The following is a 57671-nucleotide window of genomic DNA, read 5'->3' as shown; positions in this document are numbered from 1 at the left end:
GCGCCCGCCCCTGCCACGGCGTCCCGGCCCGGACGGGCCGTCGGGTCCGCCGGGACCACCCGGACCGCCGGGACCACCCGGACCGCCGGGACCACCCGGACCGCCACCGAACCCACCGGCCGGCGAGACCGGTCGTACGCTGGCCCGCCCGACGGTCGCCCGGCCGACGCCGGCGCGGCCAGCGGCACCACCGACCGGGGCGCCGCCGCTGACCGGGGCACGGCCACCGACCGGGGCCCGACCGGCTGGGCCGCTGCCGACCGAAGCGCTACCTACCGACGCGCTACCCACCGAGGCCCGTCCAGCGGAGGCACCGCTGACCGGAGCACGGCCACCGACCGAGGCCCGACCGGTGCCGGGGTTGACCGGTCCGCGGGAAGTCTCTCCGCCGTGCCAACCCGCTTCGGAGTCGCCCCGCGCGGAGTGGCCGCGGGCCGGCCCGGCGTCGTCCGCACCGGCCCAGTGGTAGTCATCCGGCTCGGATCCGTATCCGCCACCGCTGCCTGGACTGTAGGCACGCCCGTGGGCGGAGTTGGGGTCGCCGTACGAGTTCATGTGTCACACCCTGCCGGTTGCGGTGGTGCGCTCCAGCGCCACCACCGGTCTGCCGTGAGTTGGCCCACTACCGGTGCCGGAGCGACACCAGCAGCCGAAAGCCACTTCATCAGAAATATCGTGACTTGTCCGGTTAACCAGTAACGTTGCCCTGCCTACTCTCTGGTGCCTACGCAGCGACCGGGCAATCAGGTTCACCGTTGGGCCTCTCGCCTTCGTTTGGTCATCGATGGACGGCCGCCGCCGGAGACGGCGACCGCGCCGTCAGCCTCGCCGTCACCGCCGGCGACGCCCAGGCCGTCCCGGCCGAGAAGATACTGCTCCACCAGGTGGTTCCAGTTGCAGACGCGACACACCTCGACGACGTACACCTGGAACTCACGCAGCGTCATCGCCAGCAACGACAACTCGGCCCGGTTTCGGGCCTGTCCGGCGGACTGCTTCAGCTCATCGCCATAGATGTAGTGCACGTGGGTCAGGTTCTCGCGGTGACAGATCGGGCAGCTCTCGTCGGTCGGCTCGCCGTGGAACCGGGCAGCACTCTTCAGGTAAGGCGAGGCATCACAGACCTCGTGGCTGCTCACCCGGCCGGAGAACACCTCGCGCAGCACGGCTCGCCGCTGAAGCGAGTAGTCGACGACCTGACGCTGCGAACGCATGGCCACGAGCGTACGCGGTCCCCGCTGACCTTGGCGACCACGGTCACGATCAGTAGCCGACCGTACGCAAGGAACCATTTGCCCGGTGTCTGGTTTCCGTCTACCGTGTCGATGTATCGGCTCGATACATCGGGCCGACGAAGCCGGGCATACCACGAGGTAGGAGGGGCAGCGTGCTCGAACTCGCCATCCTCGGCCTGCTTCAGGAGTCCCCTATGCACGGCTACGAGCTCCGCAAGGAACTCGCCGCCAAGCTCGGGGCGATCCGTGCCGCGATCAGCTACGGCTCGCTGTACCCGACCCTGCGCAGGCTGCAGGCCAACGGCCTGATCGCCGAAGCCGACGACTCGACGGCCGCCGACGCGGAGATCCCGGCGCTGACCAGCCGCCGCGGCAGGGTCGTCTACACCATCACCGCCGAAGGCAAGGAACGGTTCGCCGACCTGATCGCCCAGACCGGCCCGGAGACCTACGAGGACACCGGGTTCGGCGTGCACTTCGCCTTCTTCTCCCGGACCGACCGGGCCACCCGGCTGCGGATCCTGGAGGGGCGGCGGCGCAAGATCGAGGAGCGCCGGGAAGGGCTCCGCGAGGTGCTCGGCCGAGCCGCGGAGCGGCTCGACGCGTACACCCTCGAACTCCAACGGCACGGACTCGACGCCTGCGAACGCGAGGTCCGGTGGCTGGAGGAGCTGATCGCCAGCGAACGGTCCGGCCGGGCCCCACGCACCGGCCACCCCGATCCCATGAAGTTCGAACCCGCAGAGAACGATCCGCCCCCGCCTGGACAGACCAGGGAGGCTCCGCCCGGACAGCCCGGAGACGAGCCGGAGCGGCCGTGAAGAACAAGAAGGAGGCAAACGCGATGGGCTCCGTCCGCGTCGCCATCGTCGGTGTCGGAAACTGCGCCTCGTCCCTGGTCCAGGGCGTGGAGTACTACCGCAACGCCGACCCCAACGACCGCGTCCCGGGTCTCATGCACGTCACCTTCGGCGACTACCACGTCTCGGACGTGGAGTTCGTCGCGGCGTTCGACGTGGACGCCAAGAAGGTCGGCATGGACCTCGCGGAGGCGATCAACGCCAGCGAGAACAACACCATAACCTTCTGCGACGTACCGCCCACCGGGGTGCTGGTGCAGCGTGGCCCCACCCTCGACGGTGTCGGCGAGTACTACCAGGAGGTCATCCAGGAATCCGACCAGCAGCCGGTCGACATCGCCCAGGCGCTGCGCGACGCGCGCGCCGAGGTGGTCGTCTGCTACCTGCCGGTCGGCTCCGAGCAGGCCGCCCGGCACTACGCGCAGGCCGCCATCGACGCCGGTTGCGCCTTCGTCAACGCCCTGCCGGTGTTCATCGCCTCGGACCCGACATGGGCGCAGAAGTTCACCGACGCCGGGCTGCCGATCGTCGGCGACGACATCAAGAGCCAGGTCGGCGCGACCATCGTGCACCGGGCACTCGCCAAGCTGTTCGAGGACCGTGGTGTCGAGCTGCTGCGCACGTACCAGCTGAACTTCGGCGGAAACATGGACTTCATGAACATGCTGGAGCGCACTCGGCTGGTCTCCAAGAAGATCTCGAAGACCCAGTCGGTGACCTCCCAGGTGCCGCACGAGATGGCCAAGAGCGATGTGCACATCGGGCCGTCCGACCACGTGCCGTGGCTCGACGACCGCAAGTGGGCGTACATCCGGCTGGAGGGCCGCTCGTTCGGCGACACGCCGCTGAACGCCGAGCTCAAGCTTGAGGTCTGGGACTCGCCCAACTCCGCCGGGGTGATCATCGACGCGCTGCGCGCCGCGAAGATCGCCCTCGACCGGGGCGTCGGCGGGCCGGTCCTGTCGGCCTCGTCCTACTTCATGAAGTCGCCGCCGGAGCAGTACGCCGACCACGACGCCCGCCAGGCCGTCGAGGACTTCATCGTCAACAAGATCGAACGCTGATCCCGGCCGCGCGCCGGCCGCTCGGCACCTCGCGTCTTCGGGCGGTCCCGCTGAAGCGGGGCCGCCCGCGCCGCGCTCAGGTCCATGCCTGCCGCAGCGCCACCGCCGCCTCCAGCTCCAGCAGGTGCCGTTTGCGGGGCAGCCCGCCGCCGAAGCCGACCAGCTTGCCGCCGGCTCCGACGATCCGGTGGCAGGGCACGATCACCGGGATCGGATTGCGGTTGCAGGCCACCCCGACCGCCCGCGCCGCCTGCGGGTCGCCGACCGCTGCGGCGACCGCACCATAGGTCTCGGTCTGTCCGTACGGAATGTCGGTCATCCGCCGCCACACGGCCCGCTCGAACTCCGTGCCCCGCCGCACCGACAGCGGCACGGTGAACCCGGTGGACGCACCGGCGAAGTAGCCGCGCAGCTGGTCGAGCGCCGCGCACAGCACCGGGTCCGTCGGCACGGTGTCGACCACCTCGTCGGTACGCCCGAACAGCACCCGGCACACGCCGACGTCGTCGACCGCCACCGACAGCTCACCGATCGGTGAGTCCAGCACCGCCCATCGCATCCGCCGATTGTCCGCCCGTCGGCTGTCGGGCCGGGTCACCGGGTGCGATCGGCAACCGCAGCCGACATGAACAGGGCCACCTCGTCGGCGTACGGCGGCGGGTAGCGGGTGGTGTCGATACCGGTCAGGGTGAAGCCGAGCCGGCGGTACGCGCGTACCGCCGCGACGTTGACGTTCTGGGTCTCCAACCAGATCTCCCGGGCGGCGTTCTCCCGGGCGGTGACCTGTGCGATGCCGATCAGCTCCCGGGCCGCCCCGCGCCGACGGTACGCCGGGGCCACGTGCAGCTCGTTGACCACCTGCCGGCCGTTCCACCGCTGGTAGGTGGTCGCCATGAAACCGGCCGGCTGGTCGTCGGCGATCGCGAGCGCGTACAGGTCCCACGGCCGACCGCCCTCGGTGACTCCCTCGGTCAGGTCGTACCGCTTGCGCACCGGCGGCGACACCGGCACCTCCCGCAGCGTGAAACCGTCGGTACCGCCCACGACCTGGAGGACGGCGGTGGCGGTGAAGCCGGTGTCGAGCCGGCGGAGCAGGTCGATCTCGAAGTTTCCGAGTACGGTCCTGATCCGGATCTCCACCGGTGCATGGTCGCACGTGCAGCTTCCGCCCCGGCAGGCTCAACTCGCACCCTGGCTGGTCAGGCAGGTTGCCTTAGCGGGCTACCGTTCCGAAATGTGGACACGGGGACGTTGGTCTTCCTCATAGTCGGTGGTCTGGGCGTGGCGGTGCTCGCCGTCGGGCTGCTCGGTGGCGAGTTCCTGCATCTCGGTGACGTCAGTGCCGACGGGCCGGTGTCGGTCGAGGTGGTCGCCGGGTTCGCCGGGGCGTTCGGGTTCGCCGCGGCGATCGCCAACGAGCTGCTGGGTGCCGGCGACGCCGGCTCGGACGGCTTGCTGGGTGCCGGTCTGACGGTTGCGGCCGCCGCGATCGGCGTCGCCGCCGCGCTGCCGGCCGGCTGGCTGACGATGCGGCTGTCCCGGGCCGCCCGGGACATGCCGACAGACGGCACCCCGACCCGCGACCACCTGGTCGGCACGCTCGGCGTGGTGATCACCCCGATCCACCCCGGCGGGTACGGAGAGATCCGGGTCCGGCTCGGCGGGCAACCAGTGAAGCTGAGTGCCCGCGCTGACCAGCCGATCCCGCTCGGTGCCCAGGTCTTCGTGGTGGAAGCAGTCAGCGACACCAGCGTCGTCGTCGAGCAGACCCCCATGGTCGGTGACGACGTAACCCACTCCGCTCAGTAAGGAATCTGATGACCCCACTGCTCATCGCGATCATCGGTGCCGCGGCGCTGGTGCTCGTCCTCATCCTCTTCGTGCTCTCCCGGATCAAGGTCGCCGGCTCCAACGAGGCGTTCATCGTCACCGGCCGCAAGGGGCGCACCACCCAGGCTGTCGACGGCACCCGGTCCACTGACATGTCCGGGCAGAAGGTGGTCATGGGTGCTTCGGTGTTCGTGCTGCCGGTGGTGCAGAAACTGCAGGTGCTCGATCTGTCCAGCCGCCGGATCCACGTCGAGATCGCCGGCGCGGTCAGCAAACAGGGCATCCGGGCCAACCTGCAGGGCGTGGCGATCGTCAAGATCGGCGGTACGGAGGGTGCGATCCGCGCCGCCGCCCAGCGCTTCCTGCACCAGCAGGACGAGATCGAGGACTTCACCCGCGAGGTGCTCGCCGGTGCGCTGCGGTCGATCGTCGGCCGGCTCACCGTCGAAGAGATCATCCGGGACCGGGCAGCCTTCGCCAGCGCGGTCGCCGAGGAGGCCGAGCACTCGATGACCAACCAGGGTCTGGTGCTCGACACCTTCCAGCTGCAGGACATCATCGCCGAAGGCTCGTACCTGCAGGACCTCGGCCGACCGGAGGCCGCCCGGGTGCTCAAGGACGCCGCGATCGCCGAGGCCCGCGCCCGGCAGGCCGCCGAGCAGGAGCGGCTGCTCGCCGAGGAGGCGATCGCCGAGGCCAACCGGAACCTGTCGCTGAAGCAGGCGTCCATCCAGGCCGAGATCGACGCGGCGAAGGCCAGGTCGGCGGCGGCCGGACCACTCGCTCAGGCCGAGCGGGACCAGGCCATCCTGTCCGAGCAGCAGAAGGTCGCCGAGCGCAACGCCGAGCTGAAGGAACGCCAGCTCGACACCGAGGTCCGCAAGCCGGCCGACGCCGCCCGCTACCGGGTCGAGCAGGAGGCCGAGGCGGCTCGCAGCGCTGCCGTGCTGGCCGCCGACGCCGAACGGCAGGCGACGATCGCCGGGGCGCAGGCCTCCGCCGAGCAGGCCCGGCTCACCGGTGAGGGCGAGCGGGCCCGCCGGGCCGCGCTGGCTGAGGCGAACGCCATCGAAGGCGCCAAGGAGGGCGAGGCCGAGCAGCGGCGGCGCAGCGCGATCGCCGACGCCGTCGAACGGGAAGGCGCCGCCGAGGCGTCCGCGATCCTGGCCCGCGGCGAGGCGGAGGCTCAGGCGATGGCCCGCAAGGCCGAGGCGTTCGCCGCGTACGGCGAGGCCGCCGTGCTGGACCTGCTGGTCAAGGTGCTGCCGCAGGTGGTCGAGGCAGCGAGTGCCCCGATGGGCTCGATCGACAAGATGACGGTGATCTCCACCGACGGCGCCTCGTCGCTGGCCAAGTCGGTGGCCAGCAACGTGGCGCAGGGTCTGCAGCTCGGCAACGACCTGACCGGGATCGACCTGGCCGGCATGCTGGCCAAGCTGGGTGGCGGGGCCGAGCCGGCCAACGGCGGGCGCACTGCGCGCAGGCCACTGACCGGTTCCGCGAGCGACACCGGCGCGGACCAGGGCTGACCGATCCTCGCCGCCGACGGGCCCGGGAGTCGTCCCGGGCCCGTGGTGTGGTTACCGCCGTCATCGCCACGATCGACGTCGACGCGGTGGGCACCGACGGTCAGCGCTTGGACATCTCCGCGGTGTAGAGCGTCGTGCGCTGCGTCATGGTGTCGCCGTCGCACTGGTAGCTGGCCGGGTCGAACTCGACGAGCAGGGCCTGGCTCTCCGAGCCGACACCCGGGGCGCTCAACGTGACCGTGCCGTCCGCGTCGACGTCGCTGAAGGAGACCGTGCCCTCCAGGGCACGGAAGCGGTAGGTGACCCGTCCGCTGATGGTGAGGGTGACGACGGTCCCGGCTACGAATCCTTCGAAGGTGGTGCCGTCGCCGTAGTCGGTGGTGCCCGATCCGTCCTCGCGCAACTCGACCCGGGCACCGGGCCCGACGCCGGTGAACCTGGTCTTGCCGAACGGCTCTTCCAGCGCGATGTCCTCCTCGTACGAGTCCACCTGCCAGGTGCCGACCACGCAGGGGTCGACCAGCGGCGGCGAGGCGTCCCTCGGGGTCGGCAACGCGCTGGAAGTCGAGGACGCCCTGGAAGTCGGGGAGACACTCGGATCGGCCGTGACCCGGGTGTCGTCGCCAATGCCGCGGACCGCGATCACCACGCCGATCGCCGCCACCAGCACGATGAACGTCGCGCCGAGGGCCACCAGCGGGACCAGGTAGGACCGGCCCCGGTCGGGCGGCTGCGGCGCCATCGGGTAGCCCGGATAGCTCGGCGCACCGCTGCCCGGGTAGCCGGGCGGCGCACTGCCGGGGTAGCTCGGTGCCCCGCTGCCGGGGTAGACCGGTGCCGGCGTCTGCTGCGGCGGGTAGCCGGGGTGGCCGGTCTGGCTGGGCGGGACGCCGCGGAACGTGCCGCACTGGAGGCAGTAGCCGGCCTGGTTGACGGACACACCGCCGCAGACCGCACACGGCTGCATCTGGGCCCTCCCGGTTGATCAGCTGTCGGTGGCGCGCGACCGCCAGCAAGATCGCCGCACCGTCCGTCCTGCGACGGTAGTCGAGCGGCACAACGCCCGGTAACCACCGGTTCGGGCGCGGCGGGTGGCTAACCGGCGTCGGGCAGGATCCCTTCGGCCCGTGCCCACCGGAGCAGCTCCGCCTCGGCCTCGTCGCGGTCCAGCGGGCCGCGCTCCAGACGGGTCTCCTTGAGGTGCCGCCAGGCCCGGCCGACGACCGGTCCCGGCGGTACGCCGAGCAGTTCCATGATCGCGTTGCCGTCCAGGTCCGGCCGGACCCGGGCCAGATCCTCCTCGGCCTGAAGCCGGGCGATCCGCTCCTCCAGCGCGTCGTAGTCGGCGGCCAGCGCGGCGGCCTTGCGCCGGTTGCGGGTGGTGCAGTCGGACCGGGTCAGTTTGTGCAGTCGGGGCAGCAGGTCCTCGGCGTCGGTGACGTAGCGGCGGACCGCCGAGTCGGTCCACTCGCCCCGGCCGTACCCGTAGAACCGCAGGTGCAGGCCGACCAGCTTGGCCACCTGGGTGGTGACCTCCTTGGGGTAGCGCAGCGCCTTCATCCGGTGCCGGGTCATCCGGGCACCGACCACCTCGTGGTGGTGGAAGCTGACCCGGCCGTCCGACCCGACCGCCTTGGTCGCCGGCTTGCCGACGTCGTGCATCAGCGCCGCCATCCGCAGGACGAAGTCGCAGCCGTCGCTCTCCAGCCGGACGGCGTTGCTCACCACGGTCAGCGTGTGTTCGTACACGTCCTTGTGCTGCGCGTGCTCGTCGATCTCCAGCCGCAGCCCGGACAGCTCCGGCAGGAACCGGTCGGCCAGCCCGGAATCGACCAGCAGCCGCAGTCCGGCGACCGGGTCGGCGCCGCACAGCAGCTTGCTGAACTCGTCCCGGATCCGCTCGGCGGTGATCCGGTCCAGGTCGGCCGCCATCGCGGCCATCGCCGCACGGACGTCCGGATGCACGGCGAACCGCAGCTGGGCGGCGAACCGGGCGGCCCGTAGCATCCGCAGCGGGTCGTCGCCGAACGAGTCCTGCGGCGTCCCCGGGGTCCGGATGATCTTCGCGGCCAGATCGCTGACCCCGCCGTACGGATCGGTGAACCGGTGCTCGGGCAGGCTGACCGCCATCGCGTTGATGGTGAAGTCGCGCCGCCGCAGGTCGTCGGCGAGACTGGTGCCGTAGGCGACCACCGGGTTACGGGTCACCCCGTCGTAGGCCTCCGCCCGGTAGGTGGTGATCTCCAGGGTCAGCCCACCCCGGCGGGCACCGATGGTGCCGAACTCGCGGCCGGTCTCCCAGATCGCTTCCGCCCAGCCTTTGAGCACCGCCAGGGTCTGGTCCGGGTGGGCGTCGGTGCAGAAGTCCAGGTCGCTGCCGAGCCGGCCGAGCAGCGCGTCGCGGACCGAGCCGCCGACCAGGTGCAGCTCGTGGCCGGCGGCGGCGAACCGGTTGCCGAGCTCGTCGGCGACCGGGGAGACCCGGAGCAGTTCGGCGACGGCGTTGCGTTGCACGGCGGTCAGATCGCCCGGAGTCGCCGCAGTGGGCGACTCGGCGGTGGCGCGAGGCGCGGAGGTTTCGGACATGGGATCGCCAGACTAGCCGCTGTGGCCGTCGCCGCCCCCGCCGGGCAGGATGAGTCACCGTGCCGATTCCCGAGCCGCTGGCCAGCCTGACCACCGATCCGGCCTTCTGGGCGGCGTACCTGCCGCCGGTGGACGAACCCGCACCGGCCCATCACGCGCAGACCCGGGTGGTGCTGCCCGTCGCCGACGGCTACGGCCTGGTGCTGGAGATCGATCTCGGGTACGGCGAATGCCTGCTCGGCCTGCGCCAGCCGGCGGCGACCGAGCCGTTGCCGCTGGCCCGGCTGGATCCGGGCCGGCCGTACGCGGCGGTGCTGCGCTGGGCGGAGCTGGACCTGATCGGCCGGCTGCTCGCCCTGGACGATCCGGCGTGGCCGCATCCCGGTCTGCTGGTGGCGCTGCTGCACCGGTACGCACCACCGGCCGGTGACCCGGCGGAGGCGGACCGGTCCGCCGCCATGCTGGCCACCGCACTGCGCGCGCTACGCCGTGACGACCCGCCGGTCACCGACGGCCGGGCGGCAGCTGATGGCCGAGCGACCACTGGCGACGGCCCGGCGGGCGGCCCGGACGGTGCCGACGCGGCGGCCGGGGCGACGCCGGGTCCGGTGCAGCCGCCGCTGGAGCTGTTCGCCGACCCGTCCTGGTGGCCGGCACCGGCCACGGTCGACCCCCGGATCCTCGACGACGAGTCGGTGGCCCGGCAGGTGCGCGACCATCTCGACCATGGTGCCCGGACGCACTGGCGGTACGCCGCCGGCTGGGGCTGGGTGGCCGCCGGGCAGCCGGACGGCCCCGGCGCACCGGCCCGCGTCCTCGGTGCCGAGTCCTTTCCGTTCGACGAGGTCACCGAGTTGGTACGCCGGGCGGCGGCCCGGCACCGCCGGCTGCTCGACACTCCGTGGCGTACCCCGGCCGTCGCCGAACTGGCCCGGCAGGCCCGCGACACCGGCGACCTGACGGCGGTGCCGGTGCTCGGTCGGGCGCTGGCCGACGCCGGCTGTGACCATCCGACCGTGCTGGACGCGCTGACCGAGCCGGTGGTGCCGGCCGAGGCCGCCTGGGTGGTCGACGCACTGTCGGGCATCGTCCCGGCCGAAGACGACGGCCGATAGGCTCGAGCCTGCGTCCGGCGCGGCGGTTCCGGCGTACCGGCGGGGTGGAGGTCCGATGAGTGGCGGGTTGTACCGGAGCACGAACGCCGACCCCGGTCGGGGCGGCCCGGAGCCGGACGGCGCCACGCTGATCTCCGTCGGACCGGGCGGCCAGCCGGTGGTGGAGTCGACCGCGCCACCGTCCGAGCCGCCGGCGGCCATGCCGGACCCGGCGGTGCAGGAGCCGCAGGAGGGCGGCAGCGCCGCCACCAACAGCGCGGTCATGGCGCTGGGCAGCCTGGTCAGCCGGGGCACCGGCTTTCTGCGGACCCTGGTGCTGGCGGCGGCGCTCGGCGGATCGCTGGTCGGCAACGCCTACACCACGGCGCAGATCTTCCCCGGCATGGTCTACGAGTTCCTGCTCGGCGGGATCCTGACCAGCGTCCTGGTGCCGGTGCTGGTGCGCCGACGCAAGTCGGACCCGGACCGGGGTCAGGCGTACGCGCAGCGGCTGCTGTCGCTGGCGGTGCTGGCGCTGGCCGTCGCCACCCTGGTCGCGATGGCCGCAGCGCCGCTGCTGACGCTGCTCTACTCCAGTGACCGCACCACGGAGGAGTTCCGTGACCTGGTCACTCTGCTGTCGTACCTGATGTTGCCGATGATCTTCTTCACCGGGTTGTCGGCGCTGGTCAGCGCGTTGTTGAACACCCGGGGGCACTTCGCGGCCCCGATGTGGGCGCCGATCCTCAACAACCTGGTGGTGATCGCCACCCTGGGCACGTACATCGCGATCTTCGGCGCCCGGATCATCGAACCGGACGAGATGACCCCCGGCCGGATCGTGCTGCTCGGCGGCGGCACCCTGCTCGGCGTGGTGGTGCAGGCCGCCGGTCTGGTCCCGGCGCTGCGCAAGGTCGGTTTCCGGTGGCGCTGGCGGTTCGACTTCCGCCAATTGGGCCTCGCCGAACTGGGTCGGCTCGGGGTCTGGATGTTCTGCTACGTGGCGGTCAGCCAACTCGGCCTGGTGGTGGTGTTCAACCTGCTGAACCGGGCGGGCGACGAGGACGAAGCCGGCCCGCTGATCTACAACAACGTGTTCCTGCTGTTGATGATGGCGCACGGCATCGTCGCCGTCTCGGTGATCACCGCGCTGATGCCGCGGATGAGCTCGGCCGCCGCCGACGGCCGCTACTCGGACATGGCCGTCGACCTGGCGCGCGGCACCCGGACGGTGACCGCAGTGCTCGCGCCGATCGCCGTCTGTTACGCGGTGCTGGCCACCCCGGTTTCCTTCGCCCTGTTCCGGTACGGCGCGTTCGACACCGAAGCCGCCGACGCCACCGCCGTGGTGCTGCTGGCGGCGGCGGTCGCCCTGGTGCCGTTCGCGGTCAGTCAGTTGTTCACCTTCGGCTTCTACGCCCTGCCGGACACCCGCACCCCGGCGTTGATCAACATCCCGGTGGTGGCGCTGCGGATTCTCGTCCAGATCGGGTTGTTCGTCGCCCTGTCGGTACAGTTCGCGGCGGCCGGCCTGATGATCGGCAACGGGGTCTCGTACCTGGCGGCGGCGGTGCTGTCGGCCTGGTTGCTGCGTCGCAGGGTCGGTCGGATCGGGTTCGGCGGCATCATGGTCACCTTCGGCAAGGTGGCGCTGGCTGCCGGCGGCGCCGCCCTGGCCGGGTGGCTGGTCGTCACGCTGCTGCCCGGTGGCGACACGCCGAGCCAGCCGTTGGCGATCCTGCAGCTCGTGGTCGGCGGTGCCGCCGTCGGGCTGGTCTACCTCGGGTTGGCGGTGGTCCTGCGGATCCGCGAGATCGTCGACGTGCTGGCGATGGTGCGCCGTCGCCTCGGCCGCTGACTGGCGAGATCAGCCTGTGGATTGACCTGTGGATAACCGGGTTGGACACGCTCGACACCAGGTCAGCGCCTGTGGATAACTCAGAACCAGGATCCTCGTTACGGGCGGTGTCGGAGTCTCGGTGGCCCCGGTCGCGGTGGGCTGTCGGGCAGGCGGTCTTGGTTCGCTGTCGCGGCGGGCTGGGAGCGGCACCCGGGCGGTACAACGTATATTTGCGATGGAGGTTATGCGTCCGGGCCAGTGCCACGCCCGATAGCTACTCACCGGCCGGGCGTGCGGCTGGCCGCACGGGCAGGGCGGCAGTGACCGGATCCGGTCGGCGTGGGTCCGCCCGACGGCAGGTCGACCCCCGGTCGGCATTGCGAGAGCTGCGGGAAGCTGACATGTTGGTGTTGCCGCAACGCAGGTAAGGTCGTTCTGGACGGATACGTGCGACACCGGGCCGCGAACGCTGGCGTCCCGCCGATGCCGGCCGGCCGGTGCCGGCCGCATGACGACCAGCACGACAATGAGCAATCAGCAGGACAACCGGACAACCGGCAGAACACCGGACGACCAGCACCAGGGTTCGACCGAGACGATCAACAGGGAGGACGGGTGACCCAGGTCGGCGAAGGCCAAGAGGCGGACGAGGTCAGTCCGCCGATGATGGCCTTCGATGCGCCCTCCGCCGGCGAGATCCTCGCCGAGCGATACCAGCTGGCTCAGCACGTCAACAACGACAGTGCGGGCCGGCAGGTCTGGCGTGGGGTCGACGTGGTGCTGCGCCGTCCGGTCGCGGTGGTGCTGCGCTACCCCGGTGGCGATTCCGCCATGGAGATGCTGCAGGCCGCGGTACGGGCCAGTCGGGTCATCCACTCCAATCTGGTCGGCGTCTACGACGCCATCGACGAGGGGCAGCGGGCCTACGTGGTCCGCGAGTGGGTTGAGGGTGACTCGCTGCGCGAGGTGATCGCCACCGGCGGTCCGTTGGACGCGGCCCGGGCCACCATGATCGCCCACTCGGTCGCCTCCGCCATCGCTGCGGTGCACGCCACCGGCATGGTGCACGGCAACATCCACCCCGGCACGGTGATGATCGGCCACGACGGCCGGGTGGTGCTGGCCGACGCGCGGGCCGACAGCTCCGACACCTACGAAACCGACATCCGGGCGATCGGCGGAGTGCTCTACTTCGCGATGACCGGACACTGGCCGCAGCACGAGGCCGGCAGCACCGCGCTGCCGGACGCGGTCCGGGACGCGACCGGGGCGGTCGCCGCCCCCCGCCAGGTGCGCTCCGGGGTGCCGGCGTACCTCGACGACCTGACCATGGACCTGCTCGACCCGCGGCTCGCGCTGCCCACCTCCGAGGTGCTCGCCGCCGAGCTGGGCCGGCTCGACGCCAGCACCGAGGAGCACTACCTCGACAGCGTCGGGCCGCTGCGGTTCTCGGCGGCCGACGACGAGCCGACCGGCACCCCACTGGCGTCCCGCCGCAAGATCGCCGCCGGTGTCGCCGGCCTGCTGGTCATCGCGGTGACCGGGCTGTATTTCGGGATCAGCGCGCTCGGCAACGGCGGTGACGGCGAGGACGGTCAGCCGACACCGCCGCAGACCCAGGTGACCTCGACCCCGGGCCCCACCGAGACCAGTGCCCCCGCCCAGCCACAGCCGATCGCCCTCTCCGGCGACCAGGTCCGCATCGTCGACGCCGACGGTGCCCGCGACGAGCTCGACGGAGCGGAGGCCGCCGTCGACGGCGACACCAGCACCGGCTGGGAGACCGACGCCTACGAGCGCAACCCCAACTTCGGCAACCTGAAGCGGGGCATGGGGGTGCTGATCGACCTGCAGGAGCCACGGGCGGTCACCAGCGTGAAGGTCGAGCTCTCCGCGTCCGGTGCCACCGCCGAGCTGCTGGCCGGTCCGGACGACCCGGGAGCGACCCGGGAAGGCGACGACGAGATCCTCGAGACGTTCACCGACCGGATCGGCGCCCGATTCGAGAACGCCGACGGTGCGACCCTCACCTTCAGCGGGTTCTCGCCCGACGAGACCTACCAGTACCTCCTGGTGTGGATCACCAAGCTGCCTCCGATCGGCAACGACAAGTACCAGATCGGCGTTCAGGAGATCACGGTCGAGGGGCCATGACCGGACGCCGGGCCGACCTCGGCGACGAGGAACTGCTCCGGGCACACGTCGACGGCGACCCGGAGGCGTTCGGCGAGTTGGTACGGCGGCACCAGGACCGGCTCTGGGCGGTTGCCCTGCGTACGCTCAGCGACCGCGAGGAGGCCGCCGACGCGCTGCAGGACGCGCTGCTGTCGGCGCACCGCGCGGCCGCCCGGTTCCGGGGCGACGCGGCGGTCACCACCTGGCTGCACCGGGTCGTGGTCAACGCGTGCCTGGACCGGGTGCGCCGCCGCAAATCCCACCCCACGGTGCCGCTGCCCGACGGTGGCCGGGACGACGACGGCGTACGCGGCACCGAGCCGGCGGCACCCCCGGTCGATCACGACACCGCGCTGGTCGTTCGCCAGGCGCTGGCCGAGCTGCCGGCGGAACAGCGGGCCGCGCTGATCCTGGTCGACGTGCAGGGCTACCCGGTCGCCGACGCGGCGGTGATGCTCGGCGTCGCCGAGGGCACGGTGAAGAGCCGCTGCGCCCGGGGGCGGGCCCGGCTGGCCGGGCTTCTCGGGCATCTGCGGCCGCAGCGGGCGAACGCGCAGGTGGCACCGCCACGCGCCCAGGTGTCGTCGCTCACCCCACGGAACCCGCAGCGGCTCGACGACGTCCCATCAGGGTCCGCACGTGGCGACGGTGGCAAGGAGGAACGGTGACCGCCGACCGGTTCCAGGAGGTCGATCGAGAGCTGCTCGCCGACTACGTCGGCGGGGCGCTCGACGGCACCCCGGACGAGGTCGCCGTGGCCCGGCTGATCTCAGAGCGGCCGTCCTGGCGGGCGGCCCACGACGAGCTGGTCGAGGCCACCCAGCTGGTCCAGACGATGCTCGCCGAGTGGGGCAGCGTCGTCGAGCCGATCCCACCCGACGTCGCCGACCGGGTGCACGCCGCCCTGGCTGCCGAGCCGCTACCGCAGCCGGCCCCGGACCCGACCATCAGCCCGGACCTGGCGACCGTCGCGGCACCGGTGCCGCTGGCGGCGGCCCGGGTACGGCGGGAGCGCCGCCGCTGGCAGCGGTACGCCGCTCCGATCACCGTCGCGGCGGCCGCCGTGGCGTTCGCCGGGCTCGGGGTCGGCCAGCTGCTCGGTGCCGGGTCCGCCGACGACTCGAGCACCACGGCGGGTAGCGCGCCGGACGGTGCCGACAGCGCCGAAAGCCAGCAGAGCGCCGAGACCCGGCAGGATGACCAGCCGGGCACGATGATGGACGCCTCCGCACCGCGGCTGCTGGCCAGCGGCACCGACTACCAGCGGGCGACGATCGTCCCAGCGTTCGAGGCCGTCGGGCGCAGCGGTGTCGACGGGGGGCAACCGGCGGCCGGCGAGGACACCGTACTGCAGGAGTCGCCTGCCTCGACGGCGCTGGCCAGGCTCGCCGACCCGGCCGCGCTGGCCGACTGCGTGGCCGCGGTGACCGCCGAGCACGGCAACGGCGGCCTCGGCGTTGACCTGGTGGACTTCGCGGCGTTCGAAGGAGAACCAGCGCTGGTCCTCTCGTTCAGCGACAGCTTCGGTGCCAGCTGGATCTGGGTGAGCGGCACCGGCTGCGGTACGCCCGTGGCCGGCGCGGACACCCGGTACTCGGCACAGGTAGGGTGACTCTGCCGGCCGCGTGACGTGGGACACGCGGCACCGGAGCGGGATTACCCACCGGCTCCGCGGCGTTGTGGTCAACGGTCGCCGTTGGGCAGAAATCAGACTTTGGGAGTCGGCAGTGGACGAGGTCCGCAACCTGATCATCATCGGCTCGGGGCCGGCCGGTTACACCGCCGCGGTGTACGCCGCACGCGCCAACCTGCGCCCAGTTGTCATCGAGGGGGTGCAGTCCGGCGGGGCGCTGATGACCACCACCGAGGTGGAGAACTTCCCGGGCTTCCCCGACGGCATCATGGGTCCGGAGTTGATGGACTCGATCCGCAAGCAGGCCGAGCGCTTCGGTGCCGAGTTCGTCACCGACGACGTGACGCGGGTCGAGTTGGCCGACACCGGCACCCCGGGCACCACCGAGGCCAGCACCGTGTACGTGGGCGAAACCGGCTACCGGGCCAAGGCGGTCATCCTGGCCACCGGCTCCGCGTGGCGTCCCTTGAACGTCCCCGGTGAGCAGGAGTTCCTCGGCCACGGGGTCTCCTCCTGCGCGACCTGTGACGGCTTCTTCTTCCGAGGGCAGCACGTCGTGGTGGTCGGCGGTGGCGACTCGGCGATGGAGGAGGCCACATTTCTCACCCGGTTCGCCGAATCGGTGACCATCGTGCACCGCCGCGACGAGTTCCGGGCCAGCCAGATCATGGCGGCCCGCGCGCTCGGCAACGAGAAGATCCGGGTGGAGTGGAACAGTGTCGTCGAGGAGATCCTCGGCGCCGACGGTAAGGTCTCCGGAATCCGGCTGCGTAACACGCACACCGGCGAGTCCCGGACCCTCGACGTCACCGGGGTCTTCGTCGCGATCGGTCACGACCCGCGGAGCGAGATGTTCCGCGGCCAGGTGGAGCTCGATGAGAACGGCTACGTGCTGGTCGACTCGCCGAGCACCCGGACCAGCGTGCCGGGCGTGTTCGCCGCCGGTGACCTGGTCGACCACACCTACCAGCAGGCGATCACCGCTGCCGGCAGCGGTTGCGCGGCGGCGCTCGACGCCGAGCGTTACCTCGCCACACTCGAAGAGGTCTGACCGCCGGCGCACCGGCGGTCGAGGAGGAGGATTTTCCGTGGGAGCTACCCGAGCGGTCACCGAGGCCAGCTTCGCCACCGATGTACTCATGTCCGACAAGCCGGTGCTGGTGGACTTCTGGGCCGAGTGGTGCCAGCCGTGCCGCAAGGTCGCACCGCTGCTCGAGGAGATCGCCACCGAGATGGGGGACAAGGTGTCGATCGTCAAACTGAACATCGACGAGAACCCGGAGATCGCCCGCCGGTACCGGGTGATGTCGGTTCCCACGCTCACCGTATTCAAGGCCGGTGAGCCGGTGCAGTCGGTGGCCGGTGCCCGGCCCAAGGGCGACCTGGTCAAGCTGATCGAGTCGGCCTTCTGAACCTCAGCGGGGGCTGCCCCGCGCGGCAAAGAGGACCAGCCGGTCCCACCCGTCGGGTGGGACCGGCTGGTCCGTTCCGGGCTGATCGTCCGGACACCGGGGGCTCCCCGTACGGTCCGCTTCGCCGCAACCCGGGTACGGGCACCTGCCGGCCGGGTTACGCTCCGGATCGTCCGCGCCTGCAGGGGGGAGGTCCACGTCCCGTGCGCCCGATCCGCCGTGACGATCAGGGTCCCGCCGTGGCCGAGATCCGCTCCATCCTGGTCAACCTGGAGCTGCTCGAGCCGACCCCGCGGGCCGACGTCTTCGACGCCCGCACCGAGCACGCCGTACGCGCCTTCCAGCAGCTCCGTGGCCTGAGCATCGACGGCCGGGTGGGCGCCGAGACCTGGCGGGCGTTGGACGCCGCCCGCTGGCGGCTCGGTGACCGGGCGCTATACCACTCGATACCGCAGCCGCTGGTCGGCGAGGACGTCCGGGCGCTGCAGGAACGGCTGCTGGAGATGGGCTACGACGTGGGCCGCGCCGACGGCGTGTACGGCGGGCGCACCGCCCGCTCCGTCACCCAGTTCCAGCGGGAGGTGGGACTGACCGCCGACGGTAGCTGCGGGCCGTACACCATGCACGCGATGCGCAGGTTGGGCCGCAAGGTGGTCGGCGGGCGCCCGCAATGGCTGCGGGAAGCGGACGCGTTCCGCGAGTCCGGCCCCAACCTGGTGGGCAAGACGATCGTCATCGACCCCGGCCACGGCGGACCCGATCCCGGTGTGGTGATCATCGACAGCGGCCGGCGCTGGTCCGAGGCGGAGCTGGCGTACGACCTCGCCGCCCGGTTGGAGGGGCGGCTGGCGGCAGCCGGGATGCGGGTGCATCTCACCCGAGGTCCGGCCACCACCTCGGTGCTCAGCGATCCCGCGCGCACCCAACTGGCCAACGACGTCAACGCGGACCTGTTCATCTCCCTGCACGTCGACGGGCACGCCAACCCGGCCGCCGACGGGGTGGCCACCTACCACTACGGCACCGGCAACGGGGTCACGTCAACGGTCGGCGAGCGGCTGGCCGGGCTGGTGCAACGGGAGATCGCGGTACGTACCGGCCTGCGCGACTGCCGGGTCCACGCGAAGAGCTGGGAGTTGCTACGGCTGACCCGGATGCCGGCGGTACGGGTGGACGTGGGTTATCTGACCTGCTCGGCCGATCGGGCCCGGCTGATCCGGCCCGGGTTCCGCGACCAGGTGGCCGAGGCGCTGGTCGCCGCGGTGCAGCGGATGTACTACCCGGTGGAGCTGGACGTTCCGACCGGGTCGATCGACGTACACACGCTGCGGGCGGTGGTCGACGCGACGGCGGAGGGCTGAACCTCGTCAGTCAGTTCGTCGCCGCGCGGGTGGCCGGGCGCAGCAGACTCTCCGGAGTCATCGAGCCGAGCAGCTTCTCCAGGGCGTACTCGACGTCCGACTTCCACGACAACGCGGTCCGCAACTCCAGCCGTAGCCGGGGGAACCGGGGGTGCTGCCGGACCGTCTTGAAGCCCACCGACAGGTAGAAGTCGGCTGGGGCGAGACAGCCCCGACCGGCCGTCTCCTCCGGGTCGGCGGTGGCGTCGCCGAACGCCTCGATCGCCTTGATGCCCCGTTTGGTGAGATCCCGGGCCACGCCCTGCACCAGCATCCGCCCGAGGCCACCGCCGGCGAACGGCTGCACCACGTGCGCCGTGGTCAGCAGGACCGCGTCGGCGGAGACCGGGGACGTCGGGAACGCCATCGACCTCGGCAGGTAGGCCGGCGGCGCGTACATCACGAAACCGGCCGGCATGCCGTCGACGTAGGCGAGCTTGCCGCAGGAACCCCACTCCAGGAGGGTCTGGGAGACCCACGCCTCCTTCTCCAGTGCCGGGTCGCCGGAGGCCCGGGCGCGGTCGGCCGCCACCGGATCGAGCTCCCAGAAGACACACCGCCGACAGGACCTGGGCAGCTCCTCCAGCGTGTCCAGCGTCAGACTGACCAGACGTCGCGACATTGGCGATCCCCCACCACCGAACCGGTCAAGCGTTGAAACCCGCCGAGCTTCACCACGCGCCGTCTCCTGTCCCCAACGAGCGATCGTACGCCGCAACCTCGCGTCAGGGGAGAGGTCGGGCGTCCGGTCGCTGTCTTCGCAGGCCAATCCGGGTTCGCTGGTCCGACATGTGGTCGGTGTGGTAATGCCCACGCCGGGCGGCGACACGCCGGACTACCATCGGACGATCAGTGCGTGTCGCGGCCCGACCCGGCACCACCGGTGCGACGCATCTCGAGGTGAGGTCATGACCGGCACGACGCTCGACGACTACACCGACCGCTATGCCCGCCGGGTCCGGGGGATGACCGCCTCGGAGATCCGGGCGCTGTTCGCCGTCGCCAGTCGGCCGGAGGTGGTGTCGCTCGCTGGCGGAGCCCCGTACGTCGCCGCGCTGCCGCTGGACGCGGTCGGCGAGATGCTCGGCCGCCTCGCCGCCGAGACCGGCACCTCGACACTGCAGTACGGCATCGGCCAGGGCACCCTCGACCTGCGGGAACGGATCTGCGAAGTGATGTCGCTGTCCGGGATCGACGTCTCGTCCGGGGCGTCCCCCGAGGACGTGGTGGTGACCGTCGGCGGGCAGCAGGCCCTCGATCTGGTCGCCCGACTCTTCCTGGACCCGGGCGACGTGGTCCTCGCCGAGGGCCCCACCTACGTCGGCGCCCTCGGCGTGTTCCAGGCGGCGCAGGCCCAGGTGGTGCACGTGCCGATGGACGCCGACGGGCTGATCCCCGAGGCGCTGGAGCAGGCGATCACCGACGTGGCCCGGTCCGGCCGACGGGCGAAGTTCCTCTACACCATTCCGACGTTTCAGAACCCGGCCGGCGTGACGCTGACCGACGAGCGCCGCGACCGGGTACTCGACATCTGCGAACGCGCCGGCCTGCTGGTCGTCGAGGACGACCCGTACGGCCAGTTGAGCTTCGACGGTGAAGCGCCGGCGCCGCTGCGGGCCCGGCGCCGGCACGGTGTCTTCTACCTGAGCACCTTCTCCAAGACCTTCGCGCCAGGGCTGCGGGTCGGTTGGATTCTCGCTCCGCACGCGGTACGCGAGAAGCTGGTCATCGCCAGTGAGGCGCAGATCCTCTGCCCCAGTGCCTACGCCCAGGCCGCGGTCGCCACCTACCTGGCCACCATGCCGTGGCGCGAGCAGCTCAAGACGTACCGGGAGGTCTACCGGGAGCGGCGGGACGCGCTGCTGTCCGCGCTGACCGACCTGATGCCGGCCGGGACGACCTGGACCCGACCGAGCGGCGGGCTGTTCGTCTGGGCGTCGCTGCCGGACGGGTTGGACGCCAAAGCCATGGTCCCCCGGGCCATCGCCGCCCGGGTGGCCTACGTTCCCGGCACCGGCTTCTACGCTGACGGCTCCGGCGCCGGCAACATGCGGCTCAACTTCTCCTACCCCCCGCCCGAGCGGATCCGGGAAGGCGTCCGGCGGTTGGCCGGCGTGATGGAGCGGGAGTCGGCGATGCGTGAGGTCTTCGGACCGGTCACCGGCGGATCCGGCCGACGCCAGCGCCCCGGCGCGGACGCGCCCGGGCCTGACTTGGCATGATTCGGGCATGAGCCCAGCGCTGGACCCCACCGCAACCGCATCCTCGTCGTCGTCCGCCGCCCCGGATCTGCGGGTGCTCGTTCTCGCCGGCGGGTTGTCGTACGAACGGGACGTCTCGCTGAAGTCCGGTCGCCGAGTGCTGGACGCGCTCCGCTCGGTCGGCGTCGAGGCCGAGATGCGCGACGCCGACGTCTCGCTGATTCCCGCACTGCGCTCCGACCCGCCGGACGCGGTGGTCATCGCGCTGCACGGGGCGACCGGTGAGGACGGCTCGCTGCGCGGCGTACTGGATCTCTGCGGCGTGCCGTACATCGGCTGCGACGCCCGCGCCGCCCGCCTGGCCTGGGACAAGCCGTCGGCCAAGGCGGTGCTGCGCGAGGCGGGCATCCCGACCCCGGACTGGGTCGCGCTGCCCCACGACCGGTTCTCCGAACTGGGTGCGGTCGCCGTGCTGGAGCGGATCGTCGAGCGGCTCGGCCTGCCGCTGATGGTCAAGCCGGCGCAGGGTGGCTCCGGGCTGGGCGCGGCAGTGGTACGCGAGGCGGCCGAGCTCTCCGCAGCGATGGTCGGCTGCTTCGCGTACGACTCGACGGCATTGGTGGAGCGCTACGTCACCGGGATGGACGTCGCCGTGTCGGTCGTCGACCGGGGCGACGGCCCGGAGGCGCTGCCGGCCGTCGAGATCGTGCCGCGCAACGGTGTCTACGACTACGCTGCCCGCTACACCGCGGGACTGACGACCTGGCACGCGCCGGCCCGGCTGGACGAGTCGGCTGCCGAGCAGGTAGCGGCGACCGCCGTCGCCGCTCACCGAGCACTCGGGCTCCGGGACCTCTCCCGCGTCGACATGATCGTCGACCCCGACGGCCGGCCGCACGTCCTGGAGGTCAACGTCTCACCCGGGATGACCGAGACCTCGCTCCTGCCGCTGGCGGTCCAGGCTGGCGGCCTGGACCTCGGTGAACTGCTGGCCACGCTGGTGGTCCGGGCTGCGGCCCGACCGTACGACCCGGCGAACTGATCACCGGGTGCTGCCGGTCGGCGACGCCGCCGCATCGCCCGCAGCCGGGACGTCGGGCCCGCTCTGGTCGGTAGCACCCTCCGGGGCCGGGTCGTCGTCCTTCTTCGCCTCCGTACCGGCGACAGCGCTGACGTCAGCGCTGTCGCCGGCGTCCATGGCGGCATCCTCGGCGCCGGCCGGGTCGACCGGGTCGGCAACAGGAGGTTCCCCCTGCGGGGTCGTAGCGACGTCGCTGGCGAGTTCACCGAGATCAGCAGCTGGTTCGATGCTCTCCATCGGCACCACGAGCTCGGCTACGGCCGGCCCTGCACCGTCGACCTCGTCGAAGTCGTCGACGCTGACCGGATGGCTCGCCTGCTCGGTGAGGTTCGACGGCGCCCGCCACTGAATCCGCGGCGGCTCAGCGAGCTGACGACCGCCGAACTCCGCCAGCCACGCGGCGACCAGGGCCAGGTTCTCCCGCCAGCGGGACTCGGAGATCGGCGGCAGGATGCTGTCCCACAGGGAGAGGAACGTGCCACGGAGCTGCAGCTGCCCGTACGGCCGGGCCAGGAACCACAGGTGCAGGTGCGCCGAACCGTCCCCCCACCGGTTCACGTGAACCCGGGCCACGCCGTCGAGCGACCGGATCGCCCGCTCGAGCCGGACGGTCATCACGCCGAGTTCGGCCGCGAGCAGGTTCGGCAGATCGCCGAGGTCGAAGTGGGACCGGGACTCCAGGATGAGGACCATCGGTAGTCCGGTCGGGCGGTCCATCGCGCGAACCCGCCAGCGTTCGCTGACCCAGATGTACGCGTCGTCCGGGGCGGAGCAGGACGAGCACTCCGCCGTGCCCTCACCCTTACGAGGCGGTTCGACGTCAACCGGGTCGTCGAGTCGCTTGACCCGCAGGTCGCCCTCGAAGGGAAAGGATGGCCATCGCGCGAAGTCGGGAACCGAGGCAGGGGTGTCTGGCACGACGCTGACCCTAACCGAGTCTGCGCCGCCTGTCGTTCCCCGTTTCGGCCGGCCCGGAACTCTCATCCGGCGGGACGACCTGTCTCTGGTCAGCGGCCGGCTACGGCCCGCCGTCCCGGTTTTCCACAGGAGTTATCCACAGGGCGACAGCCCGGTCTACCCGCTGTTTCACGTGAAACGAGGCGCCCTGTGGAAAACGCCTGTGGAAAACGCTTGGCCCCCAACCGGATCGATCACCGGGGACACCCGGACCCGCGCAGTCCAGCGGCGGATGCGTCTTGGCGCCTCCGGTGGCCCGGTTTTCTCAACGATCCACCGGGCGAGCGGTAACCGGGCTCGGCGAGCCGTCCGGAACCGCCCAGAACAGTCGCAGGGCGCCTCGGCGGCCGGGCGGGCCCATGTTCTGGTTTCACGTGGAACATCGCTACCGGCCCGCCACCGGCCCCTACCGGTTTCACGTGAAACGCCCCGCCACGTTCACCTCCGGCCCGGCCGCCCGGCGAGACGGGTGGCGCTCCCCGGCGGGCTGCCTGGCGGGGGTGGATCATCGGCAACGGCAGAAGGCCGGGGGCCGTTGGGCGCACGGCCAGGGACCACAGACGGCAAGGGCTGGTGTTTCACGTGAAACACCAGCCCTTGCCAGAAGGTTCAGCCGGGTCGACGGACCGGCCCGACAGATCAGTCGACGGCTCCTTGAGCGTCGTCCCCGTCGCCCACTCCGATGATCCCGACGATCCGCTCCAGGTCGTCGACCGTGGCGAACTCGATCGTGATCTTGCCTTTGCTCCGCCCGATGTCGACCTTGACCCGGGTGTCGAATCGGTCGGACAAACGATCGGCGAGATCGGTGAGGGCCGGAGCGTGGGCCTTCGGGCGTCGCTGCGGACTTGCCGTACGCTTCGCCGAGTCCTCGGTCCCGGCGAGTGCCACCAGCTCCTCGGTGGCCCGGACCGAGAGCCCTTCGGCGACGATGCGTAGCGCCAGGGCGTCCTGGGCTTCGGAATCGTCGAGGCTCAGCAGCGCCCGGGCGTGACCGGCAGACAGCACGCCGGCGGCCACCCTGCGCTGCACCTGAGCCGGCAGATTCAACAGCCGGATCGTGTTGGAGATCTGCGGCCGGCTCCGGCCGATGCGCCTGGCGAGCTCTTCGTGGGTCGCCCCGAACTCGTCGAGCAGCTGCTGGTACGCGGCCGCCTCCTCGAGCGGGTTGAGGTTGGCCCGGTGGATGTTCTCCAGCAGCGCGTCCCGGAGCATCGCGTCGTCCCTGGTGTCCCGGACGATCGCGGGAATGGACTCCCGGCCGATCGCCTGCGCGGCACGCCAGCGGCGTTCCCCCATCACCAGCTCGTACTGCTCACCGTCGTCCAGCTGGCGTACGACGATCGGCTGCAGGAAGCCGACCTGCTCGATCGAGACCTTCAGCTCCTCGAGCGCCTCGTCGTCGAAGACCTGCCGGGGTTGCTTCGGGTTCGGCACGATCGCGGCGACCGGCAGCTCGGCGAACCGGGCACCGGGCACCGGCGACAGGTCGGCGGGCAGCGCCGCAGCCGGTTCCGTCGCGACGGCAGCAGAGGTTCCGACGCTGCCGGAGACGGCCGCAGTGGCTGGGGACGGAGTCACCGGAGCCGGTGCCGGCTGTGCGGCACCCGGCTGAACCGGAGCGGTGGTGGGGATGAGGGCACCGAGCCCGCGCCCGAGCCCGCCCTTCGGACGGTTCTTCATGCCCTGCCTCCCGCTCCAACCACCGTGTCAGACATTGCGACTGAGCCGAGCGACACCGCGCTCGGCGATTTCCTGGGCCGCCTCGAAGTAGCTTGTCGCACCCCGCGATCCGGGATCGTAGGTCATCACCGACTGGCCGTAGCTCGGTGCCTCCGACACCCGGACGTTGCGGGGGATGACCGACTGGAGCACCTTGTCCCCGAAGTGGTTCCGCACGTCCTGCTCGACGGCGTCGGCCAGCCGGGTCCGGCGGTCGTACATGGTGAGCAGGATGGTGGAGACGTCCAGGGTCGGGTTGAGATGCTGCCGGACCAGGTTGATGTTGCTGATCAACTGGTTGAGCCCTTCCAGCGCGTAGTACTCGCACTGGATCGGGATCAGCACCTCTTGCGCGGCGACCAGCGCGTTGACCGTCAGCAGACCCAACGACGGTGGGCAGTCGATGAACACGTAGTCCAGCTCGACCGGGTACGCCGTGATGGCCCGGGACAGCCGGGACTCCCGGGCCACCACGGAGACCAGCTCGATCTCGGCGCCGGCCAGATCGATCGTCGCGGGAACACACCAGAGGTCGGGTATCCCCTCGACGGGCTGCGCCACCTCGGTCAGCGGTACGTTGTCGATCAGACAGTCGTAGACGTCCGGTACACCTGCGTGGTGGGGGACGTTGAGTCCGGTCGAGGCGTTCCCCTGGGGGTCGAGGTCGACGACCATCACCCGGTTCCCATGCAGCGCCAGCGCTACCGCGAGGTTCACCGTGGTGGTCGTCTTACCGACGCCTCCCTTCTGGTTGGCCACGCACATCACCCGGGTCCGGTCCGGCCGGGGCATGGTCACCTCGCCGCTGGGGTTCAGAATCTGCACGGCGCGCAAAGCCTCCATTGCCAAGGGGGGATCATCCTCTTCCCGATTCGGTGTTTCACGTGAAACGTACGGCTCGTCGGCGGCCGGGGAGGTCGGACTGGGCGCAGGTTGCTCCGGCCTCGGAGGCGTCGGGGGTGCGGTGCCGACCGGCGTGTCCGCTACGAGCGGCACGCCGGCCCGGGTCGGGGTGCCCGGCGCGGGCGCCGACGCCGTCGTTGGTGGCTGGGGTGCCCCACTGATCGGCGCCGTCCCTCCCTCCGGCCAACCCGGGTGGTACGCCGTTTCACGTGAAACCAACGTGGGGTCGCCGACACCGTGGCGCTCGCCGGTCAACCGCGGATCCTCGTAACTACCGTTGTCATGCACCGTGTCATCCCTGCCCGCGTTGGATGGATCGGCACCGCCAGCGCTCACGACCGCGCTTCGGGCGTGGCGTGCGGACCGGCATGGGGCGGCAGGAGTCGTGCAACTTCGCGTTGCCGCCCGGTCCAGACTATCGACGCGCGGCCAGCCTACGGGGATCAGGGCCGGTGTGGCCACGGCCGACTGTCCGACGTGTCGCAGCCTTCGCGTCGTTCCGCCCCGCCATCAGGGCGGGTTCGGCAGTCACCCCCGGGTCCGCCGCGACGAACGCGGCCGCACTCGGTCGCCGCGCTCCGAGCGACGTCGACCAGCCACCCCGGGTGCCGGAGCACACCGCTCGATCTCCACCACGGTGGTCGGCGGGTCGAGCCATCGTTCGCCGCAGCGACGCAGCACCGGATCACCGCCGCCCGAGCGGATCACCGCCGCTCGGTGCTCGGTGATCTCCGCCCCGGCCGAATCGCCCTTCATGGCGAGCAACCGTCCACCGGGCTCGACCAGCGGCAGGCACCAGCCGGCCAGCCGGTCGAGTGGGGCCACCGCCCGCGCGGTGACCACCGGCGCCGCCCCGGCGGGGAAGTCGCGGCGTAGTTCCTCGGCCCGGCCACGCTTCACCTCGACCCGGTCGGCGAGGCCGAGGACCGATACCGCCTCGACGAGAAAGGCGGTGCGCCGGGCCAACGGCTCGACCAGGATGACGGTCAGATCCGGGCGTGCCACGGCCAGGACCAGCCCGGGTAGACCGGCCCCGGAGCCGACGTCGAGCACCGTCGCTCCGTCGGGGACGAGTTCGCCGACGACCGCGCAGTTGAACAGGTGCCGCTCCCAGAGCCGGGGCACCTCGCGCGGTCCGATGAGTCCACGGAGTAGTCCTTCCGAGGCCAGCAGGCCGGCGTACCGGACCGCCAGCCGCAGCTGCTCGGCGCCGAAAATCTCGCGGGCGGAATCAGGGGGCGACGCCAGCCGGGCCGCTCCCGACGGAACCGGCCCGGACGGATTCCCGTCCGGGCCGGTCGCCGCCCGATCAGTCTGCTCGGGCAGATCAGTCATGGTGCTCAGTCGGCCGGACGGACGACGATGCGCCGGGTCGGTTCGACGCCCTCGGACTCGCTCAGCACGCCGTCGAGCGCGTTCACCACGTCGTGTACGCACTTGCGCTCGAAGGCGGACATCGGCTCCAGCCGCACCGGCTCGCCGTACTCCTTGACCTTCTCCACCGCGTTCTTCGCCACCGCAGCCAACTCCTTGCGCCGGTTGTTCCGGTAGCCGCCGACGTCCAGCAGCAGCCGGCTCGGCGATCCGGTCTGCCGGAAGACCGCGAGCCTGGTCAGCTCCTGGAGCGCCTCCAGAGTGGCACCCCGCTGCCCGACCAGGGCACTGAGTTGCCCGCCGACCACCTCCACCACAGGACGGCCACCGGAGACCAACTCGTCGATGTCGCCGTCGTAGTCGAGGATGTCCAGTAGTCCCTCGACGTAGTCGGCGGCGACTTCGCTCTGCTGGAACAGGTCGCTGTCGGTGGCGGCGGAAGCGGGCGCTGACGCGTCCTTGCCGGCCGCGTCCTCGTCAGCCTCGTCGGTGCCCGCGTCGTCGGCGTCACCGGGACGGTCGTCGGCGCTGTCGGCGGCCCGGGCCGGGACAACCTCCTCGTCGACAGACGGGTCGGCACTGGGCAGGCTGGTATCGGTCACGGTGTCATCTCCGTACTCGCTCGGCGGAACCGGTCGGTCCGCTGGTTACCGAGGACCGGCGGACGGGCGCCGCGCCCTCGGGGAGGTCTACGTTGCCGCCGCTGCGGCCGTGCGGGACGCCCCGCCTGCTGGCGGGCACGCCCGCCAGCAGCAGCCGGCCGCCGGGACGCCTGCCCGGTCAACCCGGACGCTTCGCCGGCCGCCGCTTCTTCGGGTTGACCGGCTTGGCACCGGGCTTGGGCTTGAGACCCTCGCGGACCGGGGCCGGCTCCGGGGCGGCGGCCTCGGCACCGTTGCCGCGTCGGGCGAAGACACCGGCCGACTTGGGCTTGGCGTCGGTCGTGCCGGGCTTGCGTGACTGCGCGGCACCGGACTTCGCCGCCGGCCGGCCGGACGATTTCGCGGCCGGGGCCGATTTCGCGGCCGGCTTCCCCTTGCCGGCCGGCATCGGCGGCGGCGGGAACTTGCGCAGTACCCACTGCTGCTGGCCAAGCGTGACCATGTTGTTCACCACCCAGTAGATGATGACGCCGATCGGGAAGATCGCGCCGGAGATGAGCAGCGAGGCCGGGATGCCGTAGAGCATCAGCCGCTGGATCATCTTCTGCTGCGGGTCCTCCGCCCAGCCGGTCTTGAGGATCATCTGTCGGCTGGTCAGGTAGGTGGTCACGATCATGACGATCACCAGGATCCCGGCGATCACCTTGACCGTGGTGCCGCTGGCACCCATCGCCGCCAACTCGTCGGCCGTCGAGCCGAACCGTCCGGCGAGCGGCGCGGTGAACAGACTGGCCCGGGAGGCCTCGTAGAACTGGTCCGCGGTCCAGCCGTAGAGATCGACGTTGCGGGTCTGCTCCGGGTTCAGCCGGCGCAGGATGTGGAACAGGCCGAGGAAGACCGGGATCTGCAGGAACATCGGAAGGCAACCCATCAGCGGGTTGGCCTTCTCCTTCCGGTACAGCTCCATCATTTCCTTCTGGAGCGTCTCCCGGTCACCCTTGTGCTTCTCCTGCAGCTCCTTGACCTTCGGCTGCAACGCCTGCATGGCCCGCTGTGACTTGATCTGCTTGACGAAGACCGGGAACAGGATCACCCGGACCGTGACCACCAGGAAGATGATGGCCAGGATCCACGACCAGTTGGTGCCGAGCACCTCGGTCGACGGCACACCGATCCGGTCCCAGGCCGAGTGCCAGAACAGGAGGATCCACGAGATGGCCCAGTAGATCCAGTCGAGACTCAATTCGGGGCTCCAGTCGCATCGGCACGGCGGCCGCCCGGCATCGGTACCGGGTCATATCCACCGGGGTGGAAGGGATGACAGCGCAGCAGGCGCCAACCCGCCAACAGCACCCCCCGAAGTGCTCCGCGCCGGGCGATCGCCTCTTGGGCGTACGCACTGCACGACGGGTAGAACCGACAGCGGGCCGGCAGAGCCGGGCTTATCCAACGACGGTACGCGACGATCGCACCTGTCAGCAGGCGGCCACCCGGTGTCGTGGGGCGAGGTAGATCGTCGGAGGCGGTCATCGGGCGTCCCCCGCTCTGGCCCGGGTCCGGGGTCCGGTGCGCGGCACGCCGGACGGGCGATCACCGTCGGTGCCGCGGGAACGTCGGTCGGCGGCGCGGACAGCGGCGGACAGCGCGGCGTCAAGATCGGCGGCGAGCCCAGCCGAGGACGCCCCGGCGGCCGGCGGGAGGGCTCGGACGACCAGCAGCGCACCGCCCGGTAGCGCGGCCACCCGGGACCGGACCAGGTGTCGGAGCCGACGACGCACCCGGTTGCGGGTCACCGCGTTGCCGACCGCCTTGGAGACAATGAAGCCGGCCCGGGCGCCGGAGCCACCGGTCGGCTCCGGTCGGTCGCCCGGCACCGATGACGACAGCAGCAGGTGTACGACGAGCGAGCCACGTCCGGCCCGCCGACCCATGCGTACGACCTCGGTGAAGTCGGCACGATTACGTACGCGCTCAGCGGCGGCCAGCATGGCGGTTAGATCTCCACGACGCCCGCGAAGACCATCAGGCGGACAGGCGGGCGCGGCCCTTGGCACGGCGGGTGGAGAGGATGGCACGGCCGGCACGCGTACGCATCCGCAGCCGGAAGCCGTGGGTCTTGGCACGCCGGCGGTTGTTCGGCTGGAAGGTGCGCTTGCTCACGTCAGACTCTCCGTCAGGTGTGGCTCCCGGCCGACGGCCCGGAGTCAGATGATCAGACCGGCTGTCGGTCAGGCCGGCGGTTGGTCAGGTCCGGCCGTTGGTCAGGCCGGTGCAGTTCTGCGTCTCTGCGTCAGTGCGTCGTGTTCGTCAGTGCGTTGGGTGCGCCGTGAGGGCACAACGCACCCGACTAGCTTATCAGAGCGGACCAGCGCCGATGGCTCGCCCGCCGCCGGCCAGCGCCGGCGATCCGGTCGTGGAGCGACGCGGCCAGTGCCGCTACACGGTTTTCACCGGAACCGACAACGGGGACCGGCGACCGCCGGTTGAACGGTTGTGGACAACGCTGTTAGCGTGCCCGATTGCCGGTCAAGCATCAGGCAGCACCTGGCACCGCTTCATCGGTACGAACCAGGCAGCCGGGCCGGTCGCCCGCGACGGTGATCGACACCGGGCGCCGAGCCGGCAGGGGGCAGGTTCGGCGGACGACGGGGAGCCGCGGTCAGCAGTACACACAGGTTGTGGATAACTTGTGGATGACGGTCAGTTCAGCGGCCCGCAGCATGGCTCGTCGTACCTGTTCGAGAGCGGGACCGATCCCGACCGGCGGCCGACACAGAGACAGTGCCGGCGGCCGGGTACTCGGATGCGATGGGGGTGGCGCTACGGTGGCCGAGACGATAGACCTCGGCGCGGTCTGGTTGGCGACCACGGACGAGCTGGCGGACGAGATCGTCTCCGCCCAGCAGCGGGCCTATCTGCGGCTGACCCGGCTGCGCGCCATCGTCGAGGACACCGCGCTGTTGTCCGTACCCGACGCGTTCACCCGCGACGTCATCGAATCGCGGCTGCGCCCGGCGATCACCGAGGCGCTGTCGCGCCGGCTCGGTCGGCCGATCCAGGTGGCGGTCACCGTCCGTCCGCCGGAGGACGGTCAGGGTCGACCAGTCGGCACGGTGTACGGCACCGCGACCGTCGACACCCGGCTGCGCCATCCGGACGAGCCCGACCCACGGCTGGGCCCGCCACCGCCCGGACCGGACCACCGCGACACCGGCAACCACCGCTGGGACCGCGAAGGCATCGTCGGGCCCGAGGCGCCGGAGCCGATCAGCGGCGCACCCGACGGATCCCAGGCGCCGGAGCACCGCGTCGGCGTACCCGACGCATTGGATGGCGCCACCGGCCGGCTGCCGGTGGTGCCGGCGGCCCGGACCGGCGACCAGGGCGCGCTCTTCGGTGACGACTACGCCGCCGGACCGCCAGGTCCGCAACGGCTCGACCACGACCTCGAACCGCCGGCGCAGCAACGCTCGGCCCGGCCGCCGACGGACTACCGCCCACCGGACCAACGGTACGGCGGCGTCGGCGACGGCCTGCCGACCAGCCCGCCCGACAGCGGCCCGGGGCGGGGTGGGCTGGACCACCGTGGCACCGGCCGGGACGACCGCCGGCTGACCGGACCGGGGGTGGACACCGGCGGAAACCGGCTCAACCCGAAGTACATGTTCGAGACGTTCGTCATCGGCTCCTCGAACCGGTTCGCGCACGCCGCCTCGGTGGCGGTGGCCGAGTCACCGGCGAAGGCGTACAACCCGCTGTTCATCTACGGCAGCTCCGGGTTGGGCAAGACCCACCTGCTGCACGCCATCGGTCACTACGCCACCACCCTCGGAAATGCCCGGTCGGTGCGGTACGTGTCGACCGAAGAGTTCACCAACGACTTCATCAACTCGCTGCGTGACGACAAGACCAGCGCCTTCCAACGCCGCTACCGTGACGTCGACATCCTCCTGATCGACGACATCCAGTTCCTGGAGAACCGGGAACGGACCCAGGAGGAGTTCTTCCACACCTTCAACACCCTGCACAACGCCAACAAGCAGATCGTGATCACCTCGGACCGGTCGCCCAAGCAGCTGGCCACCCTCGAGGACCGGCTGCGGACCCGCTTCGAGTGGGGGCTGCTCGCCGACATCCAGCCGCCCGACCTGGAGACCCGGATCGCCATCCTGCAGAAGAAGGCGGCCCAGGAGCGGCTGTACGCGCCTCCGGACGTGCTGGAGTTCATCGCGTCCCGGATCGCCAACTCGATCCGGGAGTTGGAGGGCGCGTTGATCCGGGTCACCGCGTTCGCCAGCCTCACCCGGTCACCGGTCGAGCTGAGCCTGGCCGAGGAGGTGCTGCGGGACTTCATCCCGGACGGCGCCGGCCCGGAGATCACCGCCGACCAGATCATGGTCGCCACCGCCGACTACTTCGGGGTCAGCCTGGAGGACCTGCGCGGTCACTCGCGTTCCCGGGTGCTGGTCAACGCCCGCCAGGTCGCGATGTACCTGTGTCGCGAGCTGACCGACCTGTCGCTACCCCGGATCGGACAGGCGTTCGGTGGCCGCGACCACACCACGGTGATGCACGCCGACCGCAAGATTCGGCAGCAGATGGCGGAACGCCGGTCCCTCTACAACCAGATCGCCGAGCTGACCAACCGGATCAAGCAGATCGCCTGACCGCTCGCTGCCGGCCGTCCACAGGTTCATCCACAGGTTTTCCACCGCGGCCGCCGCCGGGCGGTGGATGACACCTGGATCCCGCCCGCCAAGTTGTCCACAGGCTGTGGACAACTGCTGGGGAAACCGCTGTGGACAATCACTCTCAGTCACAAATTGTCCACAGGTCCACCACCGCCTGTGGGGATCCTGTTGAAGGTTCTGGGGACGACGGGCCGACATGGCGCCGGCCACTTGTCCACAGCTGGGGACGAACCCTCGGGATAACCGGTGGATAACCGGTGGATAACTCGGTTCGGCTGTGGGCAGTAGGGCAGCCTGTGGATGAAGACCCCGGTTGTACCCAGCCCTCTCCACAGGTAATCCACCGCCATCGAACCCACCTGACCTGCGTAAACGCGAGATGTCCACAGAGTGCACAGCCCCGATGAAGACGATGAGATTTATCTTCTAGACAACAAAAACCAATCATCGGCGTTGGGGATAGGTGTGGATGCAGCCGACGTACCGCACCTGCCGGTCCGGTCGACCGGCAGAAGTCCGGGGCCGGACGCACGGGCCCAGCGGTCTGGCCTATCGTTCGGTGAGGTCCGTCGACCGATGACGGTCGAGCCGCCCAGGGACCGCCTCGGGTCCGGCACCACCGAAGATCGTTCGATCGAGTCGACGCGGAGGCACGGCATGAAGTGCGGAGGCATGGGATGAAGTTCCGGGTGGAGCGCGATGCGCTCGCCGACGCGGTCGCCTGGACGGCCAAGAGCCTGCCGAACCGGCCGTCGGTGCCGGTGCTGGCCGGCGCGATGCTCCGGGTCACCGACGGTTCCCTGCAGGTCTCGGGATTCGACTACGAGGTTTCCAGCCAGGTGACCGTCGACGTGCAGGGCGACGCCGACGGCTCGGCCCTCGTCTCCGGTCGGCTGCTCGCCGAGATCACCAAGTCGCTGCCGGCCAAGCCGGTCGACATCGCGGCAGTCGGTGCGCATCTGGAACTGGTCTGCGGCAGCGCCCGGTTCACCCTGCCGACCATGCCGGTGGAGGACTATCCGACCCTGCCCGAGATGCCGGCCAGCGCCGGCCGGGTCGACGCCCCGACCTTCGCCGCCGCGGTCGCCCAGGTCGCGGTGGCCGCCGGCCGCGACGAGACGCTGCCGATGATGACCGGGGTCCGGGTCGAGCTCGAGGGCACCCGGCTCGCCATGCTCGCCACCGACCGGTACCGACTGGCCATCCGGGAGATCGACTGGCAGCCGGACGATCCGGAGATCAGCCTGAACGCGCTGGTACCCGCCCGTACCCTGGCCGACACGGCCAAGACGCTCGGTCCGATCGGCGGCGAGGTCACCATCGCGTTGGCACACGGCGGGGCCGGCGAAGGCATGATCGGGTTCGCCGGCGGCACCCGCCGGACCACCAGCCGGCTACTGGACGGTGCCAACTACCCGCCGGTCCGGTCGCTCTTCCCGAGCAGCCACAACGCCGAGGCCCGGGTGGGCGTGAGCACTCTCGTCGAGGTGGTACGCCGAGTGGCCCTGGTCGCCGAACGCACCACCCCGGTGCTGCTCAGTTTCAGTCCGGACGGGCTCGTAGTGGAGGCCGGCAACACCGAGGAGGCGCGGGCCAGCGAGGCGATGGAGGCCGTGTTCACCGGTGAGCCGCTGACCATCGGCTTCAACCCGCAGTATCTGATCGACGGCCTGCAGAACCTCGGCTCGGCCACGGCGGTGTTCACCTTCGTCGACGCGTTCAAGCCCGCGGTCATCTCGCCGGCTGGCGAGGACGATCAGATCATCCCCGGCTACCGCTATCTGATCATGCCGATCCGGGTAACCCGGTAACACCGGGACACCCGGTGGGCGACGATCGGGCAGCGACGAAGGGGGCACACCGTGCAGTTGGGCATCATCGGCCTGGGCCGAATGGGCGGCAACATGCGGGACCGGCTACGCGACGCCGGTCACCAGGCGTACGGCTATGACCGGGACCCGGCAGTCAGCGACGTCGCCAGCCTCACCGAGCTGGTCGACCGGCTCGCCGCCCCGCGGGCCGTCTGGATGATGGTCCCGGCCCAGGTGACGTCGTCGGTCGTCGACGAGCTGTGCGGCCTGCTCGACCCCGGGGATCTGGTGATCGACGGCGGCAACTCCCGGTTCAGCGACGACGGGCCGCGCGCGGCCCGGCTGGCCGAGCACGGAGTCGGCTACCTCGACGTCGGGGTGTCCGGCGGGGTGTGGGGCCGGCAGGCAGGGTACGGGCTGATGGTCGGCGGCGACGCCGAGCACGTCCAGCGGATGATGCCGATCTTCGAGGCGCTCAAGCCGCCGGCGGAGCACGGCTTCGTCCACGCCGGCCCGGTCGGCGCCGGCCACTACGCGAAGATGGTGCACAACGGCGTGGAGTACGCGTTGATGCACGCCTACGCCGAGGGCTACGAGCTGATGCTGCAGAGCGAGCTGATCACCGACGTCCCCGGGGTGATCAAGTCCTGGCGGGACGGCACCGTGGTCCGGTCCTGGCTGCTGGATCTGTTGGACGCCGCGCTCGACGAGGATCCGCAACTGGCGGCGCTGCGCGGGTACGCCGAGGACACCGGCGAAGGGCGCTGGACGGTCGACGAGGCGATCCGGCTCGGGGTGCCGATGAACGTGATCGCGGCCTCGCTGTTCGCCCGGTTCACCTCGCGGCAGGACGACTCTCCAGCGATGAAGGCGGTCGCCGCGCTGCGCAACCAGTTCGGCGGGCACGCCGTGCAGTCCAGCCCCTGACATCCGTGTACGTCCGTCGTCTCGAACTGATCGACTTCCGCTCGTACCAGCGGGTCGAGCTCACCTTCGAACCGGGTGGCAGCGTGCTGGTCGGGCCCAACGGGGTCGGCAAGACCAACCTCGTCGAGGCACTCGGCTACCTGGCGACGCTGGGCAGCCACCGGGTCGCCACCGACGCCCCGCTGGTCCGGGTCGGCGCCGACTCGGCGATCATCCGCTGCCTGGTCGTGCACGACCAACGGGAGCTGCTGGTCGAACTGGAGATCGTGCCGGGGCGGGCCAATCGGGCCCGGCTGGGCCGGTCGCCGACCCGCCGGGCGCGGGAGGTGATCGGTGCCCTGCGGCTGGTGCTGTTCGCCCCCGAGGATCTGGAGATCGTCCGGGGCGACCCGGCCGAACGCCGCCGCTACCTGGACGAGCTGCTGGTCACCCGGCTGCCCCGGTTCGCCGGGGTACGGGCCGACTACGACCGGGTGGTCAAGCAGCGCAACGCATTGCTGCGTAGCGCGTACCTGGCCCGCAAGACCGGTGGTGACCGCGGCGGTGACCTGAGCACGTTGGACGTCTGGGACGCCCATCTGGCCCGGCACGGAGCAGAGCTGCTCGCCGGCCGGTTGGAGCTGGTCACCGCCCTGGCCCCGCACGTGGCCAAGGCGTACGACGCGGTGGCGGCCACCAGCGCGGCGGCCGGTATCAGCTACCGGCCGTCGATCGATTTGCCGGATGCCGGCGCGCCACCCGACGCCGATCCCGCCCGTTCTGCCGATCTCGTCGGTTCTGCCGGTTCTGCTGGTTCTGTCGGGGCCGGGACGGTGCCGCCGACGGCGGACCGGTCCGCGCTGGAGTCGGCGCTGCTGGCCGCGCTGGGCGAGGCCCGCCGCAGCGAGGTCGACCGCGGTGTCACCCTGGTCGGCCCGCACCGCGACGACCTGTATCTGACGATCGGCAGCCTGCCGGTGAAGGGGTACGCCAGCCACGGCGAATCCTGGTCCTGCGCGCTGGCGCTGCGGCTGGCCGCGTACGACCTGTTGCGCGCGGAAGGCATCGAGCCGGTCCTGGTCCTCGACGACGTGTTCGCCGAACTGGACAGCGGACGCCGGGAACGGCTCGCCGAGCTGGTCGCCGGGGCCAGCCAACTGCTGGTGACCTGCGCGGTGGCCGAGGACGTCCCGGTAGCGTTGCGCGGGGCACGCTTCGAGGTCAGCCGCGGGGAGGTACGCCATGTCGGATGAGCCGCAGCACGGCGAGCCGGCGCAGGCCGCCGACCAGCCGCCGATCCTGCCCCCGCCGTCGACCGGCCCGCAGCTGGCCAGGGCGGTGCTGGACGCGGCCCGCGCCCGTCGGGAGGCGAACCGGCCCCGTCGCCGGACCGGTGGCGGCAGCGACGCGGGCGGAGCCGGATCGGGCGGCCGACGGCTGCGCGGCTACTCGGGTCCGGGGCCGGACCCCCGCGATCCCCAGCTGTTCGGCGACGTGCTGGCCCGGCTGGTCAAGGCGCGCGGCTGGCAACGGCCGGCCGCCGAGGCAACCGTCTTCGGCGCCTGGGAACGGGTGGTCGGGCCGGAGGTGGCCAAGCACAGCCGCCCGGTCAAGTTGGAGAACGGCGAGCTGACGGTCGAGGCGGAGTCGACCGCGTGGGCGACCCAGCTCCGTCTGCTCGCCCGCTCGTTGCTGCGCCAGATCGCCGCCGAGGTCGGGCACAACGTGGTGACGAAACTGCACATTCACGGCCCGGCTGCGCCATCCTGGTCGAAGGGCCCGCGGCGGGTCCGTGGTCGTGGCCCGCGGGACACGTACGGCTGATCCCACCACTCGGTTGTCCCGAGTTGTCCCGGTCGGCGTCGGCCGGCTGATTCCGGCACCGGTCAGTGCCGCGTTCAGGCTTCCGCGTCGGCGTAGACGGCGAAGCCGCGGTCGGCGCAGCGGCGGTAGAAGCGGGACAGCACCGCCAGCTCCGACCGGGGAAAGCTCCACTGCGGCGCGTCACCGGCGTCGTCGCGCAGCGCGTCGAGCCGGCTGTCCAGCCAGCGCAGCTGCTGCTCGGCGAGCCGGGCACCGGCGAGGGCGTCGCGCAGCACCGCCCCGACCGTGTCGAAGGTGACGGTGTCGCCGTACCGGTCGTGGCCGTCGACGAACCGCTCCAGGCCGCCGGCGATCCAGGCGCAGCCGTCCGGGTCGATCACCGGGTCCTCGTCCTCGGCGGCCGCCTCGGTGGCGTACAGCACTCCGGTCAGTCCCAGCAGCAGGTCCACCAGCTCGGTGTAGGCGGTCGCCCGGACACTGCCGGTCTTGGCGATGTAACCGGCGAGCGCGGCGGTCGGTGCCGCGACGTCGGCCTGCTCCGCCAGCTTGTCGAAGTCGACGAACTCGGCCGGTGCGACCGGTTCGTAGAATTCGCCGACCCGTGGCCATTGCACCGCGACGTTGTCCAGCCCCATCGCAAGCGTCACCCTTCTCCAGCTGGTGGCCCGGGCCGGGTGCGCATCCGCGATGCTGCTGTCCGGTGCGAGCCTGTGCGGTAGCGGCACTGTAGCGGCATCCGGGTAGTCGTTTCACCTTCAGGTGGCCCAGCGGGCCGCCGGGACCGACGGTGCGGTGCCCCGTGGCCGTCCGAATGACGGATCTGGTGCGTGTGGGGGTGGTCGCGGTGGGTGGGGTGCGGCCGGCTACGAACCTCTCAGCCGCTTTACGGGGGTGCCGCGTCCCGGTTATGTCGGCTCGGCACAGTAGGATCGGAGACAGAGACGAGGGAAACCCGCGCGGCGCGACGATCCGGAGCCCGCCCGGCAGGATCACCGACGAGGTGACCGCCGGCAGCCGTGATCGCCGGACCGTACGGGGCCCAGCCGTTCGTGATCCGCGGGTCCTCTGCGGCGTACGGCGCGTTTCGCCACCCGTCGGCGATCCACCTGGAAGATGCGGGTTGTCGGCCATGGTGCCGGTTCGCGTCCGTCCGCCGTCGGAAGATTCGCCGAACCCCGCGTCCCTGTGCCGTCGCGGCCCAGGTGTGCGAGAAAGTGGCTGAGGGTGTCAGCGCAGAACAACCAGGAGTACGGCGCCGAGTCGATCACCGTGCTGGAGGGCCTCGAGGCGGTCCGCAAGCGACCGGGCATGTACATCGGTTCGACCGGTGAGCGCGGCCTGCACCACCTGGTCTGGGAGGTCGTGGACAACGCGGTCGACGAGGCGCTGGCCGGGCACTGCGACACCATCGAGGTGGTGCTGCTCGCCGACGGCGGGGTGCGGGTCACCGACAACGGCCGCGGTTTCCCGGTGGACCTGCATCCCAAGCTGAAGAAGCCGGGTGTCGAGGTCGCCCTGACCGTGCTGCACGCCGGCGGCAAGTTCGACGGCAAGGCGTACGCGGTCTCCGGTGGCCTGCACGGGGTCGGTGTCTCGGTGGTCAACGCGCTCTCCGTGAAGATGGAGGTCGAGATCCACAAGGCCGGCCACGTCTGGCGGCAGCAGTACGCCAACTCGAAGCCGACGCCGCTGGACAAGGGTGAGGCGACGAACCGGACCGGGTCCGCGGTCGCCTTCTGGCCGGATCCGTCGATCTTCGAGACCACCGAGTACGCGTTCGAGACGATCTACCGCCGGTTGCAGGAGATGGCCTTCCTCAACCGTGGGCTGACCATCCAGCTGCGCGACGAGCGGGTGGCCGACGACGACGGAAAGCACCGCGAGGTCACTTTCTGCTACAAGGGGGGTATCTCGGACTTCGTGCGCCACCTCAACGCCTCGAAGAACCCGATCCACAAGAGCGTGGTCGAGTTCGGCGCGGAGGAGGAGGGCATGTCGGTCGAGATCGCCATGCAGTGGAACGAGTCGTACGGCGAGTCGGTCTACACCTTCGCCAACACCATCAACACTCACGAGGGCGGCACCCACGAGGAGGGCTTCCGGTCCGCGTTGACCAGCGTGGTCAACAAGTACGCCATGGACAAGAAGCTGCTCAAGGGCGACGAGAAGCTCTCCGGCGAGGACATCCGGGAAGGGCTCGCCGCGATCATCTCGGTCAAGCTGGCCAACCCGCAGTTCGAGGGCCAGACCAAGACCAAGCTGGGCAACACCCCGGTGAAGAGCTTCGTGCAGCGGGTCTGCAACGAGTGGCTGGTCGACTGGCTGGACCGCAACCCCGCCGAAGGCAAGATGATCATCACGAAGGCAACCCAGGCGGCCCGCGCCCGGATCGCCGCCCAGCAGGCCCGCAAGCTCGCCCGGCGCAAGTCGTTGCTGGAGTCCGGGTCGATGCCGGGCAAGCTGGCCGACTGCCAGTCCACCGACCCGCGCGAGTCGGAGGTCTTCATCGTCGAGGGTGACTCGGCCGGCGGCTCGGCCAAGCAGGGGCGGGATCCGCGTACCCAGGCGATCCTGCCGATCCGGGGCAAGATCCTCAACGTGGAGAAGGCCCGGATCGACCGGGTGCTGAAGAACAACGAGGTCCAGGCGCTGATCACCGCGCTGGGCACCGGCATCCACGACGATTTCGACATCGAGAAGCTGCGCTACCACAAGATCGTGCTGATGGCCGACGCGGACGTGGACGGCCAGCACATCCAGACGCTGCTGCTGACCCTGCTGTTCCGGTTCATGCGTCCGTTGGTCGAGTTGGGCCACGTCTACCTCGCGGCCCCGCCGCTGTACAAGATCAAGTGGAACCGGAAGGGCGACGACGCGCAGTACGCGTACTCGGACCGGGAGCGTGACGGACTGATCGTGCTGCGCCAGCAGAAGAAGCCCAACGCCAAACCGGACGACATCCAGCGGTTCAAGGGCCTGGGAGAGATGAACTACCCCGAGTTGTGGGAGACGACGATGAACCCGGCGACGCGTACGCTGCGTCAGGTGACCCTGGACGACGCAGCAACCGCCGACGAGCTGTTCAGCGTTCTGATGGGTGAGGACGTCGAGGCGAGGCGCTCCTTTATCCAGCGCAACGCCAAGGACGTCCGCTTCCTGGACATCTAGACGCCCCGCGCGGCCGGGCGACTCCCGAACCGGGACCGGCCCGGCCGCGTCATCAGCAACTTCGCCAGCTTCCACCGCCGTTGTCCAGCACAGGTACGACGGTTTTAAGGTTGATAAGGGTTAACTGTGACGGATACTCCCGAGTCCTTCGGCAGCGAGCCGGATCCCGTGGCAGCCGCCGCGGCGGCGGTCGCCCGCCACGACCGCATCGAGCCGGTCGGGCTGGAAGTCGAGATGCAGCGGTCGTACCTCGATTACGCGATGAGCGTGATCGTCGGGCGGGCGTTGCCGGACGTACGGGACGGGCTCAAGCCCGTACACCGCAAGATCCTCTACGCCATGTTCGACTCGGGCTACCGGCCGGACCGAGGCTACGTCAAGTGCTCCCGGGTCGTCGGCGACGTGATGGGCCAGTTCCACCCGCACGGCGACTCGGCCATCTACGACGCGCTGGTCCGGATGGCGCAGCCCTGGTCGCTGCGGTACCCGCTGGTCGACGGCAACGGCAACTTCGGCTCCCCGGGCAACGATCCGGCAGCCGCGATGCGTTATTGTATGTCCGGTAATGTCCGAATCCGCACCTCTGATGGCTCGGTCCGGATCGAGCAGGTCGTGCCGGACGCCGCGTCGAGCAGCGAGACCGATGTCGACCTCAAGGTCCGCGACCGCAACGGCGATCTGGTTCGCGCCTCCAAGTTCTTCCACTCCGGCGAGCACCCGACCCTGCGGCTGCGCACCCGCGAGGGGTACGAGCTGACCGGCACCCACAACCACCCGGTGCTCTGCCTGGTGAACGTGGCCGGCGTGCCGACCCTGCTCTGGAAGCTACTCGCCGAGATCTCCCCCGCCGACCGGGTGGTCATCCAGCGCTCGGTGCCTGACGAGATCGGCTACCCGATGCTGGAGCACGTCGAGGCAGCCGTCCTTGCGGGTGCGCTGGTGAGTGAGGGCTGGATTTCCGACAAGTTGGTTGAGTTCGCCAACGTCGATCGCAGCTTCTTCACTCGGGTGATCGCGGCGTTCGATGTCGCTGTCGGGGGTAAGCGCTGGTTCAACGAGGAGTCGATGCCCTCTGGTAGAACGCTGTACCGAGTTCGGGCCAGCATCAAGCAGTTGGCTAGCACCGCTCTGGGCGAGCTGGTCGGTGCGCGAAGCGCCGCCAAGTTCGTACCCGAGTTCGTCTGGCAGGGGCCGGCGGCGGTCAAGCGTGCCTTCCTCCAAGCGCTCTTCGAGGGCGGTGGCTCCTCCTCGCTGCTGCTCCGCAACACCATCCAAATCTCGTACTCCACCCGCAGTGACCGGCTGGCCCGTGAGGTGCAGCAGCTCCTGCTGGAGTTCGGCGTGATCAGCAAACAGTGCCGGTACGACGACGGCGAGATCAAGGTGGTCGTGACCAACCGCCGCGACGCCCGGATCTTCGCCGCCCACGTCGGTTTCCTCGGGCGCAAGCAGGCCAAACTAGAGTCCGAGCTGGCCCAGGTGCCGGCGACCAGCAGGGCCCTCGCCGGCGACTTCGTGCCGTTCGTCGGGGACTTCATCCGGGCGCATGGCGCGACCCGCTGGACGGAGCGTGACTGGCTGCGACGGCACAACGTCGACCGGATCGAACGGTGGGAGCGTGACCGGTCCGAGATTCTCGCCCGGATCACCGAACGCGAGGTGCGCGACGTCGTCGAGCCGCTGGTCGACGGCCGTTTCTACTACGCCGAGGTCGCCGAGGTCGCCGACGCGGGCGTGCAGCCGGTCTACAGCCTCCGGGTGGACACCGACGACCATTCCTTCGTCACCGACGGATTCGTCAGCCACAACACCGAGTGCAAGCTCGACCCGTTGGCGATGGAGATGCTGCGGGACATCGACGAGGACACCGTCGACTTCCAGGACAACTACGACGGTCGAGCCAAGGAACCGGTGATCCTGCCGGCCCGGATCCCCAACCTGTTGATCAACGGCTCCGAGGGCATCGCCGTCGGCATGGCCACCAAGATCCCGCCGCACAACCTGCGGGAGATCGCGGCGGCGGTGCAGTGGTGCCTGGAGAACCCGGAGGTCGACGAGGCCACCACGCTCGAGGCCCTGATCGAGATCGTCAAGGGTCCGGACTTCCCGACCGCCGGTCTGATCGTCGGTACCACCCCGATCCAGGATGCCTACCGCACCGGTCGCGGGTCGATCCGGATGCGGGCCGTGGTCGAGGTCGAGGAGGACAAGAAGGGCCGGACATCGCTGGTCGTCACCGAGCTGCCGTACCAGGTCAACCCGGACAACCTCGCCGAGCGGGTCGCCGAGCTGATCAAGGAAGGCAAGATCGGCGGGATCGCCGACATCCGCGACGAGTCGTCCGGGCGTACCGGCATGCGGCTGGTGCTGGTGCTCAAGCGCGACGCCGTCGCCAAGGTGGTGCTCAACAACCTCTACAAGCACACCCAGCTGCAGGAGACGTTCGGCGCCAACATGCTGGCCCTGGTGGACGGGGTGCCGCGCACGCTGAACCTGGCGCAGTTCATCCGGTTCTACGTCGAGCACCAGATCGACGTGATCCGGCGGCGCACCGCGTACCGGCTGCGCAAGGCCGAGGAGCGGGCGCACATCCTGCGCGGTCTGGTCAAGGCGCTGGACATGCTCGACGAGGTGATCGCCCTGATCCGGCGGTCGCCGACGGTCGAGGACTCCCGGCAGGGCCTGATGCGGCTGCTCGACGTCGACGAGATCCAGGCCACCGCGATCCTGGACATGCAGCTGCGCCGGCTGGCCGCACTCGAACGTCAGAAGATCGTCGACGAGCTCGCCCGGATCGAGCTGGAGATCACCGACCTCAAGGACATCCTGGCCAAGCCCGAGCGGCAGCGGCGGATCGTCTCGGAGGAGCTCGGCGAGATCGTCGCCAAGTGGGGCGACGAGCGGCGGACGAAGATCGTGCCGTTCGACGGCGAGGTCTCGATGGAGGACCTGATCGCCCGCGAGGACGTGGTGGTCACCATCACCCGCACCGGGTACGCCAAGCGGACCAAGGTCGACCTCTACCGCTCGCAGCGCCGGGGCGGCAAGGGCGTCAGCGGTGCGACGCTGCGCCAGGACGACATCGTCAGTCACTTCTTCATCGCGTCCACCCATGACTGGATGCTGTTCTTCACCAACAAGGGCCGGGTCTACCGGGCGAAGGCGTACGAGTTGCCGGAGGCGTCGCGTACCGCCCGTGGCCAGCACGTGGCCAACCTGCTGGCCTTCCAGCCGGACGAACACATCGCCCAGGTCATCCGGATCCCGAACTACCAGGTGGCGCCCTACCTGGTGCTGGCGACCCGCAACGGCCTGGTCAAGAAGACCCGGCTGGAGGAGTTCGACTCCAACCGCTCCGGTGGGATCATCGGCATCAACCTGCGGGACGCCGATGAACTGGTCGGGGCGGCTCTCGCCGGCGGCGCCGACGACCTGCTGCTGGTCTCCAAGAATGCCCAGGCGATCCGGTTCACCGCGACCGACGAGGCGCTGCGTCCGATGGGGCGGGCCACGTCGGGGGTGATCGGGATGCGGTTCACCGACACCGACGAGCTGCTCGCCATGGCGGTCGTCCGGGAGGGGATGGACCTGGATGTTTTGGTCGCCACCAACGGCGGGTACGCGAAACGTACTCCGATCGAGGAGTATCCGGTGCAGGGCCGGGGAGGCAAGGGCGTGCTGACTGCCAAGATCACCGAGCGCCGCGGTGGTCTCGTCGGTGCGGTCGTCATCAGTCCGGACGACGAGCTCTTCGCGATCACCAGCAACGGTGGCGTGATCCGGACTCCGGTGAAGCCTGTACGACGTACCCGGGACCGGAACACAATGGGGGTCAAGCTCATGGACCTCCCAGACGGCGTGACTATCGTGGCCATTGCTCGCAATGCCGACGAGCCTGACGAACAGGACTAGTTGATGACGGAGACCCAGGCGAAGTCGGGGGGAACAGGATCCTCGGCGGCTCCGGTCGACGAGGAATCCGCCGCCGGAGGCACATCAACGGCCACCGGCCGCGCCGCCGTCGGCCGGGCCAGCGTGCCCGGTGATTCGCCGTCGCCGAAGTTCACCCGGGCGCCAGGCATGCCACCCCCGCCCGACAGACCCGCCGACGACTCAGCCGGTGGCACCGGCGACTCCGCCGACGGTTCGACCCGCGCCGGCGGCACCGGCGACAGCGCTACCAAGTTCGGCGGCATCCCCGCCTCTTCCGGAAGGTCGGCCCCGCCTGTGACGTCGGCACCTCCTGTTTCATCCGCACCGCCGGCCAGCTCCGGCAGCGGATTCACCGGTGGGGCGCTCGGCGCCACCGCGGCAAGTGGCACCCGACCGGGTGGGCTCGGGCCAACCGGGCAGTTCGGCACCATCGGCGGCACGGCCCGGGTGGGTACGGCCACCCCCGGCTCGCGGACCGGCCTGGGTTCACCGACCGTACGCACGATCGGTGGTGCCGGTGCCGGTGCCGGTGCCGGTGTTGGCGCGGTCGGCGCGGCGCGTGTCGGCCCGGACGGTGCCCGGACCGCGCGACCCGGGGTCAGCTCGGCTGCCTCGCGAGGGCCGCGTCGAGCTCGACTGAACCTGAAGCGGATCGACCCCTGGTCGGTGATGAAGTTCTCGTTCGCGGTCTCGCTGGTGTTGTTCATCGTGGTGATCGTCGCGACCTCGGTGCTCTACCTGGCGCTCGACGCGATGGGCGTGTTCCAGAGCGTCAACGCCAGCCTCGGTGACCTGATCGGCACCGGTGCCGGGGACGGTCCGAGCCTGCGGATCACCGCCCAGGGCGTGATCGGCACGGCGGCGCTGTTCGGGCTGATCAACGTGGTGCTCTACACCGCGCTGGCGACGCTCGGCGCGTTCATCTACAACGTCTGCGCCGACCTGGTCGGCGGGATCGAACTGACCCTGGCCGAGCGGGACTGACCTGGCCCGCGCCGGGAAGCGGAGGACGGCCGGGGGCTGATACCCATTCGCCCCGGCCGTCCGCGATCCGGTAGTCTTCCCCATGGTCCGGGCGCTCCGTTCGCCGGATGCCGGTGCCTTTCGCCCCGAGTTGGGGTGTAGGACACGGGTGCGGTAACCTTGCTCGTCGCGTACGGGGCTATAGCTCAGTCGGTTAGAGCGCAGAGCTGATAACTCTGAGGTCGCTGGTTCGATTCCAGCTAGCCCCACTCCACGACAGTCGAGCGTAAGGGGACACGCCCCATGGTCAAGAAGATCCTCATCATCGCCGGCGTCATTGGCGTTGCCGCGCTGATCGCCAAGAAGGTCAAGGAGACCAGCGACGAGCGTGCCCTCTGGCACGAGGCGACCACCGCTCCTGATCTTCGCTGACCCCTCCTGTCCCCGGACTGCGGTCGTCACCGCTGCGGCGGGGACCGCTCGGGGCCATAGCTCAACTGGCAGAGCACTGCCTTTGCAAGGCAGGGGTTAGGGGTTCGAGTCCCCTTGGCTCCACTCACCACCCGTCCTGACCAGGGCTTGGACGTTTCCCAAGATCCACTAGTACAACTCCAGTACAAACCAGAGTTGATCATGGTTGGTGGCTCCCGCCCGCCGCCGCCCGCAACGCCGCCCCGACCAGGCCACGCGTGCGCTCCCGCTTCGGCCACCAGTGCACGTACGTCTCCAACGTGATCCGCAGCGTCTTGTGCCGCAGCAGCCGCTGTACCTCCTGCGGCTCGGCGTGGTTCGTGATCAACGTCGTGGCGAAGAAGTGCCGCAGCGCGTGGAACGTGCCGTGCTCCTTCGGCCACCCCGCCGCCTCCCGCCATCGCGCCCACTCCCGCGACCAGGTCCGGTCAGTGAACGGCCGACCGCGCGTAGTGGTGAACAACAGCGGCACCGTCCGGCGCACCGGATCACCCCCGCAGATGTCGACCAGCTCGACGCCGACCGGCGGAAACTCGCGGACGTGATCGGCCAGCATCTCCGCCACCACCGGATCCAGATCGATCGTGCCGGACGAACGAGCTTTCGGCTCACTGAGGTAGAACCCGCCGTACACCTTGGGTGAGTAGCGCAGTTGCTGAACGATGTGCAGCTCGCCGCGCCCGGCGTCGACGCACCGCGTCCCGTCCTCCATCCCCAGCGCCTCACCGTGCCGGCAGCCCTGACCCGCACCGAGCCAGATGGCCGCCCGGTAGCGCGGCGGAACGGCGTCGATCAGCGCCAACACCTCCGCCTCAGTCGGCACCCACTTGGGCACCCGCGAGACGCCCCGCAGCACCTGGGCCAGCTTCACCCCGTCGCACGGGTTGTCCGGGATGAGCTTGTCCGCGACGGCCGCCGCCAGGACCGCATCCAGCAGCTCGAAGTACAGCCGCAGCGTCGATCCCGGGGTGTCCTCGGACAGCCGGCGGGTCAACCATTCGAGTACGGATGTGAGCCGGATCGACCGCGCCGGTTGGTCGCCGAACACCGGGTACAGGTGCAGCCGCAGGTTCGATTCCACCCGCCGCCGAGTCTCCACCGCCCAACCGATCTCACGGGACAGCCGCCAGCGCTCGCCGTACTCCCGGAACGTGATCTGTCGGTCGGCGAGGTCGACCCTGGTCTCACGGGCGACACCGGCACGGGCATCGGCATCCCACGCGTCAGCGTCGACCTTGCGCTCAAAGAACATGGTGCGCGCCCGACCGGACGCGTCGGTGAACCGGACCCGCCACCGCTTGCCCTGTCCATGCCGCTTCGAGGGCAGCCGCTTGCCGTTCGGCCCGCGCTTGTTCAGATACCAGAGATCATCAACGGGCATGTCAGGCCGCCTGATCCGCGAGCCAGGCCCGCACGTCGGCCGGGTCGTACCGCAGGTGACGGCCTACCCGTGACGCCCGTGGCCCGGTCCCCAGGTACCGCCACTGGTAGAGCGTCGACTGAGGAACCCGCAGGTACGTCGACACTTCCTGAACAGTCCAGAGAGGTTCAATGGTGGGGGTGGTCATTGCATCCCTTCGCCGCCGTCGCCAGTTGCCGAAAGGTCGTGCCTCGCCTCCTGGGCCGCCCGGTCCTTCGCTGCGAGCAGTTGGGAGCGCCAGCGGGCGCGTTCGGAGATGGAGCGCAGGAGTCGGTGCCCGAGGGGGGTGACGTCGGGGTCGTCGGGTCGGGCCAGCTCCCAGGCGTGCCGGGACGAGGTCGCGCCGTCGGTGCCGGTGGGCTGGTCGACGCCGGCCAGGTCGGTGGTTGCGCCGAGTAGCGCCCGGACCCAGGCGCGGGCGTCGTGTTTGTGGTCGGTGAGGGTTTTGCCGGACCAGTCGCGGGAGATGAGGATGCGCCGGCCGCCGATGCCGAGGGTGGCGCGTTGGTGGACTTTGCCCCGGCAGCGTCCCGGCCGCAGCTTCGCCGACGCGTTCTTCGGTTGGACGCCGTAGAGCAGCCAGTTCGCGCAGCGGTCGGTGCAGGGGGTGACCTGCAGTTGTCGCCAGAACCGTTCGAGGTGTTGGCGTTGCCGGCCGCTGGTGGTGGTGTGGCAGTCGGCGGCGTGTTTGGTGATGTACTTCGTGATGTAGCGGATGGTCCGCTCAGCGTCGGTGGTGCCTGGCATGGCGCCGCGTGCGTCGACCTGGGAGCCGAAGCGGACCACGTGGACCGGTTCCGCGTCCGGATCGGCGTCAACCGCGTCGAGTGCTTCCGCCCATCCGGTCAGCGGCTCGCGGGTGTCCGGGTCGACCCAGGCTGCCTGGTCGACGTCCCAGACGGGCAGGTGTTCGCCGCCGTAGTGCTGGACGTCGACGGACGGCCACCACACCTGGTGATAGGTGGCCGCCGCCACGGTCCGCAGGGTCTGCCGGGGGATGGTGCCGCGGATCGCGAAGTGCGCGTGAGGCGCGAGACGGCGTTGCGGCTCGACGCATCCGGCGTACTGGACGTTCCAGCCTTCACACCGGCGCAGGTTCTGCCAGAACCGGTCGAGGAGTCGGGGGAAGTGGACCGCGTCCCACGCCGCACGCCGGTAGTCGTACCGGTCGGGGTTGACCGGGGTGCCGTCGGGTCGTACGGGTCCGTAGGAGTCGAGGGTGAGTGTGAGCCACATCGACGGCCGGTAGGTGTTGCCGTCGGGTGCGGTGTACGTCTTGCCGACGGTGCGTGCTTCGACGGGTCGGCGGGGTAGGTCGGGTGCGTCCTGCCGTCGCCTGGTCGACCGCTTCCGCCGCTTGCCGCTGTCCTGCGTGTCGCCCTGGTCGACGCTGTCCCCGTCGTCAGTGGTCGGGGTGTGGGGTGGTGCGACGCGGCCGCGTAGTCCTTCAGCCGTGATGGCGTCTTCAACCTCGGTGATGGCGTCGTCGAGGTCGGTGACCTGGTCCCAGTCGGCTTCCCGTACGGCCGCGTCGCGTTCGAACTCGAAGTGCGCCCGCAGCACGATCAGCGCCTTCTGCTCATCCGATGCCGGTTTGGGTGGTGGCAACGGTTCGTCGTCGCGGTGCCAGCCGTCGCGGATCTGCGCTTGCCGCAGTCGGCGGTTCCGCTTCGCGCACGGCGGGCACTTGTCCTCGCGGGTCGCCCCGCAGGGCAGGTCGATGACCTCGGTACGGCCGGTGTCGAGATCGGTCCGCCGCATCGCGAGCGGACGGATGCAGACCCCGTATTCGGTGGCGACGTCGCGCAGGACATCAACCGACCGGGGCAGGCCCATCCGCGCGGCACGGGAGCCGGGCCGAGGCTGCTCGACAGTCGCCGGCCGATCCGTGGCGGATGCTTCCAGGCCGGGGATGGTCGTGGGTACGGTCACCGGCCGACCACCATCCCGTTTGCCCGTCGCGGCTGGACGACCCCGAGCGGCGGCAGCACCGATCCGTGTCCGGCGACGCGGACGGGTTCGACGACGGCAGGCTGCTCGACGTGATCCGGTTCCGGGTCGGTGTCGTCGGTGGGGACCTGGTCGACGGCGTCGGCCTGGTCGACGCGCACCCGCTCAGCCGGACCAGCCGTGTTGGCCGCCGCAGTCGACGACGCCGGACCAGCTGGGACAGCGGGTGCGCTGGACAGGACGACTTTGACCAGGGCGAGGAACGCCAGCGATGGGACAGCGGCGACGATCCAGCCCCACACGGACGGTTCGGCCTCAGCGACCTGCGCGGCGAGGGAGAGGAGTGCGAAGCCGACGAGGAGGACGGCGACGAACCCGACGGGTCGACACGCCCGACGCCGTGCCCGGATTTCCAGGCCGAGGTAGATGGCCATGAGTTCGACGGCGACGGCGTTGGCCCAGCCGATCCAGTGGGGTTGGCCGTGGGCGACGGACAGGTCATGGACGTGGGTGAACGCGGCCGCGCCGGCCATCGAGCCGATGGCGAGCAGGATCACCAGCCGCAGCAGGGTTTCCGTGCGTTGCCAGGTCACGGCGTGTCCTCCTGGTCGGTGATGGTCAGGTCGATGCGGATCCGCATGCCTGGCCGGCCGCGAAGGTTGAGGTAGGTCCGGAGGCCGGAGAGGAAGGCGGCGAGTTGATCAGCGGGGCCGGTCGCGGTGATGCGGATCGGCCGGTGCAGGAGGCGGGCCAGCCACGGCAGCCGGAGCAGGAGCCAGGAGGGGCGGTTGAGGGATGCCATCGGGGGTTACCTCCCGGTCGGGTGGATGGTGGTGCGGATGTGGTCGGGTGGGTCGCCGAGGGAGGCGACCGCTTCGGACAGGCAGCGCCACAGCGCCCACGCCTCGCCGGGGGTGAGGTAGACCCGGCGTCGACCAGAGCCGATGGCGACATACAGCGGGTAGGGGTCGGGCCGGTCGGTGTCCACCCGCACGGAGACGGCTGTTCCGCGCCCGCCGTCGGTGGTGGGGGTCCGCAGCCGGTAGAAGCGCCGCCCCGGCGTCGAGGTCTGCGTCATCGGGGACCACCGCCGCTGTTGGTGTCGGTGTCGCCCTGGTCGTGCCGGCCGTTGTTGTCGCGGAGCAGGTTGAGTAGTGAGTCAGGCAGCAGCGGCCCGGATGGTCTACGGGGCAACGGAATCCGCCGGGTCGACGCGGCAGTCTGTTCCGGTTCGGGTGTGGTTTCCCGGCCGACCTGGGCGAGGATGTCCGCAGCGGCTACCGGGGCGGCGTACTCGGCTGCCATGGTTTTGATGTCGGTGTCGGTGAGGTAGGAGAACCTGACCCGGACCGGGTCGGGGGTGCCGTCCAGCAGGACGTAGCCGACGCCTTTGGCCCAGGACGGCATCTGATCCGCCAACGCGCCCCGGTTGCGTGCGCCGTCGCCCAACACCATGTCGACCTGCGATGCCTCGGTCAGACCGAGCGCGATGCGGGTGGGGAACAGGTCCCGGAACGGCAGCACCTCCTTACGCGGGTCCTGCAACGCGGCCACCACGAGGACACCGACGCCGGCACCCTGCGACAGCAGCAGCCCCAACGAGGCGGCGATCCGCTTACGCAGCTCGACGTCTTGCAGGTACGCCGTCAGCGCCGCCATCTCGTCGATCACCACGACAACCAGCGGATCGTTGACGTTTGGTGTGTGGACCCGGACCGAGCCGGCAAGGCGTGCCTGCCGTTCCCGCAGCACGACGACGGCCTCATCGAGGAGGTCGGCCATGGCGTCGAAGGAGGTGGAGGCGAACCGGGCGAACATCGGCCGGCCGAACGCGAATTCCATCCCGCCCTTGGGGTCGATCACCCACAGCCGGACCAGCCCAGACGACACCCCACCAGCGAGGGACCGCACGAGGGACCAGAGGACGGAGCCTTTCCCGCGTCGGGTCGCCCCACCGATCAGCACATGCGTCGCCAACAGGTGGAGATGCCAGGTCCGCATGTCTTCCCGTACGGCGAGGGAGAGCGCGGTGAAGTCCGGCACGGTCGGCACCGGGAACGGCGGAACGGTCCGGCGTAGGGCGTCGGTGCGGACCAGGACGATGTAGACGACGTCGGGCCGGTCGCGGAACCGGTAGGCGTCGACCTGGCGCAGCAGCCAGCCCACCCAGCCGCCGCCACGCACGGGAAGTTCGTCGGGGCGTTCGGTGTAGACCCGTGCGTGCCGTCGGCCGAACGCGTACGCCAGCTGTTCGGTCGCGTGTTGGAAGTCGGCGGGGGTCTGCCCGCGCAGCATCCGCACCGACAACACGTCAAGGGTCTGGTCACAGTGCACGGCCAGGAGTTGCGGTAACACGGTCTGGTGCTGGTAGACCCGCGACAGGTCGCACATGGTCATCGCTTCACGCCACACCCGCCGATAGACGACTGTGTGCCGCCACCGGCCGAGCACAGGCCCGGCGCACCACGCCCACCAGGACGTTTCGTGCCGCCACCGCCACACCGCCGAACCCAACCCGGCCAGCACAACCGGGGTGACCAGTCCGGCAATGCCGTAGTCGAGGTACACGGCGACCGTGATCACGGAGACGGTGAGGATGCGGGGGTGCTTGAGGCACCACCACAGGCCCCGACCGGTCCAGCGGGCCAGCAGCCCGAGGAGGACCGCCCACCAGGGCAGCCGCAGCCGGCGGGGCCGGACCACGAGCAGGTCACCGGAGACGGTGGTGACGACCTCACCACGGGGACGCCCGATCATCGGCCACCACCGACGACGGGCAGGAATCGGCCGCGAGCGTCGCGCAGCCGGGGGAACGGCAACACCAGCTGACCGGCGCACAGCCCGCACCGGGCCGCATCCCCGCCAGCCGTCGCGGCGTTGTCGGTGTCGCCCTGGACGTCGGGGGTGGGGGTGGGGGTGAACATGTTCTTGCAGTCGCTACAGCGGATCCGCGCCCGATCCGGGGCGCGCTTAACCTGGGACACGTCGGAACCTCACCGAATCTGAGAAGAAGAGGAGTGGGGGAAGACACCAGGGGTGGGGCTGCCGTCCGCCAAGACCAGACAGCCCCACCCCGAACCAGGACCTACGAGCCGGAACCCGTACCGGTACGCGCTTTACCGTTGGAGGCCGCGCCGGCCGGGGCGCGCATCCCCGACGCTCGCAGCGAGTACGCCATCCGCCCGTTGTTGGCCACGTACGGCGTGACCGTCATGTCGTCGAACTCCACGGCCTCGAACGGCACACCGGTCGGCGGAACCGGCTGGTGGTCGGCCGAGATCTTCACCGTGGTCTCCCGCGACCGCTTGCCCAACTCCGGATCCAGGTCCATGACGCGGACCTGCCACACCCGCTGACCCGTCAACTTGTCCTTCGCCGGCGACCGCCGACCCGTCTTCTCGTCGTAGTCCTCGACCTCACCCAACGACTCGGGCACCAACGCGCACCCCGCCGGGAACACGTCCGAACACCGGACCGAGAACCTCGTTCCGCCTCGCAGAGCCATCTCTGCCACTCCCAACTTGTAGTAACGTCTGCCAACCGGCAAGACCAAAGGTAGGGACTACTTGGCAGACATGTCAACAAGTCTCGGAAAGTGGTCCGGTATACCCCGAATGACCCTTGCGGCCCACACCGCAACCCCGCCCAGACCGGCTACCGGGTCGACGGACGCCGACGAGCACCCGGAGAGATCGACGGGCACACGAAGAAGCCCCGCCGGCCGGCTGTGGACCAGGCCGGGGCGGGACGGGAGCCGGTTAGGACAGGGTGATCGTGGTGTTGAGCGCGGTCAGCGCCCGTACCCGTCTTTCGATGATCCGCATCCGGGTCGCGTGTTCGGCTGGTTCGCGGTGCGCGGCCTGGCTGGTGACCTGTCCGGGCCACTTGCGGTACAGCAGCCCGGTTTCCGCGTTGAAGAAGCCGCCGGTGATGGTGCTCGCGGCCAGGAGTAGGCCGGTGTCCTCGGACGCCGGCAGGGCCATCCAGCCGCCCAGGGCGAACAGCACATCCGTACGCAGACACAGCGTCGCCGGATGCACCGGTGCCCGGTAGTCGTTGGCGAGCCAGAACGCGTGCACGTCACCACAGGCGATCGGGCCGGCGGGCGGGTCGGAGTCGAAGCCGACCGTGGACCCGTCCGGCAGCAGATCCAGCACCCGCGACGTCGACCAGCCCACCGACGGATGCGCGGTCAGGGTAGCAATATCCCGGGCGAGGACACCGGGGGTGAGTTGGTCGTCGGCGTCGAGGACCTTCACCAACGGCCCGTCGACCCGTTCCATCGCGAGGGTCCGGGCCACACCAGGGCCGCCGGGACGGCCGACACCCACGGAGATACGCGGGTCGTCGGGTAGGGCGTCGGCCACGGCCCCGGTGCGTCCGTCCTCCTGGACCAGCCACCGCCACCCCCAGCCGTCCGGCATGTCCTGGGCGGCCAGGGAGGCGTAGGCGTCGGCGAGATAGCCGATGCTCGGCAGGTGCACCGGGGTGATGACCGAAACGACCTGGGTCAAGCAGGCCACCGGGTGAGCGTGTTCGAGTACACGAGCTCGGTGCGGTCGCCGGGCATGACGACGTCGGCGACCTCCACCACCCGCTCACCGATGTCCACTGACGTCTTCCGCACGGTCAGCACGGACACGCCCGGATCGATGTCGAGGAGTTCGGCCTCATCCGGTGACGGCGGCCGCGCCCGGATCTCGTCCACGATCCGGTCCAGCTCGATGCCGACCGTGTACAGCTGATGCTGCGTACCGCCCGGCCACGGCTCGTTGCCCGCGTCGAGCAGGTCCGGGTTCCCGGCGATCAACGCCACCGGCAGGAACGAGTACGACACCGACAACGGAGCCGACTCAGACCGGGTCGTCGTCCAGTACACCCGCCGCAGCAACTCCGTACCCGGCTCGACGCCGAACGCGGCAGCCATCTCGGCATCGGCCGGGACGCGGGTGTACTCGGCGTGGAACTTCAGATCATCGACCGTCAGACCGGTGTCATGCTCCGTGCCGCCCGTCGCCCGCCGTTCCGCCTCGGGGAGGAGGACGCGGTCCTTCTCCCACTGGTAGCGCTCCGTGTTTCGCCGCCGGACCCGTTGACGGGGAGCCCGTACGTAGGTGCCCCTGCCCTGTTCGGCGCGGACCAGGCCCCATTCCCGCAGCTGCCGGATCGCGTTACGGACACTCGTGCGCGACAGGCCCGACGAGTCGGCCAACTCGGTTTCCGACGGCATCAACGTGCCCGGCGGCATGTCCCCGGACAGGATCTGACCCCGCAACTGCTCAGCGAGTTGCAGATACCGGGGTCGCCAGTCCTTGGCCGTCACGCCGGCAACGCTACCCCCTAGACGTTCATACGTCTGCCAGGTGGTCGGCGCTCCCGGACGGTCCGCCCACACCCCGCCCCGCACCACCCTGCGGCTGATCCGCTGGGTCATGGTCCGATCACCAGCGGCTCCATGTCGGCCGGCACCAGCACCGTGTAGACCGGGCCGCCGGACTCCTGCCGCACCGACAACAGCGCCGCTGTCGGGAACTCCGGAACCTCGTCGGTGTCGACGACCAAAACCACGCCGCCGAACAGCAGCACCCGCATCCCCGGCTCCAACTGCGCCGCCCGCCGGTACGCCAACCCCTCCACCCGCTCGGTCGGGCGGGTGAACGCGTGCAGCAGCCGCGTCGCCTGGTTCAGGCCGCCGAGGAACCGCGCCGCCGGACCCGGCTGCAGCAACACCGTCTGGGTTGACGCGTACCGGGTGACGTCCACCTTCACCCGTACGTCCGACACCGCACCGTGATCGGCGATCACATCCGCGCTGACCCAGCCCGTGCGCTCCGTCCCCGCCGTCACCAGACCGGCCCGGTGCATCCGGTCACGCGGACCACACCCCGCACACCACACCGGACACAACACCAGGCCCCCCGGCCGGGCATCCTCCCCGTTCACGAGCCGCCCGCCTTCCCCCGGTCGGCGCCGTTGGTGTCGTCGCCCGGTCCGGTGCCGGCCGCGTCGGCGTCGGCGAGCAGGCCGGTCAACGCGTCGACGAGCTTGCGTACTTCCGACAGCCGCAACTCGGCACACCCCGCGCCGAGCCATGGAGCAGCCGCGTGTACCGCCACCACCGGTGGCAGCCGGTCACCACCGATCAGATAGGCGACCACACTGCCGCCCGCGACACGAGGCGTGCCCACCTGACACAACCTGGACCGGTGCCGCCGCGCCATGTGCGCGAACAACGGAGGCACCACATGCCCACACCGATCCCGCGCACACCACGCCGGATGCTCCACCTTCTCCGCACCACCACCGACTGGGGTCACCGCGACCACCGCCCACCAGCAGCCCGGAACCGCTGACCCACCGTCAACAACGGCGCACCCACCACCAGCGGAGACACCCGGGTCGGCTCCACCGCCCACCCAGGAACGACACGAGCCACCGCCCGCACAGTCGGGCCGGTCCGACGTCGACGACGCCACCACGCCACCAGACATGTCCGCGAAGCTTTCATGATCAGCACCTCCCACGCTGACAGGAGACCGGCGACCCCACACGCAACGGGGGGAACGCACAGAGCCGCCGGCCCCACCGCGAGACACGGCGCACCGCCCGGCGGGCGGAGTCGGGTAACGCCGCACCCCGACCAGGACGCACACCACCCGCACCCCCACCACATAGGAGGTGCTGACAGGCAGTACGCGAGCGTGTGGCCGGGACGCCGAACGCAGCCAACCCCTTGATCACGAGCGGCTAACCCGACCACACACAGGGAAACGTACCTACAAGTGGACCTGTTGTCCAGACGTAGAAACGAGCAGCCAGACGGCACTTGACTACACAACAGACAGGTAACGTGACACAAGTGCCAACCCCGCACTACGGAACACCCCGCTACCGCCGCGTAGCCGACCAACTCCGCGACCGCATCACCAGCGGCGCCATACCACCCGGCGCACTCCTACCCGCAGAAACCGCACTCGCCAAAGAGTTCAACGTCGCACGCGGCACCATCCGCGCCGCCATCAACGCCCTACGACAAGACGGACTCGTCACCACCGAACACGGCCGAGGCACCCACACCCGACCAACACCCGCCCCGCACAGCGCCGACAGCGCCCACCAGAACGACGCAGACCGAGCGACCGCCGCCAGCGACTCCGGCGCGCAACGCCGCTACATCGTCCACATCCCCATCCACGCCCACGACCTCACCGCAGCCATCCAAACAGCCCGAACCATCGCGGCGACCCTCGTTGACGCCCGCACTGAGCTACGCGGAATCGACTACCGCAGCGCCACCGTCACCGCCGACGAGGACCAGGCCCAGCACCACCGCGTGACCTGACGTCGCCGTTGACGCGAGTCATGGTCAACCCAACTACCGCGCCGCTTCCGCTCCTCGCCGCTGGCGCGGCTGCGGTGCGGGTCGGCTTGGTCCCGACCTACGTCGGCAGCACTCTCGGAAGACCGTCAGCAACCTAAATCTTCTGCCGCTTGCGCAGGGCCGCGTACCAGCAGCAGCAACCCGCAGTCACTGCTTCCCACGTTGCCGAATAGTTCTGTACTGGATCAAGGCGCCGCGCCCAGCGCGGCGCGCGGGCGGAACACCGCCCGGCGGCAAGCCGCCCCGGACCGCTACGCGGCCGGGGCGGAAAACCACCGTCACCGCCGGGCAACCGCCCGCCGCGCCGCGCCATGTAGTTGAGGAGCCCGCCACTGTCGAGCCTAGGCAAGGCAAAGCCGACCGACCTCAGGGTGACCAAGGGTCAGACGTATAAACACTCTGCATGCGCCCTGAGCGCGTGGCCCGAATCCCGTTGGGTGAGTCGACGGCAGACGGGACGGGGAGATCACTTGTGATTTCTAAACGGCACGCAGAATGCGGCTGGGTGGTCGGAAAGGATGCTCTTCGCCTTCATCAAACCCAGCAATAGCGGCAATTTGCTGCGCGGTGAAACCCTTTTCTGAGAGCATCGTCCCGATGCTGCTGGGTAAGTGAGGATGTTCGGGTGCGATCTCGTCACTCGCCGGCTCTTGTGTGCGCCAGCCCTTCGCGCTCAACTGCTTATAGAGGTTTGTGCGCGCTGTCGGCTGAATTGTTCCAAGGCTCGATGCGCGCTCAATAATTGCCTGCATTGAAACGCCCCACTCGCGCTTTAGATCTACGAGTCGACCGAGTGACAATTGTCGTAGTTGTGGGCGAATTACATCTCCGGGCATTAGAAATTCGGCGGCAAAAGCATTCGCTTCGCGCTCGATCTCTGGCGAGACGTGGGATGAGTGTAGGACGAGGTGGCCCAGTTCGTGTGAGAGTGTGAGGCGCTTGCGATCTGTAGGTGCGCGGAGATTTATTAGCATAATGGGATGATCGCCAATCCATTGCGATAATCCATCGATGCGCGGCGTGCCGAAGTCCTCTTCCAAGACCAGGCATCCAGCAGCCTCAAGCCAACGAACAAGGTGGCGAACGGGTCCGGTTGGTAGTCGCCACTGCATTCTAACAAGGCGTGCTGCTGCGGCAGGATCAACGTCGATTGGATCGAAGGTCGGAATGCGTTGATCGGCATGTAGCGACACTTCTTCGAAAAGGTGGCGAGTGTGCATCCTGTACATGTTTAGTTTTGCTTCAAGTCTTCGCCAAATCGTGGGCTTGACGGTTGCCTGGCGTCGCATGTGGGCGTCGATCGCCATCGCGCCGTTCACGCGTCCGGTCCCGCGAAGAAAGTCAGCTGTCACACCGAGCGCCCCCGCAAGTGCTGCCAAGACATCTTCGTCTGGTTCCCGTTGGTCGTGCTCGTAGCGTGAAAGGGCGGCCTGAGTGACCCCCGCCATAATTGCCAACTCTTCCTGCGTGAGTCCGCGTGCCCGGCGAGCTGTCATAAGAGCCTCGCCGAGGTAGTTCATTCGGGCTCAGCCTCCTTCGCGGACGGCCTATTGATGTCGACCACCGGGGCGATTGGCCCGTCCGTTGGTGGTGGAGTGAGGTCCAAGGTGCCAGTGTCACCCGACTCATCGGCCGGAGGGAGCTCCTCCAGCCAT

Annotated in this window: 55 protein-coding genes, 2 tRNA genes and 1 pseudogene (2 of these 58 cut by a window edge); 26 read left to right on the top strand and 32 right to left on the bottom strand. The window is 70.1% G+C overall.

What is annotated here, in order from left to right:
* Both EDC02_RS36570 and EDC02_RS36565 read right to left on the bottom strand, forming a co-directional pair.
* Positions 1-555: the start of a transglycosylase domain-containing protein gene (locus tag EDC02_RS36570; protein ID WP_123606665.1), read on the bottom strand. It extends 2349 nt beyond the left edge of the window; the window shows 555 of its 2904 coding nt (coding positions 1-555); its start codon is at positions 553-555; the stop codon falls past the left edge of the window.
* Between the two features lie 194 nt (positions 556-749).
* On the bottom strand, positions 750-1214 hold the full coding sequence (locus tag EDC02_RS36565; protein WP_123607434.1) for a DUF5318 domain-containing protein: 465 nt from the start codon (positions 1212-1214) through the stop codon (positions 750-752).
* Positions 1215-1387: 173 nt separating this feature from the next.
* On the opposite strand from EDC02_RS36565, the gene EDC02_RS36560 reads away from it, so the two are divergent.
* On the top strand, positions 1388-2056 hold the full coding sequence (locus EDC02_RS36560; RefSeq protein ID WP_123606664.1) for a PadR family transcriptional regulator: 669 nt from the start codon (positions 1388-1390) through the stop codon (positions 2054-2056).
* Positions 2057-2079: 23 nt separating this feature from the next.
* Complete coding sequence (locus tag EDC02_RS36555) at positions 2080-3159, top strand: inositol-3-phosphate synthase (protein WP_123607432.1); 1080 nt, start codon at positions 2080-2082, stop codon at positions 3157-3159.
* Between the two features lie 76 nt (positions 3160-3235).
* On the opposite strand, the gene EDC02_RS36550 is transcribed toward EDC02_RS36555, so the two are convergent.
* Together EDC02_RS36550 and EDC02_RS36545 are read right to left on the bottom strand one after the other, a co-directional pair.
* A complete protein-coding gene (locus tag EDC02_RS36550; RefSeq protein WP_123607433.1) occupies positions 3236-3718 on the bottom strand; it encodes a methylated-DNA--[protein]-cysteine S-methyltransferase in 483 nt (160 codons plus the stop codon).
* A 35-nt stretch (positions 3719-3753) separates the two neighbouring features.
* Positions 3754-4299: an N-acetyltransferase gene (locus EDC02_RS36545; RefSeq protein ID WP_123606663.1), complete on the bottom strand. Its 546-nt coding sequence runs from the start codon at positions 4297-4299 to the stop codon at positions 3754-3756.
* Between the two features lie 96 nt (positions 4300-4395).
* Here EDC02_RS36545 and EDC02_RS36540 point away from each other — a divergent pair, with 96 nt between their 5' ends.
* Both EDC02_RS36540 and EDC02_RS36535 read left to right on the top strand, forming a co-directional pair.
* Positions 4396-4968 (top strand): NfeD family protein, encoded by a 573-nt coding sequence (locus EDC02_RS36540; RefSeq protein ID WP_123606662.1) that lies wholly within the window; start codon positions 4396-4398, stop codon positions 4966-4968.
* A gap of 8 nt (positions 4969-4976) precedes the next feature.
* Entirely contained in the window at positions 4977-6518 is a 1542-nt protein-coding gene (locus tag EDC02_RS36535) for a flotillin family protein (RefSeq protein ID WP_123606661.1), read from the top strand.
* Between the two features lie 100 nt (positions 6519-6618).
* On the opposite strand, the gene EDC02_RS36530 is transcribed toward EDC02_RS36535, so the two are convergent.
* Together EDC02_RS36530 and EDC02_RS36525 are read right to left on the bottom strand one after the other, a co-directional pair.
* The gene (locus EDC02_RS36530; protein ID WP_123606660.1) at positions 6619-7485 is read right to left on the bottom strand and encodes a hypothetical protein; all 867 of its coding nucleotides are present in this window, start codon (positions 7483-7485) and stop codon (positions 6619-6621) included.
* Between the two features lie 128 nt (positions 7486-7613).
* Entirely contained in the window at positions 7614-9104 is a 1491-nt protein-coding gene (locus tag EDC02_RS36525; protein WP_123606659.1) for a CCA tRNA nucleotidyltransferase, read from the bottom strand.
* Between the two features lie 59 nt (positions 9105-9163).
* Here EDC02_RS36525 and EDC02_RS36520 point away from each other — a divergent pair, with 59 nt between their 5' ends.
* The 8 genes from EDC02_RS36520 (at position 9164) to EDC02_RS36485 (ending at position 18619) form a co-directional block, all read left to right on the top strand.
* A complete protein-coding gene (locus tag EDC02_RS36520; protein WP_199758048.1) occupies positions 9164-10219 on the top strand; it encodes a hypothetical protein in 1056 nt (351 codons plus the stop codon).
* A gap of 55 nt (positions 10220-10274) precedes the next feature.
* Positions 10275-12056 carry a murein biosynthesis integral membrane protein MurJ gene (gene murJ, locus EDC02_RS36515; protein ID WP_123606658.1) on the top strand — a complete coding sequence of 594 codons (1782 nt, stop codon included), beginning with the start codon at positions 10275-10277 and terminating at the stop codon, positions 12054-12056.
* Positions 12057-12653: 597 nt separating this feature from the next.
* Complete coding sequence (locus EDC02_RS36510) at positions 12654-14192, top strand: protein kinase (RefSeq protein ID WP_370461602.1); 1539 nt, start codon at positions 12654-12656, stop codon at positions 14190-14192.
* Entirely contained in the window at positions 14189-14881 is a 693-nt protein-coding gene (gene sigM, locus EDC02_RS36505; RefSeq protein ID WP_123606657.1) for an RNA polymerase sigma factor SigM, read from the top strand. The genes EDC02_RS36510 and sigM overlap by 4 nt, the downstream gene beginning before the upstream one ends.
* Positions 14878-15825 carry a hypothetical protein gene (locus tag EDC02_RS36500; protein ID WP_123606656.1) on the top strand — a complete coding sequence of 316 codons (948 nt, stop codon included), beginning with the start codon at positions 14878-14880 and terminating at the stop codon, positions 15823-15825. The genes sigM and EDC02_RS36500 overlap by 4 nt, the downstream gene beginning before the upstream one ends.
* 115 nt (positions 15826-15940) lie before the next feature.
* Positions 15941-16897 (top strand): thioredoxin-disulfide reductase, encoded by a 957-nt coding sequence (gene trxB / locus EDC02_RS36495; protein ID WP_123606655.1) that lies wholly within the window; start codon positions 15941-15943, stop codon positions 16895-16897.
* Positions 16898-16934: 37 nt separating this feature from the next.
* Positions 16935-17258 carry a thioredoxin gene (gene trxA, locus EDC02_RS36490; protein ID WP_123606654.1) on the top strand — a complete coding sequence of 108 codons (324 nt, stop codon included), beginning with the start codon at positions 16935-16937 and terminating at the stop codon, positions 17256-17258.
* A 203-nt stretch (positions 17259-17461) separates the two neighbouring features.
* Positions 17462-18619: an N-acetylmuramoyl-L-alanine amidase gene (locus tag EDC02_RS36485; RefSeq protein ID WP_123606653.1), complete on the top strand. Its 1158-nt coding sequence runs from the start codon at positions 17462-17464 to the stop codon at positions 18617-18619.
* A gap of 10 nt (positions 18620-18629) precedes the next feature.
* Here the strand turns inward: EDC02_RS36485 and EDC02_RS36480 are convergent, their stop codons facing one another.
* The gene (locus EDC02_RS36480; protein WP_123606652.1) at positions 18630-19280 is read right to left on the bottom strand and encodes a GNAT family N-acetyltransferase; all 651 of its coding nucleotides are present in this window, start codon (positions 19278-19280) and stop codon (positions 18630-18632) included.
* A gap of 286 nt (positions 19281-19566) precedes the next feature.
* Here EDC02_RS36480 and EDC02_RS36475 point away from each other — a divergent pair, with 286 nt between their 5' ends.
* Both EDC02_RS36475 and EDC02_RS36470 read left to right on the top strand, forming a co-directional pair.
* Positions 19567-20880, top strand: a complete 1314-nt coding sequence (locus EDC02_RS36475; RefSeq protein ID WP_123606651.1) for a PLP-dependent aminotransferase family protein — start codon at positions 19567-19569, stop codon at positions 20878-20880.
* Positions 20881-20887: 7 nt separating this feature from the next.
* The gene (locus EDC02_RS36470; RefSeq protein WP_123606650.1) at positions 20888-21901 is read left to right on the top strand and encodes a D-alanine--D-alanine ligase; all 1014 of its coding nucleotides are present in this window, start codon (positions 20888-20890) and stop codon (positions 21899-21901) included.
* Here EDC02_RS36470 and EDC02_RS36465 read toward each other — a convergent pair whose 3' ends face one another.
* From EDC02_RS36465 to rpmH, 9 genes and pseudogenes are all read right to left on the bottom strand, one after another.
* A complete protein-coding gene (locus EDC02_RS36465; protein ID WP_123606649.1) occupies positions 21902-22858 on the bottom strand; it encodes a hypothetical protein in 957 nt (318 codons plus the stop codon).
* 678 nt (positions 22859-23536) lie between these two features.
* Complete coding sequence (locus tag EDC02_RS36460; protein WP_123606648.1) at positions 23537-24580, bottom strand: ParB/RepB/Spo0J family partition protein; 1044 nt, start codon at positions 24578-24580, stop codon at positions 23537-23539.
* 27 nt (positions 24581-24607) lie between these two features.
* Positions 24608-25810, bottom strand: coding sequence for a ParA family protein (locus EDC02_RS36455; protein WP_123606647.1), 1203 nt, complete (start codon positions 25808-25810; stop codon positions 24608-24610).
* 240 nt (positions 25811-26050) lie between these two features.
* Positions 26051-26857, bottom strand: coding sequence for a 16S rRNA (guanine(527)-N(7))-methyltransferase RsmG (gene rsmG / locus EDC02_RS36450; RefSeq protein WP_123606646.1), 807 nt, complete (start codon positions 26855-26857; stop codon positions 26051-26053).
* Between the two features lie 5 nt (positions 26858-26862).
* Complete coding sequence (locus EDC02_RS36445; protein WP_123606645.1) at positions 26863-27498, bottom strand: R3H domain-containing nucleic acid-binding protein; 636 nt, start codon at positions 27496-27498, stop codon at positions 26863-26865.
* Between the two features lie 178 nt (positions 27499-27676).
* A complete protein-coding gene (gene yidC / locus EDC02_RS36440; RefSeq protein ID WP_123606644.1) occupies positions 27677-28741 on the bottom strand; it encodes a membrane protein insertase YidC in 1065 nt (354 codons plus the stop codon).
* Complete coding sequence (gene yidD, locus EDC02_RS36435; protein WP_123606643.1) at positions 28738-29028, bottom strand: membrane protein insertion efficiency factor YidD; 291 nt, start codon at positions 29026-29028, stop codon at positions 28738-28740. The genes yidC and yidD overlap by 4 nt, the downstream gene beginning before the upstream one ends.
* Positions 29029-29102: 74 nt before the next feature.
* Positions 29103-29486, bottom strand: a pseudogene (gene rnpA, locus EDC02_RS36430) (ribonuclease P protein component); the annotation flags it as partial.
* A gap of 34 nt (positions 29487-29520) precedes the next feature.
* Positions 29521-29658, bottom strand: a complete 138-nt coding sequence (rpmH, locus tag EDC02_RS36425) for a 50S ribosomal protein L34 (RefSeq protein ID WP_123606641.1) — start codon at positions 29656-29658, stop codon at positions 29521-29523.
* A gap of 665 nt (positions 29659-30323) precedes the next feature.
* On the opposite strand from rpmH, the gene dnaA reads away from it, so the two are divergent.
* The 5 genes from dnaA to EDC02_RS36400 all read left to right on the top strand — a co-directional run bounded on the left by dnaA (position 30324) and on the right by EDC02_RS36400 (position 36730).
* Positions 30324-32165 carry a chromosomal replication initiator protein DnaA gene (gene dnaA, locus EDC02_RS36420; RefSeq protein ID WP_123606640.1) on the top strand — a complete coding sequence of 614 codons (1842 nt, stop codon included), beginning with the start codon at positions 30324-30326 and terminating at the stop codon, positions 32163-32165.
* Between the two features lie 701 nt (positions 32166-32866).
* Complete coding sequence (gene dnaN, locus EDC02_RS36415; RefSeq protein WP_123606639.1) at positions 32867-34000, top strand: DNA polymerase III subunit beta; 1134 nt, start codon at positions 32867-32869, stop codon at positions 33998-34000.
* Positions 34001-34051: 51 nt separating this feature from the next.
* A complete protein-coding gene (gene gnd / locus EDC02_RS36410) occupies positions 34052-34927 on the top strand; it encodes a phosphogluconate dehydrogenase (NAD(+)-dependent, decarboxylating) (protein WP_123606638.1) in 876 nt (291 codons plus the stop codon).
* A 5-nt stretch (positions 34928-34932) separates the two neighbouring features.
* Positions 34933-36159, top strand: coding sequence for a DNA replication/repair protein RecF (gene recF, locus EDC02_RS36405; RefSeq protein ID WP_123606637.1), 1227 nt, complete (start codon positions 34933-34935; stop codon positions 36157-36159).
* Positions 36149-36730 (top strand): DUF721 domain-containing protein, encoded by a 582-nt coding sequence (locus tag EDC02_RS36400; RefSeq protein WP_123606636.1) that lies wholly within the window; start codon positions 36149-36151, stop codon positions 36728-36730. The genes recF and EDC02_RS36400 overlap by 11 nt, the downstream gene beginning before the upstream one ends.
* A 74-nt stretch (positions 36731-36804) precedes the next feature.
* Here the strand turns inward: EDC02_RS36400 and EDC02_RS36395 are convergent, their stop codons facing one another.
* A complete protein-coding gene (locus EDC02_RS36395) occupies positions 36805-37365 on the bottom strand; it encodes a hypothetical protein (protein WP_123606635.1) in 561 nt (186 codons plus the stop codon).
* Between the two features lie 589 nt (positions 37366-37954).
* Here EDC02_RS36395 and gyrB point away from each other — a divergent pair.
* The 6 genes from gyrB (at position 37955) to EDC02_RS36370 (ending at position 45349) form a co-directional block, all read left to right on the top strand.
* Positions 37955-39898 carry a DNA topoisomerase (ATP-hydrolyzing) subunit B gene (gene gyrB, locus EDC02_RS36390; RefSeq protein ID WP_123606634.1) on the top strand — a complete coding sequence of 648 codons (1944 nt, stop codon included), beginning with the start codon at positions 37955-37957 and terminating at the stop codon, positions 39896-39898.
* A 234-nt stretch (positions 39899-40132) separates the two neighbouring features.
* On the top strand, positions 40133-43810 hold the full coding sequence (gene gyrA, locus EDC02_RS36385; RefSeq protein ID WP_370461628.1) for an intein-containing DNA gyrase subunit A: 3678 nt from the start codon (positions 40133-40135) through the stop codon (positions 43808-43810).
* A 3-nt stretch (positions 43811-43813) separates the two neighbouring features.
* A complete protein-coding gene (locus EDC02_RS36380) occupies positions 43814-44815 on the top strand; it encodes a DUF3566 domain-containing protein (protein WP_123606632.1) in 1002 nt (333 codons plus the stop codon).
* Between the two features lie 174 nt (positions 44816-44989).
* Positions 44990-45063 (top strand) — tRNA-Ile (locus EDC02_RS36375).
* A 34-nt stretch (positions 45064-45097) separates the two neighbouring features.
* Positions 45098-45226 (top strand): DLW-39 family protein, encoded by a 129-nt coding sequence (locus tag EDC02_RS42150; RefSeq protein ID WP_233606623.1) that lies wholly within the window; start codon positions 45098-45100, stop codon positions 45224-45226.
* A 50-nt stretch (positions 45227-45276) separates the two neighbouring features.
* A tRNA-Ala gene (locus tag EDC02_RS36370) sits at positions 45277-45349 on the top strand.
* Between the two features lie 76 nt (positions 45350-45425).
* On the opposite strand, the gene EDC02_RS36365 is transcribed toward EDC02_RS36370, so the two are convergent.
* The 13 genes from EDC02_RS36365 to EDC02_RS36310 form a co-directional block, all read right to left on the bottom strand.
* Positions 45426-46646 (bottom strand): site-specific integrase, encoded by a 1221-nt coding sequence (locus EDC02_RS36365; protein ID WP_123606631.1) that lies wholly within the window; start codon positions 46644-46646, stop codon positions 45426-45428.
* 1 nt (position 46647) lies between these two features.
* On the bottom strand, positions 46648-46833 hold the full coding sequence (locus tag EDC02_RS36360) for an AlpA family transcriptional regulator (RefSeq protein ID WP_123606630.1): 186 nt from the start codon (positions 46831-46833) through the stop codon (positions 46648-46650).
* On the bottom strand, positions 46830-48617 hold the full coding sequence (locus EDC02_RS36355) for a replication initiator (RefSeq protein WP_370461601.1): 1788 nt from the start codon (positions 48615-48617) through the stop codon (positions 46830-46832). The genes EDC02_RS36360 and EDC02_RS36355 overlap by 4 nt, the downstream gene beginning before the upstream one ends.
* The gene (locus EDC02_RS36350) at positions 48614-49195 is read right to left on the bottom strand and encodes a DUF2637 domain-containing protein (RefSeq protein WP_123607428.1); all 582 of its coding nucleotides are present in this window, start codon (positions 49193-49195) and stop codon (positions 48614-48616) included. Before EDC02_RS36350 ends, EDC02_RS36355 begins: the two co-directional genes overlap by 4 nt.
* A gap of 29 nt (positions 49196-49224) precedes the next feature.
* Positions 49225-49437 carry a hypothetical protein gene (locus EDC02_RS36345; protein ID WP_123606629.1) on the bottom strand — a complete coding sequence of 71 codons (213 nt, stop codon included), beginning with the start codon at positions 49435-49437 and terminating at the stop codon, positions 49225-49227.
* Between the two features lie 6 nt (positions 49438-49443).
* Positions 49444-49713 (bottom strand): hypothetical protein, encoded by a 270-nt coding sequence (locus tag EDC02_RS36340; protein ID WP_123606628.1) that lies wholly within the window; start codon positions 49711-49713, stop codon positions 49444-49446.
* Positions 49710-51392 (bottom strand): FtsK/SpoIIIE domain-containing protein, encoded by a 1683-nt coding sequence (locus EDC02_RS36335; protein ID WP_123606627.1) that lies wholly within the window; start codon positions 51390-51392, stop codon positions 49710-49712. Before EDC02_RS36335 ends, EDC02_RS36340 begins: the two co-directional genes overlap by 4 nt.
* The gene (locus tag EDC02_RS39945) at positions 51389-51619 is read right to left on the bottom strand and encodes a hypothetical protein (RefSeq protein WP_148083489.1); all 231 of its coding nucleotides are present in this window, start codon (positions 51617-51619) and stop codon (positions 51389-51391) included. Before EDC02_RS39945 ends, EDC02_RS36335 begins: the two co-directional genes overlap by 4 nt.
* A 101-nt stretch (positions 51620-51720) precedes the next feature.
* The gene (locus EDC02_RS36330; RefSeq protein ID WP_123606626.1) at positions 51721-52140 is read right to left on the bottom strand and encodes a transcriptional regulator; all 420 of its coding nucleotides are present in this window, start codon (positions 52138-52140) and stop codon (positions 51721-51723) included.
* Positions 52141-52393: 253 nt separating this feature from the next.
* Positions 52394-53158 (bottom strand): glycosyltransferase family A protein, encoded by a 765-nt coding sequence (locus tag EDC02_RS36325; RefSeq protein ID WP_233606621.1) that lies wholly within the window; start codon positions 53156-53158, stop codon positions 52394-52396.
* Positions 53146-53958 (bottom strand): GntR family transcriptional regulator, encoded by an 813-nt coding sequence (locus EDC02_RS36320; protein ID WP_233606620.1) that lies wholly within the window; start codon positions 53956-53958, stop codon positions 53146-53148. Before EDC02_RS36320 ends, EDC02_RS36325 begins: the two co-directional genes overlap by 13 nt.
* A 107-nt stretch (positions 53959-54065) precedes the next feature.
* A complete protein-coding gene (locus EDC02_RS36315) occupies positions 54066-54578 on the bottom strand; it encodes a hypothetical protein (protein WP_148083776.1) in 513 nt (170 codons plus the stop codon).
* The gene (locus tag EDC02_RS36310; RefSeq protein WP_123606623.1) at positions 54575-54823 is read right to left on the bottom strand and encodes a hypothetical protein; all 249 of its coding nucleotides are present in this window, start codon (positions 54821-54823) and stop codon (positions 54575-54577) included. Before EDC02_RS36310 ends, EDC02_RS36315 begins: the two co-directional genes overlap by 4 nt.
* Before the next feature lie 671 nt (positions 54824-55494).
* Here EDC02_RS36310 and EDC02_RS36305 point away from each other — a divergent pair.
* Complete coding sequence (locus tag EDC02_RS36305; protein ID WP_199758047.1) at positions 55495-55977, top strand: GntR family transcriptional regulator; 483 nt, start codon at positions 55495-55497, stop codon at positions 55975-55977.
* A 518-nt stretch (positions 55978-56495) separates the two neighbouring features.
* Here the strand turns inward: EDC02_RS36305 and EDC02_RS36300 are convergent.
* Complete coding sequence (locus EDC02_RS36300; protein WP_123606621.1) at positions 56496-57536, bottom strand: ImmA/IrrE family metallo-endopeptidase; 1041 nt, start codon at positions 57534-57536, stop codon at positions 56496-56498.
* A protein-coding gene (locus tag EDC02_RS36295; RefSeq protein WP_123606620.1) for a hypothetical protein crosses the window boundary here: on the bottom strand, positions 57533-57671 show its 3' portion. 476 nt of this gene lie beyond the right edge of the window; 139 of the gene's 615 nt are visible here — the last part of the coding sequence; the start codon falls outside the window, past its right edge; the stop codon is at positions 57533-57535. The genes EDC02_RS36300 and EDC02_RS36295 overlap by 4 nt, the downstream gene beginning before the upstream one ends.

This window comes from Micromonospora sp. Llam0 (assembly GCF_003751085.1).
In the GTDB taxonomy this organism is placed as follows: Bacteria; Actinomycetota; Actinomycetes; order Mycobacteriales; family Micromonosporaceae; genus Micromonospora_E.
This window is presented reverse-complemented; position numbering and strand designations above follow the sequence as displayed.

Excerpts from the sequence above, each read along its gene's own strand:
- rsmG (WP_123606646.1), bottom strand. The coding sequence starts at position 26,857 with ATGACTGATCTGCCCGAGCAGACTGATCGGGCGGCGACCGGCCCGGAC.
- EDC02_RS36400 (WP_123606636.1), top strand. The coding sequence starts at position 36,149 with ATGTCGGATGAGCCGCAGCACGGCGAGCCGGCGCAGGCCGCCGACCAG.
- EDC02_RS36380 (WP_123606632.1), top strand. The coding sequence starts at position 43,814 with ATGACGGAGACCCAGGCGAAGTCGGGGGGAACAGGATCCTCGGCGGCT.
- murJ (WP_123606658.1), top strand. The coding sequence starts at position 10,275 with ATGAGTGGCGGGTTGTACCGGAGCACGAACGCCGACCCCGGTCGGGGC.
- EDC02_RS36395 (WP_123606635.1), bottom strand. The coding sequence starts at position 37,365 with ATGGGGCTGGACAACGTCGCGGTGCAATGGCCACGGGTCGGCGAATTC.
- gyrA (WP_370461628.1), top strand. The coding sequence starts at position 40,133 with ATGCAGCGGTCGTACCTCGATTACGCGATGAGCGTGATCGTCGGGCGG.
- sigM (WP_123606657.1), top strand. The coding sequence starts at position 14,189 with ATGACCGGACGCCGGGCCGACCTCGGCGACGAGGAACTGCTCCGGGCA.
- EDC02_RS36470 (WP_123606650.1), top strand. The coding sequence starts at position 20,888 with ATGAGCCCAGCGCTGGACCCCACCGCAACCGCATCCTCGTCGTCGTCC.
- EDC02_RS36300 (WP_123606621.1), bottom strand. The coding sequence starts at position 57,536 with ATGAACTACCTCGGCGAGGCTCTTATGACAGCTCGCCGGGCACGCGGA.
- EDC02_RS36460 (WP_123606648.1), bottom strand. The coding sequence starts at position 24,580 with ATGAAGAACCGTCCGAAGGGCGGGCTCGGGCGCGGGCTCGGTGCCCTC.
- EDC02_RS36565 (WP_123607434.1), bottom strand. The coding sequence starts at position 1,214 with ATGCGTTCGCAGCGTCAGGTCGTCGACTACTCGCTTCAGCGGCGAGCC.
- EDC02_RS42150 (WP_233606623.1), top strand. The coding sequence starts at position 45,098 with ATGGTCAAGAAGATCCTCATCATCGCCGGCGTCATTGGCGTTGCCGCG.
- EDC02_RS36535 (WP_123606661.1), top strand. The coding sequence starts at position 4,977 with ATGACCCCACTGCTCATCGCGATCATCGGTGCCGCGGCGCTGGTGCTC.
- EDC02_RS36480 (WP_123606652.1), bottom strand. The coding sequence starts at position 19,280 with ATGTCGCGACGTCTGGTCAGTCTGACGCTGGACACGCTGGAGGAGCTG.
- EDC02_RS36330 (WP_123606626.1), bottom strand. The coding sequence starts at position 52,140 with ATGGCTCTGCGAGGCGGAACGAGGTTCTCGGTCCGGTGTTCGGACGTG.
- EDC02_RS36525 (WP_123606659.1), bottom strand. The coding sequence starts at position 9,104 with ATGTCCGAAACCTCCGCGCCTCGCGCCACCGCCGAGTCGCCCACTGCG.
- EDC02_RS36365 (WP_123606631.1), bottom strand. The coding sequence starts at position 46,646 with ATGCCCGTTGATGATCTCTGGTATCTGAACAAGCGCGGGCCGAACGGC.
- EDC02_RS36555 (WP_123607432.1), top strand. The coding sequence starts at position 2,080 with ATGGGCTCCGTCCGCGTCGCCATCGTCGGTGTCGGAAACTGCGCCTCG.
- EDC02_RS36335 (WP_123606627.1), bottom strand. The coding sequence starts at position 51,392 with ATGATCGGGCGTCCCCGTGGTGAGGTCGTCACCACCGTCTCCGGTGAC.
- EDC02_RS36475 (WP_123606651.1), top strand. The coding sequence starts at position 19,567 with ATGACCGGCACGACGCTCGACGACTACACCGACCGCTATGCCCGCCGG.
- EDC02_RS36550 (WP_123607433.1), bottom strand. The coding sequence starts at position 3,718 with ATGCGATGGGCGGTGCTGGACTCACCGATCGGTGAGCTGTCGGTGGCG.
- EDC02_RS36340 (WP_123606628.1), bottom strand. The coding sequence starts at position 49,713 with ATGACGCAGACCTCGACGCCGGGGCGGCGCTTCTACCGGCTGCGGACC.
- yidD (WP_123606643.1), bottom strand. The coding sequence starts at position 29,028 with ATGACCGCCTCCGACGATCTACCTCGCCCCACGACACCGGGTGGCCGC.
- EDC02_RS36360 (WP_123606630.1), bottom strand. The coding sequence starts at position 46,833 with ATGACCACCCCCACCATTGAACCTCTCTGGACTGTTCAGGAAGTGTCG.
- EDC02_RS36345 (WP_123606629.1), bottom strand. The coding sequence starts at position 49,437 with ATGGCATCCCTCAACCGCCCCTCCTGGCTCCTGCTCCGGCTGCCGTGG.
- dnaN (WP_123606639.1), top strand. The coding sequence starts at position 32,867 with ATGAAGTTCCGGGTGGAGCGCGATGCGCTCGCCGACGCGGTCGCCTGG.
- EDC02_RS36530 (WP_123606660.1), bottom strand. The coding sequence starts at position 7,485 with ATGCAGCCGTGTGCGGTCTGCGGCGGTGTGTCCGTCAACCAGGCCGGC.